General features: G+C 72.4%; 48 protein-coding genes (1 of these 48 running past the window's edge). 21 read left to right on the top strand and 27 right to left on the bottom strand.

Annotation, left to right across the window (positions count from 1 at the left end; genetic code table 11):
• Nucleotides 1-31, top strand: the 3' portion of a protein-coding gene (locus ACWDEN_RS29915; protein ID WP_450860852.1) for an XdhC family protein. It extends 1121 nt beyond the left edge of the window; the window shows 31 of its 1152 coding nt (coding positions 1122-1152); the start codon falls outside the window, past its left edge; the stop codon is at nt 29-31.
• Between the two features lie 13 nt (nt 32-44).
• Here ACWDEN_RS29915 and ACWDEN_RS29910 read toward each other — a convergent pair whose 3' ends face one another.
• Complete coding sequence (locus ACWDEN_RS29910) at nt 45-485, bottom strand: SRPBCC family protein (RefSeq protein ID WP_351620103.1); 441 nt, start codon at nt 483-485, stop codon at nt 45-47.
• 83 nt (nt 486-568) lie between these two features.
• Nucleotides 569-1336: a polysaccharide deacetylase family protein gene (locus tag ACWDEN_RS29905; protein WP_351620145.1), complete on the bottom strand. Its 768-nt coding sequence runs from the start codon at nt 1334-1336 to the stop codon at nt 569-571.
• A gap of 152 nt (nt 1337-1488) precedes the next feature.
• On the opposite strand from ACWDEN_RS29905, the gene ACWDEN_RS29900 reads away from it, so the two are divergent.
• From ACWDEN_RS29900 to dmpI, 9 genes are all read left to right on the top strand, one after another.
• The gene (locus ACWDEN_RS29900) at nt 1489-2127 is read left to right on the top strand and encodes a phosphoribosyltransferase (protein ID WP_450860850.1); all 639 of its coding nucleotides are present in this window, start codon (nt 1489-1491) and stop codon (nt 2125-2127) included.
• A gap of 189 nt (nt 2128-2316) precedes the next feature.
• Nucleotides 2317-4053, top strand: a complete 1737-nt coding sequence (locus ACWDEN_RS29895) for a trypsin-like peptidase domain-containing protein (RefSeq protein ID WP_450860848.1) — start codon at nt 2317-2319, stop codon at nt 4051-4053.
• The gene (locus ACWDEN_RS29890; protein WP_450860846.1) at nt 4050-6365 is read left to right on the top strand and encodes a tetratricopeptide repeat protein; all 2316 of its coding nucleotides are present in this window, start codon (nt 4050-4052) and stop codon (nt 6363-6365) included. The genes ACWDEN_RS29895 and ACWDEN_RS29890 overlap by 4 nt, the downstream gene beginning before the upstream one ends.
• A gap of 57 nt (nt 6366-6422) precedes the next feature.
• Nucleotides 6423-7931, top strand: a complete 1509-nt coding sequence (locus tag ACWDEN_RS29885) for a VWA domain-containing protein (protein ID WP_450860844.1) — start codon at nt 6423-6425, stop codon at nt 7929-7931.
• Complete coding sequence (locus tag ACWDEN_RS29880; RefSeq protein ID WP_450860842.1) at nt 7928-9163, top strand: hypothetical protein; 1236 nt, start codon at nt 7928-7930, stop codon at nt 9161-9163. The genes ACWDEN_RS29885 and ACWDEN_RS29880 overlap by 4 nt, the downstream gene beginning before the upstream one ends.
• A complete protein-coding gene (locus ACWDEN_RS29875) occupies nt 9160-10464 on the top strand; it encodes an extracellular solute-binding protein (RefSeq protein WP_450860840.1) in 1305 nt (434 codons plus the stop codon). Before ACWDEN_RS29880 ends, ACWDEN_RS29875 begins: the two co-directional genes overlap by 4 nt.
• Before the next feature lie 57 nt (nt 10465-10521).
• Nucleotides 10522-11634: a winged helix DNA-binding domain-containing protein gene (locus ACWDEN_RS29870; RefSeq protein WP_450860838.1), complete on the top strand. Its 1113-nt coding sequence runs from the start codon at nt 10522-10524 to the stop codon at nt 11632-11634.
• A gap of 23 nt (nt 11635-11657) precedes the next feature.
• A complete protein-coding gene (locus ACWDEN_RS29865) occupies nt 11658-12524 on the top strand; it encodes a LysR family transcriptional regulator (protein ID WP_450860836.1) in 867 nt (288 codons plus the stop codon).
• A 92-nt stretch (nt 12525-12616) separates the two neighbouring features.
• On the top strand, nt 12617-12799 hold the full coding sequence (gene dmpI, locus ACWDEN_RS29860) for a 4-oxalocrotonate tautomerase DmpI (protein ID WP_076090755.1): 183 nt from the start codon (nt 12617-12619) through the stop codon (nt 12797-12799).
• Between the two features lie 114 nt (nt 12800-12913).
• Here the strand turns inward: dmpI and ACWDEN_RS29855 are convergent, their stop codons facing one another.
• The 3 genes from ACWDEN_RS29855 to ACWDEN_RS29845 all read right to left on the bottom strand — a co-directional run bounded on the left by ACWDEN_RS29855 (nt 12914) and on the right by ACWDEN_RS29845 (nt 17755).
• Nucleotides 12914-13705: a S1 family peptidase gene (locus ACWDEN_RS29855; protein WP_351612369.1), complete on the bottom strand. Its 792-nt coding sequence runs from the start codon at nt 13703-13705 to the stop codon at nt 12914-12916.
• A gap of 208 nt (nt 13706-13913) precedes the next feature.
• A complete protein-coding gene (locus tag ACWDEN_RS29850; RefSeq protein ID WP_351612367.1) occupies nt 13914-16772 on the bottom strand; it encodes an ATP-binding protein in 2859 nt (952 codons plus the stop codon).
• A 152-nt stretch (nt 16773-16924) separates the two neighbouring features.
• A complete protein-coding gene (locus ACWDEN_RS29845) occupies nt 16925-17755 on the bottom strand; it encodes a helix-turn-helix transcriptional regulator (RefSeq protein ID WP_351612364.1) in 831 nt (276 codons plus the stop codon).
• Between the two features lie 151 nt (nt 17756-17906).
• Here ACWDEN_RS29845 and ACWDEN_RS29840 point away from each other — a divergent pair, with 151 nt between their 5' ends.
• On the top strand, nt 17907-19580 hold the full coding sequence (locus ACWDEN_RS29840) for an AMP-binding protein (RefSeq protein ID WP_351612363.1): 1674 nt from the start codon (nt 17907-17909) through the stop codon (nt 19578-19580).
• Nucleotides 19577-21193: an AMP-binding protein gene (locus tag ACWDEN_RS29835; RefSeq protein ID WP_351612360.1), complete on the top strand. Its 1617-nt coding sequence runs from the start codon at nt 19577-19579 to the stop codon at nt 21191-21193. Before ACWDEN_RS29840 ends, ACWDEN_RS29835 begins: the two co-directional genes overlap by 4 nt.
• 273 nt (nt 21194-21466) lie before the next feature.
• Here ACWDEN_RS29835 and ACWDEN_RS29830 read toward each other — a convergent pair whose 3' ends face one another.
• On the bottom strand, nt 21467-22279 hold the full coding sequence (locus ACWDEN_RS29830) for a hypothetical protein (RefSeq protein ID WP_450860885.1): 813 nt from the start codon (nt 22277-22279) through the stop codon (nt 21467-21469).
• Between ACWDEN_RS29830 and ACWDEN_RS29825 the strand changes: the two genes are divergently transcribed.
• Together ACWDEN_RS29825 and gcl are read left to right on the top strand one after the other, a co-directional pair.
• On the top strand, nt 22185-22394 hold the full coding sequence (locus ACWDEN_RS29825) for a hypothetical protein (RefSeq protein ID WP_351612354.1): 210 nt from the start codon (nt 22185-22187) through the stop codon (nt 22392-22394). The two genes, ACWDEN_RS29830 and ACWDEN_RS29825, sit on opposite strands and share 95 nt — an antisense overlap.
• 300 nt (nt 22395-22694) lie before the next feature.
• A complete protein-coding gene (gene gcl / locus ACWDEN_RS29820) occupies nt 22695-24482 on the top strand; it encodes a glyoxylate carboligase (protein WP_351612352.1) in 1788 nt (595 codons plus the stop codon).
• 244 nt (nt 24483-24726) lie between these two features.
• Here gcl and ACWDEN_RS29815 read toward each other — a convergent pair whose 3' ends face one another.
• From ACWDEN_RS29815 to ACWDEN_RS29725, 19 genes are all read right to left on the bottom strand, one after another.
• Nucleotides 24727-24960 carry a hypothetical protein gene (locus ACWDEN_RS29815; RefSeq protein ID WP_351612350.1) on the bottom strand — a complete coding sequence of 78 codons (234 nt, stop codon included), beginning with the start codon at nt 24958-24960 and terminating at the stop codon, nt 24727-24729.
• A gap of 421 nt (nt 24961-25381) precedes the next feature.
• Nucleotides 25382-26839, bottom strand: a complete 1458-nt coding sequence (locus ACWDEN_RS29810) for a catalase (protein ID WP_450860831.1) — start codon at nt 26837-26839, stop codon at nt 25382-25384.
• Nucleotides 26840-27000: 161 nt separating this feature from the next.
• A complete protein-coding gene (locus ACWDEN_RS29805) occupies nt 27001-27894 on the bottom strand; it encodes a 2-hydroxy-3-oxopropionate reductase (RefSeq protein WP_351612347.1) in 894 nt (297 codons plus the stop codon).
• Nucleotides 27895-27938: 44 nt separating this feature from the next.
• The gene (locus tag ACWDEN_RS29800) at nt 27939-28778 is read right to left on the bottom strand and encodes a TIM barrel protein (RefSeq protein WP_450860829.1); all 840 of its coding nucleotides are present in this window, start codon (nt 28776-28778) and stop codon (nt 27939-27941) included.
• A 150-nt stretch (nt 28779-28928) separates the two neighbouring features.
• On the bottom strand, nt 28929-29717 hold the full coding sequence (locus ACWDEN_RS29795; protein WP_351612341.1) for a hypothetical protein: 789 nt from the start codon (nt 29715-29717) through the stop codon (nt 28929-28931).
• 34 nt (nt 29718-29751) lie between these two features.
• Nucleotides 29752-30225 carry a hypothetical protein gene (locus ACWDEN_RS29790; protein WP_450860827.1) on the bottom strand — a complete coding sequence of 158 codons (474 nt, stop codon included), beginning with the start codon at nt 30223-30225 and terminating at the stop codon, nt 29752-29754.
• A gap of 11 nt (nt 30226-30236) precedes the next feature.
• Nucleotides 30237-31511 carry an MCE family protein gene (locus tag ACWDEN_RS29785; RefSeq protein ID WP_450860825.1) on the bottom strand — a complete coding sequence of 425 codons (1275 nt, stop codon included), beginning with the start codon at nt 31509-31511 and terminating at the stop codon, nt 30237-30239.
• Nucleotides 31508-32791, bottom strand: a complete 1284-nt coding sequence (locus tag ACWDEN_RS29780) for an MCE family protein (protein ID WP_450860823.1) — start codon at nt 32789-32791, stop codon at nt 31508-31510. Before ACWDEN_RS29780 ends, ACWDEN_RS29785 begins: the two co-directional genes overlap by 4 nt.
• Complete coding sequence (locus ACWDEN_RS29775) at nt 32788-33906, bottom strand: MCE family protein (protein WP_351612329.1); 1119 nt, start codon at nt 33904-33906, stop codon at nt 32788-32790. The genes ACWDEN_RS29780 and ACWDEN_RS29775 overlap by 4 nt, the downstream gene beginning before the upstream one ends.
• The gene (locus tag ACWDEN_RS29770; RefSeq protein WP_450860883.1) at nt 33903-34904 is read right to left on the bottom strand and encodes an MCE family protein; all 1002 of its coding nucleotides are present in this window, start codon (nt 34902-34904) and stop codon (nt 33903-33905) included. The genes ACWDEN_RS29775 and ACWDEN_RS29770 overlap by 4 nt, the downstream gene beginning before the upstream one ends.
• A gap of 242 nt (nt 34905-35146) precedes the next feature.
• Complete coding sequence (locus tag ACWDEN_RS29765) at nt 35147-36187, bottom strand: MCE family protein (protein ID WP_450860820.1); 1041 nt, start codon at nt 36185-36187, stop codon at nt 35147-35149.
• On the bottom strand, nt 36184-37440 hold the full coding sequence (locus ACWDEN_RS29760; protein WP_450860818.1) for an MCE family protein: 1257 nt from the start codon (nt 37438-37440) through the stop codon (nt 36184-36186). The genes ACWDEN_RS29765 and ACWDEN_RS29760 overlap by 4 nt, the downstream gene beginning before the upstream one ends.
• A 4-nt stretch (nt 37441-37444) precedes the next feature.
• Nucleotides 37445-38260 (bottom strand): MlaE family ABC transporter permease, encoded by an 816-nt coding sequence (locus tag ACWDEN_RS29755; protein ID WP_031224546.1) that lies wholly within the window; start codon nt 38258-38260, stop codon nt 37445-37447.
• Between the two features lie 3 nt (nt 38261-38263).
• Nucleotides 38264-39034: an MlaE family ABC transporter permease gene (locus ACWDEN_RS29750; protein ID WP_351612321.1), complete on the bottom strand. Its 771-nt coding sequence runs from the start codon at nt 39032-39034 to the stop codon at nt 38264-38266.
• A complete protein-coding gene (locus ACWDEN_RS29745; protein ID WP_450860815.1) occupies nt 39031-39960 on the bottom strand; it encodes an ABC transporter ATP-binding protein in 930 nt (309 codons plus the stop codon). The genes ACWDEN_RS29750 and ACWDEN_RS29745 overlap by 4 nt, the downstream gene beginning before the upstream one ends.
• Before the next feature lie 126 nt (nt 39961-40086).
• Nucleotides 40087-41094, bottom strand: coding sequence for an RNA polymerase sigma factor (locus tag ACWDEN_RS29740; RefSeq protein ID WP_351612315.1), 1008 nt, complete (start codon nt 41092-41094; stop codon nt 40087-40089).
• Nucleotides 41095-41147: 53 nt separating this feature from the next.
• Nucleotides 41148-42236, bottom strand: coding sequence for a lytic transglycosylase domain-containing protein (locus ACWDEN_RS29735; protein ID WP_450860813.1), 1089 nt, complete (start codon nt 42234-42236; stop codon nt 41148-41150).
• Nucleotides 42237-42378: 142 nt separating this feature from the next.
• Nucleotides 42379-43869, bottom strand: coding sequence for a sensor histidine kinase (locus tag ACWDEN_RS29730; RefSeq protein ID WP_450860811.1), 1491 nt, complete (start codon nt 43867-43869; stop codon nt 42379-42381).
• Complete coding sequence (locus tag ACWDEN_RS29725) at nt 43866-44630, bottom strand: response regulator transcription factor (protein WP_450860809.1); 765 nt, start codon at nt 44628-44630, stop codon at nt 43866-43868. Before ACWDEN_RS29725 ends, ACWDEN_RS29730 begins: the two co-directional genes overlap by 4 nt.
• 407 nt (nt 44631-45037) lie before the next feature.
• Here ACWDEN_RS29725 and ACWDEN_RS29720 point away from each other — a divergent pair, with 407 nt between their 5' ends.
• The 4 genes from ACWDEN_RS29720 to ACWDEN_RS29705 are packed head-to-tail and all read left to right on the top strand — an operon-like array spanning nt 45038 to nt 50856.
• A complete protein-coding gene (locus ACWDEN_RS29720; RefSeq protein WP_450860807.1) occupies nt 45038-46612 on the top strand; it encodes an IucA/IucC family protein in 1575 nt (524 codons plus the stop codon).
• A 37-nt stretch (nt 46613-46649) separates the two neighbouring features.
• Nucleotides 46650-48344, top strand: coding sequence for an IucA/IucC family protein (locus ACWDEN_RS29715; RefSeq protein ID WP_351612304.1), 1695 nt, complete (start codon nt 46650-46652; stop codon nt 48342-48344).
• Nucleotides 48341-49552: a type III PLP-dependent enzyme gene (locus tag ACWDEN_RS29710; protein ID WP_450860805.1), complete on the top strand. Its 1212-nt coding sequence runs from the start codon at nt 48341-48343 to the stop codon at nt 49550-49552. Before ACWDEN_RS29715 ends, ACWDEN_RS29710 begins: the two co-directional genes overlap by 4 nt.
• The gene (locus tag ACWDEN_RS29705) at nt 49549-50856 is read left to right on the top strand and encodes an MFS transporter (RefSeq protein WP_450860803.1); all 1308 of its coding nucleotides are present in this window, start codon (nt 49549-49551) and stop codon (nt 50854-50856) included. The genes ACWDEN_RS29710 and ACWDEN_RS29705 overlap by 4 nt, the downstream gene beginning before the upstream one ends.
• A 42-nt stretch (nt 50857-50898) precedes the next feature.
• On the opposite strand, the gene ACWDEN_RS29700 is transcribed toward ACWDEN_RS29705, so the two are convergent.
• On the bottom strand, nt 50899-52266 hold the full coding sequence (locus ACWDEN_RS29700) for a hypothetical protein (protein WP_450860802.1): 1368 nt from the start codon (nt 52264-52266) through the stop codon (nt 50899-50901).
• 16 nt (nt 52267-52282) lie between these two features.
• Nucleotides 52283-52501 (bottom strand): hypothetical protein, encoded by a 219-nt coding sequence (locus ACWDEN_RS29695; RefSeq protein WP_351612292.1) that lies wholly within the window; start codon nt 52499-52501, stop codon nt 52283-52285.
• Between the two features lie 339 nt (nt 52502-52840).
• Between ACWDEN_RS29695 and ACWDEN_RS29690 the strand changes: the two genes are divergently transcribed.
• The 3 genes from ACWDEN_RS29690 to ACWDEN_RS29680 all read left to right on the top strand — a co-directional run bounded on the left by ACWDEN_RS29690 (nt 52841) and on the right by ACWDEN_RS29680 (nt 57435).
• The gene (locus ACWDEN_RS29690; protein ID WP_450860799.1) at nt 52841-55345 is read left to right on the top strand and encodes a transglycosylase domain-containing protein; all 2505 of its coding nucleotides are present in this window, start codon (nt 52841-52843) and stop codon (nt 55343-55345) included.
• A 283-nt stretch (nt 55346-55628) separates the two neighbouring features.
• On the top strand, nt 55629-56477 hold the full coding sequence (locus ACWDEN_RS29685; RefSeq protein ID WP_450860797.1) for an ABC transporter permease: 849 nt from the start codon (nt 55629-55631) through the stop codon (nt 56475-56477).
• 121 nt (nt 56478-56598) lie between these two features.
• A complete protein-coding gene (locus ACWDEN_RS29680; RefSeq protein ID WP_450860795.1) occupies nt 56599-57435 on the top strand; it encodes a COG4705 family protein in 837 nt (278 codons plus the stop codon).
• Nucleotides 57436-57464 lie beyond the last annotated feature (29 nt).

The raw sequence follows: 57464 nt of genomic DNA, 5'->3' as shown, positions 1-57464 counted from the left end.
GCCGGCCGCGGCGATCGGCTCGGTGGCCTGAGGCCGGCCCCGGCTCACGCCCGCCTGAGCAGCCGGTTCACCGCTCGCCCGAACATCGCGCGCGCCGTGCTCTCCAGTACGCCGTCGAAGGCACGGGGCAGGAGGCGCACCCGCAGTTCCTCCTGCCACACCACGCGGCTGCGGCCCCCCGGCCCCGGCAGGACCTCGATCTCCGCCCAGCCCAGCACCGCCCGGCCGCGCTTCTCCAGGCGGCACAGCCCGCCCTCGCCGTCGGCGGGCGGGCGCCAGACCGTGACCTCCATGACGTCGTCGAAGGCCAGCGGGCCGATGCCGGAACGGGCCACGAACCGCGTGCCCACGCCCGTGGGCCCGTCGGTGAGCACTCGGATCCGGGTCAGCGGGACCGCGTCGGCGTGGCGGGGCCACTCGGTGAGCCGGCGCCACGCCTCGTCGAGAGGGAGCGGGGCCGTACGGGCGAAGGTGAAGATCGGCACGCCACGATCGTAGGCAATGGGCGCCGGCCGGCGGGGCGTTCGGTCCCCGCTCCCTCGCGGGGAGGACCAACCCCGGGAGAGCCTCAGGGCCGGTACACCTTCCCCGGTTCGGCCTTGCCGGGCGCCAGCAGCTGAGGCACCGTCACGAAAACGTATCCGCGCGCTTTCAGGGCGTCGATGATGCCCGGTACGGCGGGCACGGTGCCCGGGTAGATGTCGTGCAGCAGGATGATCCCGTCCCGGGACGCCTGGTCGAGGACCCGCTTGGTGATGAGCTTCGAGTCGTTGGTCGTGTAGTCCTTGGCGGTCACGCTCCACAGCACCTCCGCCAGGCCCATCTCCTTGGCGATCTTGTGCACGTTGCTGTCCGTACGGCCCTGCGGCGGGCGCATCAGCGTGGGCTTGCGCCCGGTGAGCCGCTCGATCGCGTCGTCCGGCCGCTTCAGCTCCTCGCGTATCTGACTGTCCGATATCCGCGTGAGGATCTTGTGGTCCCAGGTGTGGCTCGCGACCTCGTGCCCCTCGGCCGCCATCCGCTTGACCAGCTGCGGGTACTTCTCGATGTGGTTCTTGCCGAGCAGGAAGAAGGTGGCGGGGACCTTCTTCTGCTTGAGGATGTCGAGCAGCCGCGCCGAGTTCTCGCTGGGCCCCGCGTCGAAGGTGAGCGCGATGCACCTGGCCTGGCGGCAGTCGACGCTCCCGAACGCCGCCGGCGCCCCGTGCACCGCCGCGGCACGCACGGTGCTCGGGGCGGTCGTGTCGACCTGGGCGCAGCCGGACAGCGTGAGCGCGAGACCGAGTGCGGCCGAGGCGAGCGCGGCCGGACGCAACCTTCGGGCGGCTCCGCGCATCCTTCCGGTCGCGGCCTTCGGCGTCGGGATCCTGGCGGTCGAAAGAGGCATACAGCAACTATACACTCAGTATATAGAGTGTGTGTTCGAATCTAGCGGGTGGGTCCGACCGGTAGCACCATGGAGGGAGAGGCACCGGGAGGAGGACGGCCATGCGCTTCCGGGACCGTGCCGAAGCCGGACGGGAACTCGCCGGACTGCTGAGCGAGCTGCGTGAACAGGGCGCTCTCGTCGATCCGCTCGTCCTCGCCCTGCCCCGTGGCGGCATCGCCGTCGCCGAGCCCGTCGCCCGCGCCCTCGGCGCCCAGCTCGACGTGCTCATCGTCCGCAAGATCGGCGCGCCGCACCACCAGGAGTTCGCCGTCGGCGCGCTGGTCGGCGACGACCCGCCGCTCTTCAACACCGGATCCCTGGACCGGCTCGGCCTGACCGAGGAGTCCATGGCCCCGGTGGTGGAACGCGAGCGGCGGGAACTGCGCCGCCGGGAGGAGCGGTATCGCGGCGACCGTCCGGCGCCGGACCCCGCGGGCCGTACGGTGATCGTGGTCGACGACGGGCTGGCCACGGGGGCGACCGCCCGTGCGGCCCTGCGCCATGTACGGCGGCGCGGGCCCGCGCACCTGGTGCTGGCCGTGCCCGTCGGCGCGCCCGACTCCCTGGACCGCCTCGCCTCCGAGGCCGACATGATCGTGTGCCCGCATCGGCCGGCCGGGTTCACGGCGGTGGGCCAGTGGTACGTGGACTTCGAGCAGTTGTCGGATGCGGAGGTCCTGGCCGCGCTGGGGCGGTGACGGGGTGGCGCCGCCGGGGGCTCTCGCCGCTGCCGGGTGCGGCGCCGTCGTGGTTTCTCGCGCCCCACGCGGCGGAGCCGCACATCGACACAGCCCCGCGCCCCTTGGGGGCGCTGGTTTCCCGTCCCTCCGTAACACTCCCGTGCACACCAGTAGTACCGGGCCGGTACGCGGAGTAGCCTCGGGGCCATGACGCGCACGGGGGAGCGAGCCGTCAAGTCGTGGTTACGGACACCGTCCTGGATCGCCCGGATCGAGGCGCCGGACGGGCAGGTGCTCGGTGCCGGGGTGCTGCTCGCCCCCGACCGGGTGCTCACCGCCGGCCATGTCGCCGGGCCCGGCAACCGCTACATCGTCCGCCTCGTCGGCGTACCCGGCCTGGAGGCCGTATCCGCGACGGTCCGCGAGGACGAGCACGTGCCGCAGCGCGAGGACGCCTTCGGCGACCGCAGCGGCGACCTCGCCCTGCTGCGGCTGGCCGCACCGCTGCCCGCCGCGCACACCACCCGGCTCTACCGGCTCGCCGCACCGCACGGACCGGTGAGCATGTACGGCTTCCCGGCCGGTGACGACGGCGGCCGCTGGCACGGCGCCACCCTGGTCGCCGCCCGCGGCCGGGACAGCCAGGTGCAGCTGCGCCCGCTGACCCCGGGCGAGCTGGCCGCACCCGGCTTCAGCGGCGGAGGAGTGGTCGACCACGCCACCGACCAGGTCATCGGCATCGTCCTCAGCGTGGACGAGGGGCCGGGATCGGCCTTCAGCTACATGAGTCCCACCGAGACCATCCTCCGGCATCTGCCGCAGGCCGCCGCCTGGACCGACGGCGCCGAGGCGGTCGATCCCCGGCTGCGCACCGGCGCCTCGGCGGCGGCCGGCACGCTGGACGTGCCGTTCGCCACCGAGCTCGCCTCCTGGTTCCGCGGCGAGGGCTGGCCGGTCCTCGTCACCGTCGCCCCCGCCCGCAGCGACCGCGCCTGGACCCTGAACCGGGCCGTCACCCTCGCCGACCGGGAACTGCGCACAGACCGCAACACCAGCGGCTTCAGCCACGACCCGCCCGAGACCGTGCCCCCGGCCGGCGCACACGATCTCGCCCTGGACGTCAAGGGGCTGACGACCGGTCAGGTCATGGACCGCATCGCCGCCCGGCTCGGCATCCGTGACGACATCCGGCCCGAACGGCTCGGCGCCCTGCGCGTCCCGCTCGCCGCCGTCCTGGCCGGCGTCGACCAGGCCGCCGAACCCGACGCCCTGCTCGGCCTGCTGGACCGGCTCGCCCGGCAGGGGGCCCGGCTGCTGCTGGTCTTCCGCCGCCGGGGCGAACGCGCGGACCAGGCCGCCGAGTGCCTCGTACACCGCCCGCTGCGCGACCGCTGGAGCCGACTGCACGGCGAACTCGACCGGATCGTGGACGAGTTGGGGCCGGGCCTCGACCGGCTCCGGGACCGGGTGCTGCCCGGCCCCGGCACCCGGCAGCTGGTGGAGCAGGCCGAAGCGGGCGTACGGCGCACCCGGATGCTGCGCGCCTGGGTCGCCCACACCCCCGAGCGGGAGCACGAACCCGGCCGCGCCGACCTGCTGTTCACCTTCGAGGACGCCGCCGACCGCCGAAGACAGCGCCTGGAACAGGCGATCGGCGTCCTCGACGCCCGGCTGCGCCGCCGCGAGGAACTCCTCGGCCGGGTCAGCGCCGAGTGGCCGCTGTGCCGCAGGCGGGCCGCCGCGCACGGCGACCAGGTGATGGAGGCCTACCGGCTCTACGAGCACGCCCTGTCCCTGCTGCGGCACACCCCCTGCGACATCGAGCGGGCCGAGGCCGCCGTCGAGCGCTTCGTCGGCTTCTGCTCCGCCTCGGCACCGTCCGCCCCGCCCGCACCGGCGCAGCCCACCGCGCCCGGCGCACCCCGGAAGGAGGGCGCACCGTGACCTCGTGCCTCCGGCCCGGCTGCGCGGGCCACATCATGGGCACCGGATACTGCGACACCTGCGGCCGCCGCCACGCCGAGCCCCGCCCCACGTCGCGTCCCCAGCCACCGACACCGGCCGCACCGCGTACCGAACCGCGCACCGGACCGCGGACCCCGCTCCCGGCCACCCCGGCCGAGGAGAGTCCCGGTCCGCCGGCCGTGCACGCCGTCGCCGGGGTCGGAGACCTCGACCAGCACGGACTGGTCGTGCTGCCCGAGGTGCCCGCCCCCGACGACGTACTGGTGGCCGACCCGCGCCCGCCCACCGGGGGCCGCCGCTGCGGTGCGAACGGCTGCACCATGACCATCGGCGTCGGCTACGGCGGCCGGCCCGCCCCCGCCACCGGCCACTGCCCCCGCTGCGGCACGCCCTACTCCCTGCTGCCCCAGCTGAACACGGGTGACGTGGTCGCCGACCACTACCGCGTACTCGGCTGCCTCGGCGGCGGCGGGCTCGGCTGGATCCATCTCGCCGAGGACACCCGTGCCGACGGCCACCGGGTCGTCCTCAAGGGCCAGATCGACGCCCACGACGCGCTCGCCCGCCGCACCGCCGTCGAGGAGCGCCGCTCCCTGACCGACCTGCACCACCCCGACATCGTCCGGCTCATCACCTACGCCGACCACCACGTCCCGGGCCGTCCGCCCACCGGCTACCTGGTCATGGACTACATCGGCGGCCGTTCCCTGCAGCAGCTCTTCGACGCCGACGACGTCGAACGGATCTTCCACGGCCGCCCCCGCCTGGACCACGTCCTCACCTACGGCTGCAAGATCCTCGGCGCCCTGGAGTACATGCACGAACGCGGCCTGCTCTACTGCGACATGAAGCCCGCCAACGTCATCCACTTCGGCCGGGCGATCAAGGTCATCGACCTCGGCGCGGTCCGCGCGATCGGCGACCGCACCTCCGCCTACGTCTACACGGCCCCGTTCGCCCCGCCCCAGGAGGAGATCGGCCGGCGCGGCTGGCACGTCGACAGCGACCTCTACACCGTCGGCATGACCCTCCAGGCGCTCCTCCACAGCACCGAACCGGCCCGCGGCCTCGCCCCGGACTCCTTCCGCCGGCTGATCGACCGCGCCACCCACCCCGAGCCCCGCGCCCGGTTCCGGTCCGCGGCCGAGATGTCCCGCCAACTCTGGGAAGTACTGCGGGAGTTCCGCTCGCTGCAGTTCGGCGAGCAGTTGCCGGAGAGCTCCACCCGGTTCCGCGCCACCGGCGCCAGCCTCGACGCCGGGCTCGGCGCGATCCCGGCCCTGGACCACTTCACCGCCCGCCCCGCCGGTCGGCCGCCCGGCCTCGACGTCACCCCGCCCTCCGCCGCCGAGGTCGCCGGCGCCCTCCCGGAGCCGGTCCCCGACCCCGACGACGGCGCCGCCCTGCTGCTGGACACCTTCCCGCCCGACGCCCCCGACCGGGTCGCCCGGCAGTGGCCCCGCGAATCCCGCCTCGGCACCCCGGAGACCGCGCTGTGGCTGTGCCGCGCCTACCTCAGACGCGGCGAGCGGGAGCAGGCCGAGAGCTGGCTCGCCGAGGCCGAGACCCAGCTCGGCGAACGCGCCGCCGCGCACGACTGGCGCATCGCCTGGCACCGCGGTGTCCTCCACCTCAGCAGAGGCGAGGTACGCCCGGCCGGCACCCGCTTCGACGCCGTCTACCGGGCCCTGCCCGGCGAGTACGTGCCCAAGCTCGCCCTCGCCTACTGCGCGGAACACGAGGCCGGGCCCGCCGGTCCGCAGCGCGTCCAGCGGGCCATGCGTTTCTACGAGGCCGTATGGAAACGGGACTTCGCGCACACCGCCGCGGCCTTCGGGCTGGCCCGAGGCCATCTGGCCGGCGGTGACCGGGACGCCGCCGTCCGCGTCCTCGACGACGTGCCCGCCACCTCCCGGCACCACGACGCCGCCCGGATCGCGGCCGTCCGCGTCCGCGCCGGCATCCTGCGCGGCGGCCCGCCCACACCGGCCGACCTGCGGGACGCCGCCCGGCGGCTGCCCGGGCTGCGTCTCGACGGCGGCGCCGCCGACGGCGAGTCCCGGGCCCGGCTGGTCGCCGAGGTGCGCGAGAACGTCCTGTGCTGCCGGCCGGAACAGGGCTGGGGACCGGAGTTCCCCGCCGGTGACCTCCTCGGACCCGGCGACGAGGACGGCCTGCGCCGCCTGCTGGAGCACTCCTTGCGCCTGCTGGCAGCGCAGGCCCGCACCGCCGACGAGCACGGCCGGCTGCTCGACCTGGCCCACGCGGTCCGGCCGGTCACCACCTTCTGACACCCGAGCACGCCCTAGCACGCCCGAGCACACCCGTGACCACCTGGGGGACACACGATGACCGTGGCCGAGGAGATCGAGGTGACACTCGCGGTCGGCCAGCAGAAGGAACTGCCCGCCGAAGCCGCGCCCGGGCAGTCCGCCGACCGGGAGATGCACGCCATCCTGGAGATCGGCGTCCGCGGCCACGGCGGCCCGGAATCCGGTCCCGCCCCCGCGCACGGAGCGGGCCCCGCGCTCGCCGAGGTGCTGATCGTCGACACCTCCCGTTCCATGCTCCACCCCGCCGCCAAACTGCACGCGGCGAAGGACGCCACGGCCGCGGCACTCCGGCTGCTGCCCGACGGCACCGCGTTCGCCGTGCTCTCCGGGCGGTTCGGCGCCACCGTGGTCCATCCCGGCCCCGGCCGCGCCCCGATGGCCGCCGCCGACCCCGCCGAACGGGAGGCCGCCGAGCGGGCCGTACGGATCCTGGACGCGGACGGCGGCACCGCCCTCGGCACCTGGCTCGACCTCGCCCGGCGGCTGCTGAAGGAGCAGCCCGCCCCCGTCAAGCACGTCCTCCTCCTCACCGACGGCCGCAACGAGCACGACCACCGGGCCGCCATGTCGCTGGAGACCGCGCTGGACGCCTGCGAGGGCCGGTTCGTCTGCGACGCCTGGGGCATCGGCGACGACTGGGACGCCGAACTGCTGCTGCGCATCACCCGGCGGCTGCACGGCCGCGCCGGGGCGGTCCGTGAGGAGGCGGAACTGACCGCCGCCTACGAGGAGTTGGTGACCGGACTGCTCGGCACCGCGATCCCCGAGCTGCGCATCAGGATCACCCCCACCCCCGGCACGGTGATCCGCCAGGTCAAGCAGGTCGTCCCGGGCGAGCAGGAACTGTCCGCCGTTCCGGCCGGCTCCGGCGGCCCCGGCGCCGAGTACGTCACCCGGGCCTGGGGCGACGAGATACGTCACTTCCAGGTCGTCCTCACCGCCGACCCGGCCGGCCGCGAGACCGGCGAGGACCTTCAGCTCGCCGCCGTGGAGGTGGCCGTACCCGACTTCGGGCGCCCGGTACGGCTGCCCGCGCCGCGGCCCGTCCTGGTCCGCTGGACCGACAACCCGCTCGACGCCTCCCGGCAGCATCCCGGGGTCCGCCGGTACGAGCTGTACCAGCAGGTGAGCGCCGCCGTCGCGGGGGCCTACCAGGCCTGGCTGCGCGGCACCGGCGGCCGGGCCGCCGCCGACCGTCACCTGGCGCGCGCCCTGGCCCTCGCCACCGAGCTGGGCGACACCCAGCTCCTCGGCGCGCTGCGGCGGATCGAGGAACCGGGCGCCGGCCGGGTCCGCGCCGGCCTGAAGGACGTCGACTGGCAGCACCTGATCCTCTCCAGCGCCATGACGACCCCGCCCCAGCCGCCCAGCCCCGGCCCACCGTCCGCGCCCCCGCCCGGCACCCCCGCGCCCCCCGGCACCGACGCCCTGACCGAGTGCCCGCACTGCAAGTGGCTCGGCCCGGCCGACTCGGTCTACTGCGGTGGCGACTGCGGACGCCGGCTGAAGGAGCCGGCCTCATGACCCCCGGCACGGGCGCGGCGCCTTTCGGCGGCGACCCGGCTCACGGCACTCGTGCGGGCGGTCGCCGCGGCGAGCTGCGTGAGGCTTCCGGCGTGTTCCGTGGCCGGGCGCGTCCCGGGCACCCCGGTGGCCCGGACCTGCCCAGCGGCCCGTCGGCCGGCGGCACCCGGCCCGGCGCACCCTCCCGCCGCACGCCCCCTGCCGCCCCCGCTGCACCCGCCGCCCCCGACGGCCGACCTGCTCCCGCCGACCACCGCACCCCCGCCGCAGGACCGGCCCGCCTCCTGCACCGGCTGCTCCCTCCCGGCAGGCGTCCGGCGGGCGGCGGCAGTACGACCGCCCACGACCTCGCCGTACGTCACCGCCTGCTGCTGGCCCTGTCCGCGCTGCTGACGCTGTCGCTGTTCCTGTCGTACGAGGGCGTGCACGGTGACGCGAACCCGCTGCGTACCTCCAGCGCTCCGGCCGTGCTGTCCCTGGACACCGCGCTGTACGCCCTCGGCCAGGCCCAGCGGGACGCCGGCGCGGCGGCACCGACCAGCGACTTCCAGAAACAGATCTCGGTCGCCGCGCAGAGCCTCGCGGCCGCCGCCGGGGACGACGTCGGCGGGCCGGCAGGCCGGCAGGCCCTGCAGACGGCCGCCGGACTGATCACGGTGTACGCCGTCAAGGTCCAGCAGGCCCAACTCCAGCCCGACGACAGCGTGTTGCGCGAGGCCTACCTCAGCTACGCCACCAGCGTGCTGACCGACAAGGACTCCGGGATCCAGGCCCGGCTGACGGCACTGCAACGGCAGCAGCGCGCCGCGGTGCACCGCCAGACCTCGTTCGGCCCGCTGCTGTGGCTCGGCTGGACCGCGACCCTGCTGCTGGCCCTCGCCCTCGGCGCCGCCCTGCTGGAGACCCAGCTGTTCCTGCGCCGGCGTTTCCGTCGCCGGTACAACCGCGGCCTCCTCGCGGCGGGCGCCCTGCTGGCGGCCGGGCTCGCCGCCACGCTGCTGTTCACGGTGTGGACGCACCAGGGGATGGCGCACACCCGCGAACTGCTCGACCGCCCGCTGACCGGGCGGCTCATCACCGACGCCGGACGGCACACCGCGTCGTACCTGGCGCACACCGGTTTCCGCGCTTCGGCCGCGGTCTGGATCCTGATAGGAGGCATCCTGCTCATGGCCCTCGCCGAGACGGGACTGCGGCGGCACATCGACGACTACCGGTTCAGGCCCCGGTGAGCGCCCCGCAGGGCGGCCCCGCGACGCCGGCCGCCGCCCCTCGTGCCCGCCGCGTCCGCACCCTGACCGTGGTGGCGAGCTGCCTGGTCCTGCTGGCGGCGGCCGTGGTGTTCGCCGTACGCGCCATCGGCCAGCAGCCGACCGTCACGCTGCTCGCCAACTGGACCGACACCGACGAGCGCAACTTCCGGGAGTCGGTCATCGAGCCCTTCGAGCGCAAGCACCACATCCACGTCGACTACCAGGGCAGCTCCGCCGAGAGCCAGGTGCTCGGCGCCGATGTGGAGGCCGGGACACCCCCGGACGTGGTGGTGCTGACCGGTCCCGGCGAACTCGCGGACTACGCCCGGCAGGGACAGCTGAAACCGCTGGACGACCTCGTGCCCCGGGCCGCCTTCGGCGCGTCCTGGACCACGCCGCTGGACGGACACGTGTACTGGTTCCCGCTCAAGGCCGACCTGAAGTCCATCGTCTGGTACCCGGCCGGCACGAGCGAGCGGCAGCGCGCCGAGGCGGCGGGCGAGCCCGGCCAGTGGTGCGTCGGCATGGGCTCCGGTGCGACCAGCGGCTGGCCCGGCACGGACTGGATCGAGGACATCCTGCTCCAGCAGTACGGCCCCGGCACCTATCAGCGCTGGGCGCGCGGCGAACTGCCCTGGACGTCCAGGGAGGTGCGGTCGGCCTGGACCACCTGGGGGCGGCTGATGGGAGCCGGCGGGGACCGCGAGCTGGTCCGGCGCGAGTTGAAGACGCCGTACCAGGACGCGTCGAAACCGGTTACCGGCAACCCGCGTGGCTGCACCCTGGAGCACCAGGCGTCCTTCATCCGCACCCAGGAGCCCTGGAAACAAGCGGACGGCCGTTACGAGCCCTCGGCCCGGCGGATCCCCGGGGCCAGGGCGAGCGACGCCTGGGAGGTCTCCGGTGACCTGGTCGCCCTGCTGCACGACACCCCGGAGGCGAGGACGCTGATCCGTGACCTCGCCTCGGCGGACGCCCAACGCGCCTGGAACGCGAAGGAATCCGGTTTCTCGGTCAGTCCCGAGGCACAGCCGGCCCCCTCCGCCTCCGGCGCGGCCTGGCACCGGTCCCTCGCGGCAACCCTCCTCGACGACCGGGCGGTGCACTGCTTCGACGCCTCCGACGCGATGCCGCCCTCGGTGCGCGACGCGTTCGCCGAGGCGACGATCGAGTTCCTCGCCCACCCCGACCATCTGAACGCCCTGCTGACCTCCCTGGACACCCTCAGCCGCACCCCGGGCCTGACCTGGGTCCCCTCCGTGTGCGACCGGGCACCGTGAAGGGCCGGGCGAGCCTCGCGGACAGAAGCTGTCCGCGATCCCGGTTAGCGTGCCGCCATGACGAAGAGCAGCGCGACGAAGGCCGCCCCCCTCCTGGACGTCCGCGCCCTCAACCGCGCCACGCTGGAACGCCAGCTGCTGCTGCGCCGCTCGGCGCTGTCCCCGCTGGATGCCGTGGGGCATCTGCTCGGTCTCCAGGCGCAGAACGTCAAACCGCCGTACTACGCCCTCGCCGCCCGCCTCGACGGCTTCGCGCCGCAGGAGCTGTCCGCGCTCATGGCCGGCCGCGAGGTCGCCCGGATCGTCACCCTGCGCTCGACCCTGCACACCCACACCGCCGAGGACTGCCTGAGTCTGCGGCCCCTCGTCCAGCCGGCCCGCGTCCGCGAGCTGAACGCGTTCCGGGCGGGCCTGCCCGGCGTCGACCTGGACCTGCTGGCCCGCCTCGCCCGCGAGCTGGTCGAGGCCGAGCCGCGGACCATGGCCCAGCTGCGGCAGGCGCTGAGCGCCCGGTGGCCGGACGCCGACCCGCGGGCCCTCGCCGTCGCCGCCCGCTGCACGCTGCCCCTGGTCCAGGTCACCCCGCGCGGACTGTGGGGCCGCAGCGGCCAGGTCGCCCTCACCACCGCCGAACACTGGCTCGGCCGCCCGTCCGGCCCGGCCCCCGAGCCGGACGCCGTGGTCCTGCGCTATCTCGCCGCCTTCGGCCCGGCGTCCGTCAAGGACATGCAGACCTGGGCCGGGCTCACCCGCCTGAGGGACGCCTACGAACGGCTCCGCCCCCGGCTGCTCACCTTCCGGGACCCGCACGGAGCCGAGCTCTTCGACCTCCCCGACGCCCCGCGCCCCGCCCCGGACACCCCGGCCCCGCCCCGCTTCCTGCCCGAGTTCGACAACCTCCTGCTCTCCCACGCCGACCGCGGCCGCGTCATACCCGCCGAGCACCGGGGCCGCCACTGGCAGGGGAACCAGGCCCACCGCACCCTGCTGGTGGACGGTTTCCTGGCGGGCCTGTGGAAGCTCGACCCCGACGCCCTGGTCATCGAGCCCTTCGCCGAGCTGACCAGGGCCCAGCGGGACGAGGTCACCGCGGAGGGGGAGCGGATGCTCGCGGTCCTGCACCCGGAGGCGTCGTACGACATCCGCTTCGGGACGGTCGTACGGCCCTGAGACCCAGCCTCTACAGTCGGCCCATGGAACTCCGCCAGCTCAGCTATTTCGTCGCCGTCGCCGAGGAGTTGCACTTCGGGAGGGCGGCCGAGCGGCTGCACATCGTGCAGTCGGCGGTCAGTCAGCAGATACAGCGGCTGGAGCGGGAACTGGGGGCCGAGCTGTTCGACCGGTCGCCGCGCCGGGTGCGGCTGACCGGCGCGGGGGAGCGGCTGCTGCCCGAGGCACGCGCGGTGCTCGCGGCGGCGGAGAGGGCGCGGGCCGCGGTGGCCGCGCCCGCCGGGCTGCGTCTGGGCACCAGCACCGGGCTCGGCGCGCATCTGGACCGGGTGCTGGCCGCGTTCGCCGAGCGGGCACCCGAGGTGCCGGTGGAGCTGGTCTCCCTGCCGGCCGGGGAGCGGCTCGCCCGGGTCGCGGCGGGCCGGCTGGACGCCGCGTTCGTGCGTTCGGCCGACCCCCCGGCGGGCGTCCGCGTGGTGCCGCTGTGGCCGGATCCGCTGGTCGCCGCCGTGCCGGCCGCGCATCCGCTCGCGCGGCAGGCCGAGATCGAGCTCGCCGAACTCGCCGGCCTGCCCCTCGCGCTCGCCCCGCGCAGCGCCAACCCCGCCCTTGTGGACCTGGTTCTCGGCGCCTGTCACGCGGCCGGGTTCGAGCCGGTGCCCGGAAAGGCCGGCGGCACTCTGCACGACACGCTCGCCACGATCGGGGCCCGCCCCCTGTGGACGGTCGTCTTCGCCTCCCACGCGCGCGTGCTGGCCACGCCCCGGGTGGCGTACGTCCCCTTCCGCTCACCGGGACTGGCCCTGGAGACCGGTCTCGCCGTACCCGCCGACGCCCCCTCCCCGCACCTGGAGAAACTGCTCCTGGCCTGCGCCGATCACGAAAACTGATCGCTGCGGTCGCGGACTGCTTCTTGGTCGGGGACGCGCGCCGCGATGGACTGGACCCACCGAACAGGAACACCGGTCGAGGGAGTTCAGTCATGCCGATCGTCACCATCCAGCAGGGCCCGCGCGACGTGGAGCTCAAGCGGGAGCTGGTCAAGCGGGTCACCGACGCGTTCGTCGACGCGTACCGGATCCCGGCGGAGACCGTGCAGGTGTGGATCCACGAGGTCCCGGCGGACAGCTGGGGCGCGGCCGGGAAGCTCACGGCCGACAAGTAGCCCCGCGTTCCACGGGGGTGAACGTGGAGAGGGGAGCGCTGCGGGCCGCTCGTGGTGGCTCGCAGCGCCCCCCTGGCATCTACCTGAGGGGTGCTCAGGTGTCCTTCTTCCGGGTTACGAGTTGACCTGCGCGGTCACGAGGTCCGAGAAGGTGGTCAGCCGGGTGTACACACCCGGGTAACCGGCCTCCGCGCACCCCTCTCCCCAGGAAGTGATCCCTGCCAGGACGCCCCCGATGAGCAGGGGACCGCCGCTGTCGCCCTGGCAGGTGTCTACGCCGCCGGTGGTGAGTCCGGCGCATACCATGTCGGACTGGACGAAGTCCGAACCGTAGGAGCTCTTGCAGCTGGAGTCGGACACGATCGGGACGGTCGCGGTCCGCAGCTGGTTGGAGGAGCTGCCGTTCTCCGAGGTGGTCCCCCAGCCGAGGATCCGGGCCGTGGCGCCGGCCGCGTACACGTCCGTCTGGGAGGAGGAGACGTACGACGCCGGTGTGTACGGCATCGACGTCTCCAGGGTCAGCACGGCCACGTCGTCGCCGTTGGTGGCGTCCGTGTAGCCCGGGTTGACCCAGATCTTGCTGACCTTGCTGACCGTGCCGTCGGTGCCGTTGAGATCGGTCCGGCCGCCGACCACGCGGACGTTTCCGGCGGACTCGCCCGCCATGCAGTGCGCGGCCGTCACGACCTTGGTGGCGGCCACCAGCGTGCCGCCGCAGAACTGGTTGCCGGACGCGTCGGTGATCTGCATGACGAACGGGTACGCCGCCGTCGTGGTGGTCGTGCCGCCGACGATGGGCTGCGGGGCGGCGCTCGCCGTGGGGGAGGCGAGCAGCACGGTCGCCGCGGCGGCGGCGCCCGCCGCCAGGGTCGCGGCGGTCTGTCTTGCACGTCTGGGCCCGAACATGAGTCTCCTCAGTGGGGGTTGCACCGGTGGGGGATCGCACGGGTGTGGGGGGTTCGGTACGGGGGTCGCGGGACCGACCCCCGTAGGCCCGGGCGAGCGGCACGCCCTTTACGCTAGGACTCGGAACCCTCGGCTCCCAATGAGGGAACCCCCTAGCGGGTTGGGTGAGGGAAAACCCTCGGTCCGGTTCAGTTAACCGGCCGCGTTCTCACTTCGCGCGGCGAGCCGCCGCCAATCGGACGATGTCGACCCGCGAGCGGATCCCCAGCTTGCGGTAGACCCGGGTCAGGGTCGCCTCCACCGTCTTGACGCTGATGAACAGCCGGGCGGCGATCTCCCGGTTGGTCGCGCCCTCCATGACCAGCGCGGCGACCTGACGCTCCATCGCGGCCAGCACGTCCAGCGCGTCCAGGGCGTCCGGCACGGCGAGCGCGGGTTCCGGAGCGGGGGCGGCGAGGGATTCGTCCACCTGGCGCAGCCAGGGCAGCGCCCGGCAGCGGCGGAACATCCGGGTGGCCTCGTCGTACGCCGAGGAAGCTGTGCCTGTTCGGGCCTCCGGGGCGCCGAGGCCCGTGACCGGGCGGGTGCCGCGCAAGCGGGCCAGCGCGAACGCGGCCCGCGCCTCCTCCAGCCCGTAGCCCAGCTTGCCGAGCCGGTCCTGAGCGGACGTCAGCTGGGCGATCGCGGCCTCCGGGTTCCCCTGGGCGGCCCGCACCAGGGCCTCGGAGCGGTCCAGGACGGCGAGGACGCTGTCCCGGCCGAGCCTCAGGGCGTGCTCGCGGCTCGCGTCGATGACGTCCTGCGCCTCGGCCGGTTCACCGATCCGGACCAGCGCCTCGGCGAGATCGCCCTGCCAGCGGCCGCGCGCCGGGTCGGTGATGCCGAGCCCCAGCTCCAGCGTCCGCACCCGGCGCAGGGAGCGCACGGTGCCCGCCGGGTCCCCGGCCACCAGCTGGGCGTATCCGAGCGCGCCCAGGGCCCGGGAGAGGTACATCTGGTCGCCGTCCTCCTCGGCGTGCTCCACCGCCTCCCGGGCGAGCGCCAGGGCCCGGTCCACGTCGCCGCCGGAGGCCTCGGCGAGCGAGGTGAGCATCGCCGAGGCGGTCTCGCCGATCCCGGAGTCCCGGGCGAGACGCAGGCTCTCGCGGGCCAGCTCCAGGGCGCGCCCGCAGTGCCCGGCGCGCAGCTCGGTCTCCGCGAGGCCGCGCAGGAAGTGCACCTCGCTCTCCACCGAGCCGCGCCGGCGCACCTCGCGCAGCAGCGCGGTGACCGTCGCCCGGGCCTCGGCCAGCTGGTCGCCCATGACCAGCCAGCGGAACCGGGCGCTGCCCGCCCCGTTGTGGTGACAGGCCACCCGGGGGTCCTGAGGCTCCTTCAGGGCGCGTTTGATGGTGCGGGGCGCCTCCGGGTGGCCCATCAGGGTCTCGGTCTGCGCCTGGAAGGCGAGGGAGAGCAGTTCGGTGCGCCGGTCCGTGCCGCGCGCGGCCAGCTCGGCGGCGTGCGCGGCGGCCTCGCGGGCCTCGGTGAAGTCGCCCTCGACGATCAGCGCCCGCCAGGCCAGCTGGTAGTGGACCAGGGCCAGCAGCCGGGGGTCGTCGCCGGCGTCGGCGAGGGCCTGCGGGAAGACGGCGTCGACCTCGGCCATGGTGTGGCCGGCGGTGTCGATGACGATGATCCAGGCCCGCACCCGGTCGGCGGGCACACTCGCCTTGGACAGCACCTCGCGGGCGATGTCCCGGGCCAGGTCGATCTCGCCCGCGGTGATCGCGTCCTCGGCGGCCTGCAGCCTGCGCTCCTCCTGGCTCGGCACACCGTCGGCGGGGGTGTGCCGGGCGGCGAGCAGACCCAGGTGGGCGGCGACCGAGGGGGCGCCGCGGTCCCGGGCGAGGGCGGCGGCCTCGGCGAGCCGGGCGGCCACGTCCGGGTCGGTGCCGGTGGTGGCGAGGGCCAGGTGCCGGGCCCGTTCGATCGGGTCGGAGGCGGCCGTGGACAGGGCCGCGTGCGCGGCGCGCCGCTCGTGCGCGGGCGCCTCCGCGTACAGCGCGGCCGATATCAGCGGGTGGGCGAACCGTACGGCGGGTGCGTCGGGCTCGGTGGCCAGCAGCCCGAGTTCGGCGGCCTGGGCGCATTCGGCCTCGGCGTTGGACCGGCCGGCCGCGTGCAGCAGCGCCGGGGTGGGGCGGGCGCCGGCGCTGGCCACCAGCAGGGTGCGGCGGGCCTCGACGGACAGCATGTCCAGGCGGCTGAGCACCAGGGCCCGCAGGCTGGTCGGCACCGGCAGCGGCTCGCCCGGCCTGGGCGGGGTGGGGCTGTCGGCGAGGGCGCGGCCGAGTTCCAGGGCGAACAGCGGGTTCCCGCCGCTGGTGCGGTGGATCTCGCGGAGGGTGGAGCGGGGCAGGTTGCCGTGGCCGCGGTGGTCGAGCAGCTGGGCGACCCGGGCGCGGGAGAGCGGGCCCAGCCGGACCGCGAGGGTGCCCGGCGGGCAGGCGCGCAGATGCCGGTCGTACTCCTGGCTCTCCTGACCCTCGGTGCGTACCGCGCACAGCAGTTGCACGGGGGTGCCCTCCAGGCGGCGGGCGGCGAAGCCGAGCAGTTCGGCGCTGGCCGGGTCCAGCCACTGCAGGTCGTCGGCGACGACGAGGACGCCGCCGTGCGCGGCGAGTGCGCGCAGCGCGGAGAGCACCGCGAGGCGCAGGGCGAGTCCGTCGCGCTGGAGGCTGGACTCGCCGCGGCCGGTGAGCGCCGACTCCAGGGCGGTGCGCTGGGCGACGGGCAGCCGCGGGGAGACGTCGTCGAGGACCAGGCCGAAGAGGTCGGCGAGGGCCAGGAAGGGGAGATGGGATTCGGACTCGGTGGCGGAGCAGCGCAGGACGGTGCGGGCGGTGGCGCCGTATTCCTCGGCCAATGCCCGCAGGACGGTGGATTTCCCTATTCCGGCGGGACCGTGGAGCAGCACGCTGCCGCCCGAGGCGAGTTGGTCACGGGCGCCGGCGAGCAACTCCTCGCGGCCGATGACCAGGTCGGGGCGGCACCTGGCAGGCTCCTGGAAGTCCCGTCGCACGGTCACCGCTCCCCTCGTGTGTCGTGTCCGGGCCAAATTCTAGGCAACGATCCTTGAAATTCGGACGGAAGCCGTGGTGAGGGAAATAACAAACGGTCAAGCATAGGGAAATTCAAGGCGTCCCCGCTTGAATGAACGGGTTTCCCGGCTGCCCTCCGTCACGGCAGCAGTCCCGCCCTGCGGGCCGCGGTCGCCGCCTCCCCTCGGGTGTGCGCGCCCAGCTTCCGCATCGCCGAGCGCAGATAGCCCTTCACCGTCTCCGCACGCAGCCCCAGCCGCTCGGCCACGGCCGCGTTGGTCGCCCCCGCCGCCACCCAGGACAGCACGTCCAGTTCGCGCGGCGCCAGGGTAACGCCCCCCTTCCGTGGCGGCGCGGTCAGCAGTCCGCAGGCCGCGAGCAGTTCGGCCCGCAGATCCGGATCGCTGATCCGGGAGGCCAGGGCCCTCAGCGCCGCATGCGCCTCCCGCACCTGTTCCCAGGCGGCACCCTGGTCGCCGCCGGCGGGCTCCGGCCGAGCCGCGGCCAGCAGTCCGCGCGCCTGGTCCCGCACCACCAGCGCCTGCTCCAGGTCCCGGGCGACGGCCATGGCCGCGCCGAGCGTGCGGTCGCCGAGGGGCTGGGCCGAGCGCAGCGCGCCGTAGAGCACGCCGCGCACCCGGCGCCGTACCACCACGGGCACCGCGACGACCGAGCGGATCCCCTCCGCGGCCACCGGGACGTCGTACTCGTGGCTGATCTGCCGGGAGCTGGAGTAGTCCGTCACCGCGCACGGCCGGGCCAGGGCCACCGCCTTGCCGCCGAGTCCGTTGCCGGAGGTCACCGCGAGCGAGCGCAGGGCCGTCGTGGTCGTGCCGCTCAGCTCGCTGATCCGGATCTGCGGCCGGCCGGACTCGACCAGGCCGCCGAAGGCGACCGGCAGCCCCGTGAGGTGGCGCAGCCGGGCGAGCGCACCGCCGATCTCCACCGTCCCCGCCGCGTCTGCCGTCACGTCTTCGCCCCTTCTGCCGTCCCCACCCCCGTTCGGGGGTAGTGAGACCTGCATCACGGATTAGACGATGCCAGAGAGCCGCCCGGCAATGGTCGGAACAGCGGGAGTGAGCCGCAGGCCCAGGGCGCGCCGGTGACGCGAGGAGTGTGTGATGACGACGGTGACCGAGTCGTTCCGTGAGGCCCGGGACTTTCTGCTGGCGCACCGGGAGGACTATGCCGCCGCCTGTGAGGGCTTCGCCTGGCCACGGCCGGCGCACTTCAACTGGGCACTGGACTGGTTCGACGTGATCGCCGCCGGCAACGACCGGACCGCGCTGCACATCGTCGAGGAGGACGGCGGCGAGACGCGGGTGTCCTTCGCCGGGATGTCCGAGCGGTCGAACCGGGTCGCGAACCACCTGCGTGCGCGGGGTGTCGCCGCCGAGGACCGGATCCTCGTCATGCTCGGCAACCAGACCGAGCTGTGGGAGACCGCGCTGGCCGCGATGAAGCTGCGCGCGGTGGTCATCCCCGCCACCCCGCTGCTCGGTCCGGCCGACCTGCGCGACCGGGTGGACCGGGGCCGGGTGAAGCACGTGATCGTACGGGCCGAGGACGCCGCGAAGTTCGCCGAGGTGCCCGGCGACTACACCCGGATCTCGGTCGGCGGCCCGCCGCAGGAGGGCTGGGAGCCGTACGAGGACGCGTACACCGCCCCCGCCGAGTTCCTCCCCGACGGCCCCACCCTGGCCGACGACCCGCTGATGCTCTACTTCACCTCCGGTACGACCGCCCGCCCCAAGCTCGTCGAGCACACCCACACCTCGTACCCGATCGGGCATCTGGCCACCATGTACTGGATCGGCCTGAAACCCGGTGACGTGCACCTGAACATCTCCTCGCCGGGCTGGGCCAAGCACGCCTGGTCCAATCTGTTCGCGCCGTGGAACGCCGAGGCGACCGTCTTCCTCTTCAACTACACACGGTTCGACGCGGCCCGGCTGATGGCCGAGATGGACCGGGCCGCAGTGAGCACCTTCTGTGCCCCGCCGACCGTGTGGCGCATGCTCATCCAGGCCGACCTGGGCCTCCTGGCCACCCCGCCCCGCGAGGTGGTGGCCGCCGGCGAGCCGCTCAACCCCGAGGTCATCGAACAGGTCCGGCGGGCCTGGGGCGTCACCATCCGGGACGGCTTCGGGCAGACCGAGACCGCCGTGCAGGTCTCCAACAGCCCCGGCCAGCTGCTGAAGACCGGCTCCATGGGCCGCCCGAGCCCCGGCTACCGCGTCGAGCTCCTCGACCCGGTCTCCGGCGCGCCCGGTGCCACCGAGGGCGAGATCGCCCTCGACCTGTCCGAGCGTCCGGTCGGCCTGATGACCGGCTACCACGGCGACCCGGACCGCACGGCCGAGGCCATGGCGGGCGGCTACTACCGCACCGGGGACATCGCCTCCCGCGACGAGGACGGCTATCTGACGTACGTCGGCCGCGCGGACGACGTCTTCAAGGCCTCCGACTACAAGATCAGCCCGTTCGAGCTGGAGAGCGCGCTGCTGGAGCACGAGGCGGTGGCCGAGGCCGCCGTGGTGCCCGCGCCGGACGAGCTGCGGCTCGCGGTGCCGAAGGCGTACGTCGTGCTCGCCGAAGGCTGGGAGCCCGGACCCGGCACCGCGAAGGTCGTCTTCGAGCACTCCCGCCAGGTGCTCGCCCCCTACAAGCGCATCCGCCGGCTGGAGTTCGGCGCGCTGCCCAAGACCGTCTCCGGCAAGATCCGCCGGATCGAGCTGCGCGAGGCGACGGCCCAGGGCTCGGAGCACGAGTACCGCGAGGAGGACTTCCGGTGACCGCATCGCTGTCGTACCCGCACGGAACATCGCTGTCGTACTCGCACGGAACCGGTTCCACCGCCCTGCTCGGCGACACCATCGGCGCCGGCCTGGACCGGGCCGTGGCCGCCTGGCCGGACCGTGAGGCCCTGGTCGACGTGCCCTCCGGGCGGCGTTGGACGTACGCCGAATTCGGCGCGGCCGTCGAGGAGTTGGCGCAGGCGCTGGTCGCGAGCGGAGTCGTCAAGGGCGACCGGGTGGGCATCTGGGCGGTCAACTGTCCGGAGTGGGTCCTGGTGCAGTACGCCACCGCCCGCGTCGGCGCGATCATGGTGAACATCAACCCGGCCTACCGCACCCACGAGGTCGAGTACGTTCTCAACCAGGCCGGGATCTCGCTGCTGTTCGCCTCCCTGAGCCACAGGACCAGCGACTACCGCGCGATGGTCGAGGAGGTGCGCGGCAGGTGCCCTGCGCTGCGCGACGTCGTGTACATCGGCGACCCGAGCTGGGAGGCACTGCTCGCGCGGGGCACGGGTGACGCCCCGTACGCGGAACTGTCCTGCGACGACCCGATCAACATCCAGTACACCTCGGGGACCACCGGCTTCCCGAAGGGCGCCACCCTGTCCCACCACAACATCCTCAACAACGGTTACTTCGTGGGCGAGTTGATCGCCTACACCGAGCAGGACAGGATCTGCATCCCGGTGCCCTTCTACCACTGCTTCGGCATGGTCATGGGCAACCTCGCGGCCACCTCGCACGGCGCCTGCATGGTCATCCCGGCCCCCTCCTTCGACCCGAAGGCCACCCTGGAGGCGGTGCAGCAGGAGCGCTGCACATCCCTCTACGGCGTCCCGACCATGTTCATCGCCGAGCTCAACCTCCCCGACTTCGCCACGTACGACCTCTCGACCCTGCGCACCGGCATCATGGCGGGCTCGCCGTGCCCGGTGGAGGTGATGAAGCGGGTCGTCGCCGAGATGCACATGGCGGAGGTCTCCATCTGCTACGGCATGACCGAGACCTCCCCGGTGTCGCTGCAGACCCGACGGGACGACGACCTGGAGCACCGCACGGGCACCGTCGGCCGCGTGCTGCCGCACCTGGAGGTCAAGGTCGTCGACCCGGCCACCGGCGTCACCCAACCACGCGGCACGGCGGGGGAGTTGTGCACCCGCGGCTACAGCGTGATGCTCGGCTACTGGAACGAGCCCGAGAAGACCGCCGGGGCCGTGGACGCGGGCCGCTGGATGCACACCGGGGACCTGGCGGTGATGCGCGAGGACGGGTACGTCGAGATCGTCGGCCGGATCAAGGACATGATCATCCGTGGCGGCGAGAACATCTACCCGCGTGAGATCGAGGAGTTCCTCCACGCCCACCCGAAGATCAGGGACGTCCAGGTCGTCGGGGTGCCGCACGAGAAGTACGGCGAGGAGGTCCTGGCCTGTGTGATCCCGTACGACGCGGCCGACCCGCTCACCCTGGAGGAACTGCGCGCCTTCTGCCGGGACCGGCTCGCGCACTACAAGATCCCCAGCCGGCTGCGGATCCTCGACTCCTTCCCGATGACGGTGTCCGGGAAGGTGCGCAAGGTCGAACTGCGGGAGGCGTACGGGGCGTGAGACGGCCGGAACCGGGCATGTGCTACCTGCTCGAGGACGGGCCCCGGAGGAGCGCGCTGTCGGCGGCACACTCGGCCGGGACCCGTCGGCAGGCATGCGAAGCCTGATGACACAGCCGACCGCCGCGCCCACCGTGGCGGGGCTGTCCCGGAGGTGTCGCCGCGTCGGGCGTGCCCGAGAGCAGGCGCGGCGCGGGGAAGTACGCGGGACCCCGCCGTGCTCGTCCGAGCTGAGGCCGGTTCGCCGGTGGTGACAGGGTGGCCCGGGGGCGTGTCAGGTCCGTCGGTTCCGTGGTCGGGGGTCCGGTTCCGGCGCTCCGTCGGTGTTCAGTGTGTCGGCGTGGTCGTTCACCGGCTGCGGGACGCCCGCGAGGTCCAGGACGAAGAGCGGGATGCCCAGGGCGTCCGCGCGGGCCCGGGCGTCGTCGGTGTAACCCGCGAGGGAGAAGTACACACAGTCCGCGGACTCCGTCATCGACGTCAGCCACAGGCACTCCACGTCCCGCGGCGCCGCCGGGCGCACGGTCGGGTCCACCTGGGCCAGCAGCCCGTGCGCGGCGAGCCCGATGCCGTTCGGTGGCCGCTGGTCGGCACGGCGGATGTCCCGGTAGCCGAGCCAGCGCAGATAGAGCGCGGCGACGGTGACGGCGTCGCGGGCGGTGCGGATGGCGCGCGGCGGGAAGGCGGGGCGGTGGGTGGAGTGGCGGTCCGGGAACCCCGGCTCGGCCGCCGCGGACGGCGTGCCGGGGTACGACGAGGGCATCCCGGTCTGACCGGGCGGCATCCCGGACTGTGACGACGGCGTCCCGGCTGCTGCCGACGGCGTCCCGGAAACGGCAGGCGGTGTGCGGGGATCTGCCAGGGGTGCACGGGGGTCTGACCCGGGTGCGCGAGGGTGTGCCGGGCGTGTCCGGGGGGCTGCCGGGGGTGTGGCCCGGCCTTCCGGCGACGTCTGGGCGTCTGCCCGCGGCGTGCCAAGGGCTGTCGGAGGCGTGATCGCCACCGGGACGCGCAGGACCGTGCCGCAGGAGCAGCCCAGCTCCGGGTGGGGCCACTGGCTCAGGCGCCCGCAGGCGGCGCAGGGCACGGAGATCCACTCGTCGTCCCAGGCCCGGTGGGCCGCCACGGCAGGCTCGGTGGCCGGATCCAGCCGCGGGGCGGTGGGCGCGCCGCACACGCACGGATACACCGGCGCGGTGTAGACGTGCTCGCGCCGGCAGGCCGGGCAGCGCACCGGCACGCTCTCGGGCATGGCCCACCCCCAGGCGTCACGTCGGAACAGTCGCGTCGGGACAGCGGCCCCATCGTCCTCCTTCTCGCGCCGCTTGTCCGGCGCTTGGCCCGTCTGCACCTCTCTTGACGACAGTTGGTGTGCGCTTCTACATTGATTCCAGATAGTAGAAGTTAATTTCCGCAATGCGGAAGTTTGACCATCTGGAGACTGTGCTCACCGCGGGGCGCGACGGGAGTACGCATCCGAGAAGCCGAAGCAGGAGTACTCGATGGCTCGTATGACCGCTGCCCGCGCGGCAGTTGAGATCCTCAAGCGCGAGGGCGTCACCGACGCCTTCGGTGTGCCGGGCGCGGCGATCAACCCCTTCTACAAGGCGCTCAAGGAGGGTGGCGGCATCAACCACACCCTCGCCCGCCATGTCGAGGGCGCCTCGCACATGGCCGAGGGGTACACCCGCACCAAGCCGGGCAACATCGGCGTCTGCATCGGCACCTCCGGCCCGGCCGGCACCGACATGATCACCGGCCTGTACTCGGCCATCGGCGACTCCATCCCGATCCTGTGCATCACGGGCCAGGCGCCCACCCACGTGATCCACAAGGAGGACTTCCAGGCCGTCGACATCGCCTCGATCGCCAAGCCGGTCACCAAAATGGCGGTCACCGTGCTGGAGGCCGCGCAGGTCCCCGGCGTCTTCCAGCAGGCCTTCCACCTGATGCGCTCCGGCCGCCCCGGCCCGGTCCTGATCGACCTGCCGATCGACGTCCAGCTCACCGAGATCGAGTTCGACCCGGAGACGTACGAGCCGCTGCCCGTCTACAAGCCGGCCGCGACCCGCGCCCAGATCGAGAAGGCGATCACCTTTCTTCTGGAGTCGGAGCGCCCGGTCATCGTGGCCGGCGGCGGCATCATCGGCGCCGACGCCGTCGACCTCCTGGTGGAGTTCGCCGAGCTGACCCAGACCCCGGTCATCCCCACCCTGATGGGCTGGGGCGCGCTGCCCGACGACCACGAGCTGAACGCCGGCATGGTCGGCGTCCAGACCTCGCACCGGTACGGCAACGCCAACTTCCTGGAGTCGGACTTCGTCCTCGGCATCGGCAACCGCTGGGCCAACCGCCACACCGGCTACAAGCTCGACGTCTACCGCGGCGACCGCACGTTCGTCCACGTCGACATCGAGCCCACCCAGATCGGCAAGATCTTCCCGCCGGACTACGGCGTCGTCTCCGACGCCAAGGCCGCGCTGGAGCTGTTCGTCGAGGTGGCCAAGGAGCTGAAGGCCGCCGGCAAGCTGCCCGACCGCGCCGATTGGGTCGCCTCCACCCAGGAGCGCAAGGCCTCCCTCCTGCGCCGTACGCACTTCGACAATGTGCCGATGAAGCCGCAGCGCGTGTACGAGGAGATGAACAAGGCCTTCGGCCCGGACACCCGGTACGTCACCACCATCGGCCTCTCCCAGATCGCCGGCGCGCAGATGCTGCACGTCTACAAGCCGCGCCACTGGATCAACTGCGGCCAGGCCGGCCCGCTCGGCTGGACCATCCCGGCCGCGATCGGCGTCGCCAAGGCCGACCCGGACAGCCCGGTGGTCGCCCTCTCCGGCGACTACGACTTCCAGTTCCTGATCGAGGAGCTGGCGGTCGCCGCCCAGCACAGGATCCCGTACGTCCACGTGCTGGTGAACAACGCCTACCTCGGCCTGATCCGCCAGGCGCAGATCGGCCTGGACATCAACTTCCAGGTCAACCTGGAGTTCGAGAACATCAACACGCCCGAGATCGGCGTCTACGGCGTCGACCACGTGAAGGTCGCCGAGGGCCTGGGCTGCAAGGCGATCCGGGTCACCGAGCCGGACCAGCTGGGCGCGGCGTTCGAGCAGGCGAAGAAGCTGGCCGCCGAGTACCGGGTGCCGGTCGTCGTCGAGGCGATCCTGGAGCGGATCACCAACATCTCGATGAGCCGCACCATGGACATCAGCGACATCTCCGAGTTCGAGGACCTGGCCACCGAGCCGGGTCACGCGCCGACGTCGATCAAGCCGCTGAAGGTCTGACCCCGCACCGCACACCAAGGGCGGCCCGTCCGGAAGGACGGGCCGCCCTTTCGCGTCCCCCGTGGCACCCCCGTTGCGTCCCCCGTGCTCCCCCGTGGCCGGGGCCCGCCGCCCCCGTGCCGGCGGGCCCCCTGTGCCCCTAATCTGCCCCGCTGCGGGGGCGGTTGAAGCCTGAGCCGCGGGGTTCAGAGGTTGATTTGAGGATGGCGTAGCCCGCCTACGACCGCTGCCGTACGCCGAGCCGCTACAGCTCGTGCTCCGACAGCCCCGGCCAGTCGTCGGGCCCGCCGCCCTGCCACTCGATGAGATCGCTCTCCTCCACCTCGATCCGGTCCAGGTCGGCCAGCCGGAGAATCTCCACGACGTCGTCCAGGTGCGAGGCGATGCCCAGGGTCACGTCCCCCTCGGTCACCCGCCGGGACCCGTCCAGGGCCGGGGAGTGGACCACGATGTGCGGATACTGCGTCGGATTGCCCATGCCCTCAGCGTCCTGCGGATACGGCGGGCCCGCACGCCGGGCCCGGGCCGCGCCCGGACAGCACGAAGCGCTCCCCCTGGCCGGGGGAGCGCTTCGTGTCCGTATGGTGACCGTCCGACGGCGCGAGGCTGGGCGCGACAGGTCGTTCGCGCCGCCGGACGGAGCGGGGTGGCCCCCGGAAAGGGGGGCTGGGTGGGACCGTGGGGGCGTGCGACGGAGCCGGGGCCCCTTCCCTCTGGTCGAGAAGGGGGCTCGGTCCTTCACCACCGCACTGGCTCGCACGCCGCCACGGTCCTCGCCCTGCCCGCGCCCACGGCCGTACGGTCACCCCTCATCCGGGCCGTACGGCGTGCCGCGCGGGCCGCGTGCGGAGATCCTGACCTCCCGTCGGATTCCGTACGCTGCTTGCGGGTTCCTGGTCTCAGTCCTCGCGCAGGGCGCGGACCGCCTCTTCCACGCGCCTGCCGTACTCCGGGTCGGCGGCGTGGAAGTGGGCCAGGTTCTTCTCGATCACGTCGTCGCGGGAGACCTGCGAGAGGCCGCCGGCGATGTTCGCGACGAGGCGGGACTTCTCCTCCGCGGACATCAGGCGGTACAGCTCGCCCGCCTGGTAGAAGTCGTCGTCCTTGGTGTGGAGCGGGGCCTCGTGGTTGCCCGTGTGGCCGGAGACCGCCAGCGGGGCTGACAGCGGGCGGCCGGTCTCCACCGGGCCGTCGTAGGAGTTCGGCTCGTAGTTCTTGGCGTGACGGCCCTGGCCGTTGACCGCCATGAAGCCGTCGCGGCCGTAGTTCTGCACGGTCGTCGCCTTCGGGGCGTTCACGGCCAGCAGGGTGTGGTTGACGCCCAGGCGGTAGCGGTGCGCGTCGGCGTAGGCGAACAGGCGGCCCTGGAGCATCTTGTCGGGGGAGGCGCCGATGCCCGGAACGAAGTTGTTCGGGGAGAACGCGGCCTGCTCGACCTCGGCGAAGACGTTGTCCGGGTTGCGGTCCAGCACCAGGCGGCCCACCCGCTGCAGCGGGTAGTCCTTGTGCGGCCACACCTTGGTCAGGTCGAACGGGTTGAAGCGGTAGTCCGCCGCCTCGGCCGCCGGCATGAGCTGGACGTACAGGGTCCAGGACGGGTGCACGCCCCGCTCGATCGCCTGCAGCAGGTCCGTCTGGTGGGAGTTGGGGTCCTTGCCCGCGAGCTCCGCGGCCTGCTCGGCGCTCAGGGAGCGGATGCCCTGGTTCGTCTTGAAGTGGTACTTGACGAAGAAGGCCTCGCCCTCGGCGTTCGTCCACTGGTAGGTGTGCGAGCCGTAGCCGTTCATGTGCCGGTACGACGCCGGGATGCCGCGGTCGCCCATCAGCCAGGTCACCTGGTGCGTGGCCTCGGGGGCGTGTGCCCAGAAGTCCCAGACGTTGTCCGGCTCCTGGCGGCCCGTGAAGGGGTCGCGCTTCTGCGAGTGGATGAAGTCGGGGAACTTGATCGGGTCCTTGATGAAGAACACCGGGGTGTTGTTGCCGACGAGGTCGTAGTTGCCCTCCTCGGTGTAGAACTTCACCGCGAAGCCGCGCGGGTCACGCACGGCGTCGGCGCCGCCGAGGGAGTCGGCCACCGTCGAGAAGCGCACGAACACCTCGGTGCGCTTGCCGATCGCGCTCAGGAAGTCGGCGTGGGTGAAGCCGGTGACGTCGTCCGTCACCTCGAAGTGGCCGTACGCACCGGAGCCACGGGCGTGCACCACGCGCTCCGGGATGCGCTCGCGGTTGAAGCGCGCGAGCTTCTCCAGGAGCTGCTGGTCCTGGATCAGGAGCGGGCCGCCGACGCCGGCGGAGGCGGAATTCTGGTTGTCGGCGACCGGGGCGCCGGACTCTGTCGTGAGCACGCGCTTCGACATCGGGGACCTTCCGTGCGGGTGTCAGCGGAAACCTGTTTCCGCTTCGTGGAGCCTAAAAGTTGGTGGTGTGGGCGTCAACAGTTTGTTGAATTCGATTCCGGGCCGCGGCGCCGCCTGGGCGCGACAGGACAGGTGTCAGCGGTGCCGCGGCCCGGAAGTCTCTACAGCTGAGCGCCGGAGAGGCGCTCGACCGCCCGCAGCAGGGCCGAGTGGTCCAGGCCGCCGTCGCCCTGGGCGCGCAGCGAGGCGACCAGCTGGGCGACCACGGCACCGACCGGAAGGGCCGCGCCGACGTTGCGGGCGGCGTCGGTGACGATGCCCATGTCCTTGTGGTGCAGGTCGATGCGGAAGCCCGGCTTGAAGTCGCGGCTGAGGAAGTTGTCCTTCTTCCGTGTCAGCACGGTCGAGCCGGCGAGGCCGCCGTTGAGGACGTCCAGCGCGGCCGCGAGGTCCACGCCCGACTTCTCCAGGAAGACCACGGCCTCGGCGCACGCCTGGATGTTCACGGCGACGATCAGCTGGTTGGCGGCCTTCACGGTCTGGCCGGAGCCGTGCGGGCCGCACAGCACGATGGTCTTGCCCAGCGCCTCGAAGATCGGCTTGGCCTGGTCGAAGTCGGCCTGCTCACCGCCCACCATGATCGACAGTACGGCCTCGACGGCGCCGGCCTCACCGCCGGACACCGGGGCGTCCAGCACCCGGATGCCCTTGTCCTTGGCGGCCTTCGCGAGGTCCACGGAGGTCTGCGGGGTGATCGAGGACATGTCGATCAGCAGGGCGCCCTGCTTCGCGTTCTCCAGGATGCCGTCCGGGCCGTAGGAGATGGCCTCGACCTGCGGGGACGCGGGCACCATCGTGATGACCACGTCGGCGTCGCGCACGGCCTCGGCGATGGAGGAGGCGGCGGTGCCGCCGGCGGCGGCCAGGCGGTCCAGCTTGTCCTGCTCGAGGGTGAAGCCGGTGACCTGGTAACCCGCCTTGATCAGGTTCTCGGACATGGGGGAGCCCATGATGCCGAGGCCGATCCACGCGATCTTGGGAAGGTTGCTGCTCATGATTGGGGGTGCCTCTCTCAACTGCCTTGCAAAGTCAGGGGGGTTCAGCGCGCGGCACGCGCTTCGCGCGGGAGCCAGTCGAAGGCCTCGGCGCTCGGACGGTCGCCCGGCTTGTACTCCAGGCCGACCCAGCCGTCGTAACCGGCCTTCTTCAGCTGGTCGAGCAGCTCCTCCAGCGGGAGCGAACCCGTCCCGGGGGCGCCGCGGCCGGGGTTGTCCGCGATCTGCACATGGCCGGTCTTCGCCGCGTACCGCTCGATGACCGAAGGCAGGTCCTCGCCGTTCATGGACAGGTGGTACAGGTCCATCAGGAACTTCGCGTTCCCGAGTCCCGTCGCCTCGTTGACCTTGTCCACGATCTCGATCGCCTTGGGCGCGCTCACGATCGGGCACTTCGGCGACTCGGGCTGGTTGAGGGCCTCGATCAGGACGGTCCCGCCGACCCGGCCGACGGCCCGGGCCGCGAGGACCAGGTTCTCCAGGGCGAGCGCGTCCTGCTCGGCCGGGTCCACGCCGTCGACGCGGTTGCCGTACAGGGCGTTGAACGTCGTGCAGCCCAGGGACCGGGCGAAGGCGATGGCCACGTCGATGTTGGCGCGGAACCTCTCCGACTCCTCGCCCGGGATCGACAGGGCGCCGCGGTCCGGGCCCGGCAGCTGCCCGGCGTAGAAGTTCAGGCCCGTGAGCTGGACGCCCGCGTCCTCGATCGCCTTCTTCAGTGCGTCGAGCTCGGACTGCTCGGGGGTGGGGGAGTCGACCCAGGGCCACCACAGCTCGACCGCCGTGAAGCCCGCCGCGGCGGCGGCCGCGGGACGCTCCAGGAGCGGGAGTTCCGTGAAGAGGATCGACAGGTTGACGTTGAAGCGCTGGTCTGCGAATCCCACGGGGACGGCGCTCCCTTCCCTGTAATTTCCGTATAGCGGAAGTTCGTTTCTGCTGTATGGAAAGATTGCCTGTGGGAGTGGAGGACTGTCAAGAGAGCCCACGAAAAAGTGCCCCCGCGCGATCGCGCGGGGGCACCTGTGAAGGCCTGGTCAGAGGGCGTCGACGCCGCTCACCTTCCAGCCGTCGGAGGTGCGGGTGAGCGTCATCCGCACCCGGTTCAGATCCAGCCGGGGCGCGGGGACCTGGGTGCTCTCGGTCACCTGGTTGACGAAGAGCAGGACGACGGCCCTGTCCGGCGTCGCCGACACGACGGAGGCCGCGGGGGCGCCGCCGTCGGCGGGGGTGGCCACGGTCGCCTTCACCACCCCCTGGTACTTCGTCGCGGTCGGCGCGACCACCGTCTTCGTGGTCCTGCCGTACTCGTCGCGGAAGTGTCCGGTCAGCAGGGCACGGGCCCGGGTGAAGTCGCGGTCCAGGTGCCGGTAGTCGTACGACAGCACGACCGGCGCCGCCTTCCGCGCGGCCGCGAGGGCCTCCCCGCGGGCCTGCTCCGCCTGCCGCCCCTCCTGGTACCGCCAGCCCAGTACGGCGGCCACGACCAGCGCGGCCACGAGTACGGCACCCAGTACCGCGAGGAGCACGGGCCGTCCGGCCAGGCGCGGGGGCGCGCTCTCCTCCGGCGCCCTCTTCTCCGGCTCGCTCTTCTCCGGCTCGTGCTCGGACGACTCGGGTGAGTCGGACGGCTCGGGCTCCGGCGGGTCCTCCCAGCCGTCCGCCGGAGGATCGATGAGCAGCGTGCGCCCGGGGGAAACGTCCTCCTCCTGGCGGGTGGCGCGCTCCGGCCGCCCGGCGCGCTTGGCCGCCGCGCGGGCGGCCGCGGTCAGGGTCCGGCGGGCCGGGGAGCCGCTGCCGCGGGCTCGGGAGGTCGGGTTCGCCATGATGTCTCTCCTCACTGATGGCCTCACCGGCGGGTCAGCCCACGAACGTGACGTCGGAGGTCAGCCAGCGGCCGCCGACCCGCACGAGGTCGAGCTGGAGCCGGTAGGTGCGCGCCTGGCCCTCGGGCGCGGCGGTGTTGGTCACCTTGCTGTCGGCCACCACCAGCACCCGGGCCGAGCGCTCGTCGGACCGCACGATGCCCGCATCGAGCACCTGCCCCTCGGACACCGACCTGTTCTGCGCGACCAGCTTCGTCAACTGGGCGGTCTGCGCCGCGAACTGCTTCTTGAAGTCGCCGGTGGCGCCGTCCAGCACGTTGTGGCTGTCCCGGTCGTAGTGCCGGTAGTCGAGCGAGGTGAAGTTCAGCGCCGACTGGCGGGCCGCCGCCAGGACCTCCTGGCGGCGCTGTTCCGCCCCGCGCTGGTCGGCCACTTTCAGGCCCAGCCAGACGGAGAGCACGGTCGTCAGCACGGTCGCGGCGACAAGGCCGGCCGGCAGCAGCCGCATGCGCCCCCCTGTCATGCCATCGGTCCCACGAGCAGCCATTGCCACGACTCCTTTCCGAACACGGTCTGTTCGCCGCCCGTCGAGCCGATCTCGACGGGCCTGCCGTCCGGGCCGGTCAGGGCACCGGTCTCCGGGTCGTACGGGGCCACGAACGCGGCCTGGTTCGCGCCGTGCGCGCCGGGACTCGCGCCGGGGGCGTTCTGCGCACCGCGCACCGAGGTCTTGCTGCCGCGCGGCGCGGTGCAGCGGGCGTCGGTGTTCGCCGGGCGCGGGGCGGTGTCGGCGGGATCGCGGCGCTGGGTGCCGTAGCCCTGGGTGCAGGCGGGCGGGTCGTCGGCGTTCACGGTCAGCCCGAAGTGGGTGGTGCCGTCGCCGGGGATGACCGTGTAGCTGCCCGCCACCGTGAGCGGGAGCGTGACCAGGGCCTGCTCGACGCCGGGCAGCCGGGCCAGGGTGATCTGGCCGCCGCTGACGAGGTTGGCCAGCAGGACCGGCACCTGCGGCCGGGTGGACTTCAGCAGGGAGTCGAGCTCCTGCGTGGCGGGCACCGTGTTGCCGATCAGCCGGCGCAGATCGCCGTCGCTCGACCTCAACTGCTCGGTGAGCGTCGCCAGATCGCGGGAGAACGACTTGATGGCCGAGCCCTGGTCCGCCTGGGTCTTCAGCACCTTCCGCGAGTCCTCGATCAGCGAGACCGTCTGCGGGAGCGATGCGGACGCCGACTCCACCAGGGAGTTGCCGGAGTCGACCAGGCGGCTCAGGTCCGGCCCGGTGCCGGCGAACGCCTTGCCCAACTCGTCGACGGTGACCCGGAGATCGTCCTTGCCGACCGAGTTGACCAGCCGGTCGAGGCTGAGGACCAGCTCGGTGACCGGCAGCGGGGTCCGGGTGCGGCTGCGCGGGATCGGGCTGCCGTCGATGAGGTACGGCCCGCCGGACCCGCGCGGCTGGAGGTCGACGTACTGCTCGCCCACCGCCGAACGGTCGGCGATCACCGCGAGCGTGTCGGCCGGGATCCTCGGGGCACCGTCCGCGATCTTCAGCGCCACCGAGACCCCGGACCCGGTCAGCCGCAGGTCGCCCACGCGGCCCACCGGCACCCCGCGGTAGGTGACCTCCGCACCGGGGAACACGCCCCCGGACTCGGCGAAGTCGGCGCGCACGGTGTATCCACGGTGCAGCACGTCGTCCACCAGGCCCGTGTACCGGGCGCCGACGTACGACACCCCGAGGGCGGTGACGGTCGCGAAGGCGAGCAGCTGGGCCCTGACCGTACGTGTGATCACGGCAGTATCCCCTTCAGCATCAGCTCGGCCAGGCCGAGGTCCACCCCGGGAGGGAGGCGACGCGCGCCGTCCGCGGTGTCGTAGGCCGCGGTGCACACCGGCGGACACAGCACGGTGCTGCCGTCGGAGGGCTTCGGGGGCACGGTGGGTACGGAGGGCAGGGACGGGGTGGGCGGGAGGGACGGAGTGGCCGGCAGGGACGGCAGGGGGGCCGGCGTGGGGACACCCGGAAGACGCGGGGTCCCGGGCGTCGGGGCGCTCCCGCCCTTGCCGGGCCTGCCACCGAGGTTGCCGTAGATGCCCGCCAGGTCGAGGTCGGCGGTGATCTTCAGGTTGACGTAGTCGCCCTTGACCGCGTCGGTGGCGTTGCGCGGGAACGGATACGTGGTCAGCAGCTCGAGAGAGTTGGGCAGGTCGTCGCCCGCCTTGTTCAGCTCCTGCAGGACGGGCCGCAGACTCTTCAGGTCGGCGACGGTGTCGTCGTGGGAGGCGTTCACCACCTTGGTGCCGGTCGTGCCGAGCCTGGACAGGGCGGTGAGCATCTTCGTCAGGTCGCGGCGCTGGTCGGCGAGGGCCTTCAGGGCCGGCGGCATGGTGTCGACGGCGAGGGCGATCGTCTTGTTCTCCTTCTTCAGCCGCTCGGCGAGCCGGTCCACGCCCTTGAGCGCGCGCACGATCTCGCCGCGCTGGTCGTCGAGGCCGCCGAGGAACGTGTCGAGCTGCTTCAGCAGTGACCTGACCCGGTCCTCACGGCCGTTCAGGGCCTTGTCCAGCTCTACGGTGATCGTCTTCAGCTGGGCCACCCCGCCGCCGTTGAGCAGCGCGGACAGGGCCGACAGCACCTCCTCGACCTCCGCGTTGCGGCCGCTGCGGGAGAGCGGGATGCGGTCGCCGTCGCGGAGCCGTCCGACAGCCGGCGTGCCGGCCGGCGCGGACAGGGCCACGTACTTCTCGCCGAGCATGCTGGTCTGCCTCAGGTCGGCGACCGCGTTGCCGGGCAGCTTCACCGAGTCGGCGATCCTGAGCCGCACCCGCGCGTGCCAGCCGTCCAGCTCCACCTTCTCGACCGCGCCCACGGTGACGTCGTTGACCTTCACCGCCGACTGCGGCACCAGGTCCAGGACGTCCCGGAACTCGACGGTGACGTGGTAGGCGTGGCCGTCCGAGGCTGCGCCGCCGGGGAGGGGGATGTCGTACCAGCCGTTGAACTCGCAGCCGGTCAGCAGCAGTGAGCCGACCGCCGTCCAGGCGGCCACCCGGCCCTTGCGCAGCACACTCATGCCCGTGCCCCCAGGATTCCGCCGAGGGTCTTGTCGACCGTGCCCGTCCCCGAAGGGGCCGACGGCACCTTGGGCAGGGAGCCGAAGAGTTTCCTCAGGTCCGTGCAGTCGGGGTTCTTGCCGCCCTCGTCCCCGGTCGTCCTCAGGATCGAGCAGAGCAGGGACGCCGGGTCCTGGGAGGTCTGTGCGTTGTTGCGGGTGTCGAGGGTGCCGGCCGCGGGGTTGTAGGCGTTCTGCAGGTTCGACAGGCCGGTGGGCGCGACGGTCAACAGCTCCTCCAGTGCGGCCCGTTGGGTGACGAGCACCTGGGTGACCTTGGCCAGGCCCTTGACGTCCGAGGTCAGCGCCTTCTTGTTGCCCTTCACGAAGCCGGACACGTCACCGAGGGCGGCGGCCAGGTACTTCAGCGCGGCCGCGAGATCCTTGCGCTCGCCGGCCAGCTGCCCGGCCACGTCGGCGAGGTCGGTGTCGAAGGACCGCACGCTGGTGTCGTCCGCCGCCAGCGCGGCCGTGAACACCTGCAGGTTCCGCACGGTCCCGAACAGGTCGCCGCGCCCGTCGGACAGCGTGGTGACCGCCTGGGAGAGGTCCCCGACCGTGCGGTTGAGGTTCTCGCCCTGCCCCCGGAGGTTGTCGGCGCTCACCCCGAGCAGCCGGGACAGCGCGCCCTTCTTGTTGGCGCCGTCCGGGCCGAGCGCCTCCGCGGTGGTGTGCAGGCTGTCGAAGATCCGGTCCAGCTCGACGGGGACGGCCGTACGGGACTCGGGGATGACGTCGCCGTCCCGCAGCACGGGTCCCTTCCGGTACACCGGCAGCAGCTGCACATAACGGTCGCTGACCACCGAGGAGTTGATGATGGCGGCCTGCGCGTTCGCGGGCACCTTACGGCCCCGGTCGTACTCCAGCTCCACCCGCACCCGGCCGCCCTCCGGCGTGATCTTCCTGACCTCGCCGATGCGGACACCGAGGACGCGGACGTCCGAGCCGGGGTAGATGCCGACGGTGCGCGGGAAGTACGCCGTGACCCGGACGGGGTCGGGGCCGGGCCACAGGACGGCGGCGAGGCCTGCGACGACCGCGAGCGCGGTGAACAGGGCCAGGAGTCTGCGGGTCATCGGGTGCCTCCCGTCCGGGGTGTGACCGGGGCGGCGACCAGGTTCTGGACGTAGGAGTCGAACCAGCGGCCGTTGCCGAGGGTGTTGGTGAACAGCCGCACGTACGGCGCGAGGAGCTTGACGCTGCGGTCGAGGCTCGCCTGGTTGCGTTCGAGCATGGTCACGAAGGTGTCGAGGTTCTTCAGGGCCGGTCCGATCTGCTTGCCGTTGTCGTCGACCAGGCCGGAGAGCTGGATGCCCAGCAGCGCGGAACTCCTGAGCAGCTGGTGGATGGCCGCGCGCCGCCTGCCGATCTCCTTGAACAGCTCGTCTCCCTCCTTCACCAGTGCGGAGAAGTCCTTCGTGTGGCCGGCCAGCACCTTGGTGACCCCGTTCGCGTGGTCGAGGAGCCCGCGCAGCGCCTTGTCGCGGGAGGCGACGGTCCGGGAGATCCGCGACAGTCCCTTGATCGACGCCCGCACCTCCGCGGGCGAGTCCTGGAAGGTGAGAGAGATCGTGTCCAGCGCCTTCGCGAGCCGGTCCGTGTCGACCTCCTCGGTGGTGGTCGTGAGGTCGCTGAAGGCCTGGACGACGTCGTACGCCGACACCGTCCGCCCGATCGGGATCTCGCTGCCCGGCTTCAACTGCCCGGGCCCGCCGGGGGAGAGGGCCAGGTACTTCGCGCCGAGGATCGTCCTGACCCGGATCGACGCGCCCGTGTCGGTGCCGAACGCCGGGTGTCCCTTCACCTTGAAGGTGACCTTGACGTGGTCGCCGTCCAGGCCGACGTCCTCGACCTTGCCGACCTTGACGCCGGCGATCCGTACCTCGTCACCCGGCTTGAGCCCGCCGGCCTCCGAGAAGGCCGCGCTGTACGTGTCGCCGCCGCCGATCAGCGGCAGGCTGTCGGCGTTGAAGGCGGCGACGGTGAGCAGCGCGAGAACGGTGAGACCGACGGCGCCCACGACGACCGGGTTCCGCTCGCGGAAGGGCTTCAGCCGAGGGCGCCGCAGCCGCATCCTGGGCAGCCTCGGCGGCAGGACGCGCACCTTCACCAGGGGCTGGGGGCGGGGCCTGCGCTTCGGGAGCCGGGGTAGGAGCCTCGGCAACCGGGGCGGCAGGACGCGCACTTTCACCAAGGGCTCGGGGCGCGCCTTGCGCCTCGGCAGCCGGGGCAGGAGCCTCGGCAGTCTCGGTGGCAGGACCCGTACCTTCACCAGCGGTTCGGGGCGGCGGACCCTGCGCCGCGGGACACGCATGCTCATCCGCCACACCTCGCCTGTGCCACGTGCAGCTCCGGGCTGATCACCTGCTTCGTCTTCGGCAGCACGATCCGGCCGTCGAAGTCGCAGAGGTAGAAGTTGAACCACGAGCCGTAGGACGCCGTCCCGGTGAGCTTGTCGAGCTTGTTCGGCAGCCGTTTCAGGACGCCCTCCACGGTGTTCTGGTTGTCGTTCAGCGTTCCGGTGAGATCGCCGAGGCCGGCGATGTCGTCCTTCAGCGGTGGACGCGCCTCCTTCAGCAGCCCCGCCGTGGCGTCCGTGAGATCGCCGATGCCGACCAGGGACTCCCCGATGGGCTTGCGGTCGGCGGACAGCCCCGAGATCACCCGGCGCAGCTGCGTGAGCAGATCGGAGAAGCGGGAGCCGCGCTTGTCGAGCGTCCCCAGGACGGTGTTGAGGTTGTCGATCACCGAGCCGATCAGCCGGTCGCGGTCGGCGAGGGTCGTGGTGAGCGAGGCCGTGTGCGTGAGCAGGCTGTTCACCGTGCCGCCCTCGCCCTGGAGCGTCTGGACGATCTCGGTGGCCAGCTGGTTGACATCGTTCGGGCTGAGCGCCGCGAACAGCGGCTTGAAGCCGTTCAGCAGGGCGTTGAGGTCCAGCGCCGGCTGGGTCCGGGACAGCGGGATGGTGCCGCCCGGCCGCAGTCGCCTGCCGACGTCGCCGGCGCCCTCGGTCAGTGCGATGTACCGCTGCCCGACCAGGTTGCGGTAGCGGACGACCGCGTGGGTGCCGGCGAGCAACGGCCGGTCGGCGGTGACGGTGAACGTGACCTCGGCCAGGGTCCGGTCCTTGATCCGGATGCCCTCGACCTCCCCGACCCGCACTCCGGCCACCCGGATGTCGTCGCCGGTCTCCAGCCCGGTGACGTCGGAGAACACCGCGTGGTAGGTGTCCTGCGGGGTGAAGGAGACGTTGACGATGGTGGCGGCGAGCAATGCCGTCGCCGCGCTGGTGACCAGCGCGAAGAGGCTGAACTTGACCAGTGGTCCGGCGGTCTGCCGGGCTCCTGCCCCGCTCATGCGACACTCACCGCCGTTCCGCGCGCGAGCGGCCCGAACAGCAGGGTCGCGACGGGCGGCACCTGGTCCGCGGGGACGCCCATGACGGGGGCAACGAGCGAGCCGACGGCCCGCTGCTCGGCCGCGGTGGCGGACACGTTGACACCTCCGGGGAGTGGGCCGCCCGAACTCGGGGCGGACGTACCGTCGTTCAGATGGGGCTTGGGCCCGGGCACCGGCGGATCCGGCAGCCCACGGCAGTTCGGGCCGGACCGCTCGCCGTACACCGGCTCCTCACCGGGCCGGTACGCCCCCTGCGGCCGTACGACCTCGAGGGTGATCCGCATCTCCCCGCCCCGGAACGCGTCCTCCGACGCCCTCTCCTGCCGGACCAGGCCCTTCAGCAGGCACGGGTACTCGGGGGAGTAGCGGGCGAAGAGTTCCAGCGTGGGGCGGGAGACCCGGCCCAGGGTGATCAGCCGGTCGCCGTTCTCGGCGAGGAAGTCGTCCGCCGTGCCCGCCACGGCGGCGGTCGAGCGGAGCCCCGCCGCCAGCTGGTCCTGCTTCGCCACGATCGTCCGGCTGGTGGTGACCGTGTTGCGCAGGATCCGCATCAGGTCGGGTGCGGCGTCGCCGTAGACCTCGGCGACGTCCGCGAACCGCGAGATGTCCTCCTTGATGGACGGCAGGTGCGGGTTGAGGCGGCGCAGATAGCCCTCGACCCGGGTGAGGTTGTCGCCGACCCGGTCGCCGCGGCCCTCCAGCGCGGTGGCGAACGCCGAGAGGGTGGCGTTGAGTTCACCAGGCCGGACGGTCCGCAGCAGCGGCAGCAGGTCGTTCATCAGCTGCTGCACCTCGATGCCCACCCGCGTACGGTCCTGGGTGATGACGTCCCCGGCGCGGATGGGCCGAGCCGACGACTGCGCAGAGCGAGCAGGCGCCACGAGGTCGACGTACTTCTCGCCGAACAGTGTCTTGGGCAGCAGCCGCGCGTGCACGTCGGCCGGGATGTACGTGACGTACTGCGGCTTGAGCGCGATGTCGAGCGTGGCCTTCGTGCCGTCGGCGTGCACCTCGCGCACCTCGCCGACCAGCACCCCGCGCAGCTTGACGTCGGCGGCCGGATCGAGCTGGTTGCCGAGGCTGTCGGCCTCCAGGGTGATCGGTACGACGGACGTGAACGCCTGCCGGTAGACGGCCACCGCGAGCGACAGCAGCAACGCGAGGACGGCGAGGAACGCGATGCCGTACAGCCTGAGTCTCAGCGTTCTCACCGGCTCACCCCGAGATCCGTACGGTCGTGTTGGCGCCCCAGATCGCGAGGCTCAGGAAGAAGTCCAGGACGTTGATGGCCACGATGGACGTCCGCACCGCCCGGCCCACCGCGACGCCGACGCCCGCCGGGCCGCCGCTCGCGTGGTAGCCGTAGTAGCAGTGCACCAGGATGATCAGCACGGCGAAGACGATCACCTTGCCGAAGGACCACAGGACGTCCACCGGCGGCAGGTACTGCTGGAAGTAGTGGTCGTAGGTGCCGGTCGACTGACCGTAGTAGCCGGTGGTGATGGTGCGGGCGGCGAGATACGAGGACAGCAGCCCGATCACGTACAGCGGGATCACCGCGACGAAGCCGGCGATCATCCGGGTCGTCACCAGGAACGGCAGCGACGGGACACCCATCACCTCCAGCGCGTCGGTCTCCTCGCTGATCCGCATCGCGCCGAGCTGCGCGGTGAATCCGGCGCCGACCGTCGCGGACAGGGCGAGTCCGGCCACCAGCGGGGCGATCTCCCGGGTGTTGAAGTACGCCGACAGGAACGCCACGAAGTTGGAGGTGCCGAGCTGGTTCAGGGCCGCGTAGCCCTGGAGGCCGACCTCGGTGCCGGTGAAGAAGGACAGGAACGCGATCACGCCGACCGTGCCGCCGACGACGGCGAGCGCACCGCGCCCGAAGCTGACCTCGGCGAGCAGCCGCAGGATCTCCTTCTTGTAGCGGCGCAGGGTGCGGCCGGTCCAGGCGAGCGAGCGGCCGTAGAAGGACAGTTGGGTGCCCAGCTCTTCGAGGGAGCGCAAGGGGCGGTCGAGAAGTCTCATCGGCTAACCCCTCTGCGGGACGACCTGGAAGTACACGGCGGTCATCACGAAGTTGGTCACGAACAGCAACATGAAGGTGATCACCACGGACTGGTTGACGGCATCGCCGACGCCCTTCGGCCCGCCCTTCGCCGACAGTCCCTTGTACGAGGCGACGATCGCCGCGATGGCCCCGAACACCAGCGCCTTGATCTCGGCCGCCCACAGGTCGGACAGCTGGGCGAGGGTGGTGAAGGAGGCCAGATAGGCGCCGGGTGTGCCGTGCTGGAGGACGACGTTGAAGAAATAGCCGCCCGCGACGCCGACGACCGAGACCAGGCCGTTGAGGAGGACGGCCACGACCATCGACGCGAGCACACGCGGTACGACGAGCCGGTGGATCGGGTCGATGCCGAGCACCTGCATCGCGTCGATCTCGTCCCGGATCTTGCGCGCCCCGAGGTCCGCGCAGATCGCCGTACCGCCCGCGCCCGCGATCAGCAGGGCGGTGACGATCGGCGAGGCCTCGCGCAGCACGGCGAGCACGGACGCGGCACCGGAGAACGACTGCGCGCCCAGCTGCCGGGTCAGGCTGCCGATCTGGAGCGCGATGACCGCCCCGAACGGGATCGAGACCAGAGCCGTCGGCAGGATCGTCACGCTCGCCACGAACCACGCCTGCTGGATGAACTCCCGTGCCTGGAACGGCCGTCGGGGCAGGGTGCGGACGACGTCCAGCGCCATCGCGAACAGATTGCCCGAGTGCCTGAGCGCACCCGCCGGGGAGAGGCTCATCCGCCCGTCACCCCCGTCCCGTGCAGCTCGGCCTCCCGTCTCGCGATCGCCTCCCAGCGGGGCGGGCGGGTGATGCCCGGGCTCGGCAGCAGTCGGGGAGTGAGGCCCTCGGCCGGGCCGACCTCGTCGATCTGGGCCAGCTCCTGCTCGACCAGGGCCGCGTCCTTCTCCTCCGCCATGCCGATCGGCCCCTGCATCCGGCCGTTCAGGAACTGCCGTACGACCGGCTCGTCACTGGCCAGCAGCCGCTCACGGGGTCCGAACATCACCAGCTCGCGCCGGAACAGCAGCCCGATGTTGTCGGGCACCTGCCGGGCGGAGGCGATGTCGTGGGTGACGATCAGGAAGGTCGCGTCGATCTGTGCGTTGAGGTCGACGATGAGCTGGTTGAGATACGCCACGCGCACCGGGTCCAGGCCCGAGTCCGGCTCGTCGAACAGGATGATCTCCGGGTCGAGGACCAGGGCACGGGCGAGCCCGGCCCGCTTGCGCATGCCGCCGGAGATCTCGCCGGGCAGCTTGCCCTCGGCGCCGATCAGCCCGACCATCTCCATCTTCTCGAGGACGATGCGCCTGATCTCGGTCTCGGACTTGCGGGTGTGCTCGCGCAGCGGGAAGGCGATGTTGTCGTACAGGTCCATGGAGCCGAACAGGGCGCCGTCCTGGAACAGCACACCGAACAGCTTCCGCACCTCGTACAGGTCGCGTTCGCGCAGTCGGGTGACGTCCCGGCCCGCGACCCTCACCGAGCCGCGCTCCGGTTTCAGCAGCCCGACGAGCGTCTTGAGGAACACCGACTTGCCCGTCCCCGAGGGGCCGAGCAGCACCGAGACCTCCCCGGCGGGCAGCGTCAGCGAGACGTCCTCCCAGATGACCTGGTGACCGAAGGACTTGGTCAGCCCTTCCACACAGATCTCGACACCCATCCGGTTCCACCCTTCGCCCGTGGAGCAGCTCCGACATCTGCTCTACGGGGCGGGGCGGGGCGTCCGTCGCGGCGACCGGGAATTTTTTTCGGACGCGTTTACGGCGTGCTACGGCAGCTTGACCTGCTACGGCAGCGCGGCGCGCGCCGGCCGCTTCACGGACGGCACGCTCGGCGTGGCAACCGGCAGGGAAACGGACGGGAGGGACGGCGCCTTGGGCAGCGGTGGCACCGACGGCACCGACGGCACCGCGGACTCCGCCGGCAGCTCCGGAAGCGAGGGCGAGGAGACCTCCGGCAGGGGCGGCACGGAGAGCGGTACGGCGGGTTCGCCGGAGGGCGGTCGAGTCGTTGCCCGAGTCGGGGCCGCCGACGGCCTGTGCGTCCTGGGAGGGCGCGCCTGCCCGGTGCCGGCTGAGCTGTCGCCGCTGTCGGCCACCCGCACCCCGCTGGACACGGCAGGCCTGGGCACGGAACCGCTTCCGTCTCGGCCCCCGTGGAGCGCGTACGGCAGCACGAATCCCGCGACCGCCAGGGTCGCCACCGTCGAGGTGACGGCGGCCGCCTGAGCCTTGCCGCCCCCGCGCAGCCGGCCGCGCCCGACCAGGAACAGGACCAGCCCGAGCGTGCCGGCCAGCGAGGCCCGCAGCGTCCGCCGGGCCCGGGCGAGCAGCGACTCGACGGTCCGGTAGCTGAGCCCCATCCGCACCGCGACCTGGCTCACGTCCAGGTCCTCGGACTTCAGCCGCAGCGCCTCCGCCTGCCGGGCGGGCAGCTCCCCGCTGCGCACGGCGAGCCACTTCGCCTCGGCCCGGTCGCACACCGCTTCCTCGACCGGCACTGGGCCCGGCGCGACGAGCATGGGGCGGCTGCCCACCTCCGCCTCGCGGTTGACCTGCCGGTACCGGTCGACGCACAACCGCATGGTCACCGTCGTCAGCCAGGCGCCGAGCCGCTCGTCGTCGAGGTCCGGGCGCTCCGCGGCCCGCAGCATCGCCTCGTGCACGGCGTCCTCGGCGTCCTCGAGGCTCATCGAGCGGCGCCGGGCCACCTTGAGCAACTGCTCACGGTGGCTCCACATGCGCCGCCAGCGCTCGTCGGCGGCCGCTGTGTCCGCCGGCATGTCCGTCGCCATGAGGGCCCCTTCGCGCTCACCCGCCGGTCCGGTGCTCCCGGCGGGTGGCGACATTACCGCCGGGTATCAGCGGTTGTGGAGGGGGAGGCGCCCATCGTGTTCGAGCTGTTGCCGGAGGTCAGCGACTCGGCACCGGGCAGCACGCCGCCGGGCAGGGTGAGGGTCGGCTCGGGGACGGGGACCAGCGGCGCCCCGGACTCCTTCGGGGCGCCGGCCGTACGGGACGGGGCGGGGGACGGCGAGGCGGGCGGTGCCGAGGGCGTGCGCGAAGGGCCCGGGCGGCCCGGCCTCCGGTCGTCCGACGGCTTCGGCGAGGGTTTCGGGGCCTTCGGGCGGGACGGCTTCGGCCGGTCCCCGGCCCCGGCGGGCGCGTCCGGCACCACCCGGTGTCCCGTCAGGTAGTACGCGTACCAGGCCTTGACCGTGCGCAGATAGGTGTCCGAGTGGTTGTAGCCGAGGATCGCCCGGTCCAGGTCGGCGGGGTTCGACAGGTCCCGGCCGCCCGCGCACAGATAGCGGCCGGCGGCGAGAGCGGCGTCGTAGACGTTGTCCGGGTCCGCGCGTCCGTCGCCGTTGCCGTCCGCGCCCCAGCGGGCCCAGGTCGACGGGATGAACTGCATCGGGCCGACCGCCCGGTCGTACACCGCGTCCCCGTCGTATGCGCCGCCGTCCGTGTCCGGTACGACGGCGAAGGCGCCGCCGGTCAGCCGGGGGCCGAGGATGGGCGTCACGGTCGTACCGTCCGGGGTCACCCGGCCGCCCCGCGCCTGTCCGGACTCCACCTGGCCGATCGCGGCCAGCAGTTGCCAGCGCAGCCGGCAGCCGGGCGTGCTGCGCGCCAGCTCCTCCTCGGCACGCCGGTACGCGGCGAACACGGTCGCGGGCAGGGCGCCGCCGCCCGGCACGGCCTGTGCCGAGGCCCGCTCGGGGGTGCGCAGCGGGGGCAGATCGGTGCGGTAGGGCGCGTCACCGGACACGCTCGGTCCCTGCTCGGCGGTGGGTGCCGTCTGCCGCGCGGGCTCCGTGGCCTGCGCCGGGACCGCCCCCGGCGCCTGGGACGCGGTCAGCGCGGCCATCGCCGCCACCGCGATCGCCGAACCCCTGGCACCCCGCAACGCTCCTTTGAGCTCACGCGCTGTCATCGTTGCGTCCCCTCCCTGCTTGGATCCGTCGTCCGCTCTACGCGGCCGGACGGCCGGTCCGTCGCACGGAGTGGGAAGAGCGGAAGGAGCCGGGGGACAATCGGAGGACCTGGAGGACTCCTGCGGCGCACCTCCCGCCCCCTCAAGGGCAGCGAACAGGGCTGCTGTTGGTGGTGTGGCGACGTGGGCCGCCCGCGGAGTCGGCGTCCGCGGGGGTATCCGGGCGTTCCTGGTGAGGGCGGCTCTCGGCGTGCCGAAGGCGGACGACGGCGTCGAGCCCACCGCCGGGGGCCGTCTCCAGGGTGACCTCGCCACCGCTGGCACGGGAGAGCTGCCGGACCATCGGCAGGCCGAGGCCCGTGCCGTCGTGGTCGGCGTCAGCGGCCCGCCAGAACCGGTCGAAGGCCCTGTGCCGTTCGGCCTCGGACATGCCGGGCCCCTGGTCGATCACATGCAGTTCGGCCACGAGCGGGATGCGGCCGGCGGCTCTCGGGGCGGTGGCGGTTGCCAGCGTGATGGCGGTTCCCGGCGGGGACACGCGCAGCGCGTTGGAGAGCAGGTTGTCGATGATCTGCTCCAGTGCTCCCGGGACCGCCCACACGCGAACGGCTGTGGCCCCGGAGACGACGATGTCGACCTGCTGCTCGTCGGCGAACGCCGTCCAGATGGCCGCGCGATCGGCGACGACGGCGTCGAGATCGACCGCCTCCGGCCTGATCGCGGAGTTCTCCAGTCGGGCGAGCGCGAGCAGCCCCTGCACCATACGACTGAGCCGCTCCAGCTCCCCCACGGCCTCCTCGAGGCTGTCGTGGGCACAGGGGGCGAGGTGCGGCTCGAAATTCTCCAGGCGCAGGCGCAGTGAGGTCAGGGGAGTCTTCAGCTGGTGGGATGCCTCGGAGGCGAACGCCTGCTGAGCCTGGAGCAGATGCTGGAGCCGGGTCGCGGTTCTCGTGAACGACGCGGCGAGCCGCCGTAGTTCCGGCGGCCCGTGATCGGCGGCGGGTGGATCGGTGATCCGGCCCTCGGCAAGTTGTGCCGTGGCGCGTTCCAGAGCCTGGACGGGACGGGTGATCGAGCGGGCGAGCGCGAAGCCGATCAGGGAGACGGCGGACAGGACCCCGAGCCCGACCGCGGCGAGGACCAGCCAGGTGGCGTGGACCTTCGCCTTGAGCGCGCCCAGCGCGTACACCGTGCGCACCACACAGGCGACGGTGGCGTTGGAGCCGCCCGGCACGGTGACGAAGAGGACTTCGCCGCCGGTGGACGGGTCGCTGCGGGTGCCGACGGCGGGCTGATCGCGCAGCGCGGTGGAGATGTCCGGCTCGGCGGACAGGTCCCTGCCGACCAGCGGACGGGCAGCGGTGTCGGTGAGGACGGTGCCCGCGTGGCCGGTGACGAGCACGCGGCTGCCGGTGCGCTGCCCGTACGCGCGGGCCAGCTCGGGCAGGTCGGCCGTCAGCCCGTGCTCCATCTTGTCCTCGCAGACCTCGGCGAGCGTCATCGCCCCCTGCTGCGCCGCATGGGAGAAGCGGGACAGCTCGCTGTGCGCGTAGAGGATGCCGAACGGCACTTCGAGCGCGAGCAGGACGAACAGCATGAGGCTCAGATGGCTGAGCAGGAGGCGACGCGTCACCGGGGTCCTCCGCCCTGTCCCGAATCCGCGACGGACGTGGCGTCGACGTGTGCCGGGGGCACCAGGCGGAAGCCGATTCCGCGGATGTTCTCGATCCAGGAGGAGTCACCGAGTTTGCGGCGCAGCGCGGCGATGTGGACGTCCAGGGTCTTGGTGGGGCCGAAGAAGTTCGGTTCCCATGCCGTGTCGAGAATCTGCCGGCGGGAACAGACGGCTCCGGGGTCCTCGGCGAGACAGACGAGGAGGTCGAACTCCTTGGGCGCGAGGGTGACGGGCGCCCGGTGCAGGTGTACCTGCCGGGTGCGAAGGTCGATGGTCAGCGGGCCGACCCGCTGGATGTGGGACGTCCCGGGCCGATGTGCCGGGTCGTCCGGGGTCTGCGGCTCTGCGCGGCGGGTGTCCGGCACGGGGGGTCGGGCGCGGCGGGTGACGGCACGGATCCGGGCGACGAGTTCCCGCACGCCGAACGGTTTGGAGACGTAGTCGTCCGCGCCCAGCTCAAGACCGAGTACCCGGTCCACCTCGTCGTCTCTGGCAGTGATCATGATGATCGGCACGGACGAGCGGGAGCGGAGGGCCCGGCAGACGTCGATGCCGTCCATGTCGGGCAGCCCCAGGTCCAGCAGCACCATCTCCGCCTCCGGCGCGGCGAGGCCGTCGGCCCCGTTTCCGGCGTGTTCGACGGTGAATCCGAAACGGCGCAGTCCCTCCGCCAACGGTCCGGCCACCCGGTCGTCGTCCTCGATCAGCAAGACACGCATGCCGAAAGGCTCACAGACTTCGGCCGAAGGGCGTGGCGCAAACGCCGTAACCTCCCCCGGGCCGGTGATCTTCCACGGTCGGCGTAACCGCTGGAGCGCGGCGCGACGACGACATCCAGGACAGGGACAGCGGGGAGTAAGCCGCGAGTCAAGGCCGCGAACGGCGATGTCCGATCCCGCAGGTGACAGCCGGGAAATGAGGTGGGGCCGGCCCGCATGACAGGACAGCCCTCTCGGTGGAACCGGCCGGAGGCGGGGAAGGAAAAACGCTTCATCGGAGGAATCCGGGATCCGTCCTGTATGTGCTCTGGCATTCCGCTTGATCGTCTTCCCGTAGCGTCGGTCGCCCGGCCGGTGCCGCTGGAGCACCGCGCGACAAGCGCCCCCACGAGCACCTGGGATGCCCCATGCCCATCGATGAACTACGCCGCACGCGCCCGGACCTGGCGGAGCCCTTCACGACCGCGCTGCCGGGAGCACGCGCCACCGTGCTCAGCCGGCTGTGGGGCGCTTTCGTACGAGAACCCCTGCCCGGCGTGACCGGGCATCGCCGGGAGTCCGACGCCGTGGTGGTCGGGCTGCGGCGCGGTGGTTCGCTCGCGGCGGCCGAGTCCGGCGCGCGACCGTTCGCCGAGGTGCCCGACGACTTCGCCGTGTCCGGGCCGGAGGGGCCGGTCCGTGGTCCGGTGGAGCTGCTGGCTCAGCTGGGCCTGCGTACCCCTGCGGCGGACCGACTGGCGGCCGAGCTGGACAACAGCGTGGTCAACCTGGCCCTGGCCCGGGCCGCGAACGCCGGCGCACGGGTCCCGCCGAAGGACTCGGCGGATGCCGAGCAGGCGGTCGTCGACGGTCACCCGCAGCATCCCTGCTGCCGGACACGTACCGGCATGTCGATCGCCGACGTGCTCGCATACGCCCCCGAGCACCACCCGGTCGTCCGGCTGGCGCTGCTCCGTGTCCCGGCCGACCGCTGGCAGGGCGCCGGCACGTGGCCGCGGGTACTGCGTGACGGCGACACGATCCTCCTCCCGCTGCACCCCTGGCAGCGCAACCACCTGCTCGTGCACCACCCCGGCCTGACCGTCGTGGAGGAGACGATCCCGGCCCGGCCGCTGCTGTCGCTGCGTACCCTCGCCCCGCTGGACGTCCTGCCGGGCTGCCACCTCAAGACGGCGCTCGACGTCCAGGTCACCAATTACCGGCGCACCATCTCCCCGGCCGAGGTCGCCGACGGGCCCCCTCTGTCCGACCTGGTCGCGGCCGTCGTCGACAAGGCCGGGTACGGCGGCAGCCTGCGCATCCTGCGGGAGCTGGGCGGCGGCACCGTGCGCGTGGACGGGCAGCCCTGCGAGAGCCTGGCCGCGATGATCCGCGAGTCGACCGAGTGCCACCTCGACGCCGGGGAGATCGCGGTTCCGCTCACGGCCGTCCACGCGACCGGAGCCGCCGTGGTGTCGGGCGACCCGGTGCGCTGGCTGGCGGACTTCGCCGGGCTCGTGCTGCCGCCCGCTCTGACGCTGCTGTCCATGGGGGTGGCGCTGGAGGCGCACGGCCAGAACACCCTGGTCGTGCTGCGGGACGGGCGGCCGGTGCGGGTGCTGTACCGGGATCTGGACGGCGTACGGGTCAGCCCGCGCCGCCTGGCCCGGTGCGGTTTCACGCTGCCGCCGCTGCTCGGCACCCGCGCGGGCGATGACGTGGCCGCGCTGCACACCAAGCTGTTCGGCGGCCTGATCAGCGGAGTCTTCAGCGAGCTGGTCGCCGTCCTCAGCCGGACGCGGGCGGCCGATCCCCGGGCGCTGTGGGGCGTGGTGGCCGAGGCCGGCCGCCGGGTGTACGCCGGTCTGCCGGACCAGGAGGATGCGGCGGCGTTCTTCGCCGACACGATGCCGCTGAAGGCGACCATCGCCATGCGCCTGGCCGAGAACCCGGGCAAGGCCCGGTGGACGCCCGTCCCCAACCCCCTGGCGCTGTGCCGTTGATGCCCTGCACCGACCGCTGTCCCCTCTGGAGGGAAGTATGAACACCGGCACCGCCACCCACGCCACCACGATCGGCGCAAGCACGCCAGTGACGAGGGCCGACACCGTCAGCGCCCACACGCTGCTCAACTGCCTGATCCGCGAGGTGTCGGCCCCCGAACACCAGGTCACGGTCGACGACGACCACCTCCTGCTGCGTCTGCCCCGCCGGGGCGTCCTGCTGCGTTCCCCGCTGCGCAGGGTCTCCCTGATCGGAGCCCACCGCTTCCAGGGCCCGGTGCAGCGGTTCGACGACGACTCCTGGGTGACGGTCGGCTGGAAAGAGCTGGCCGGATACATCCGGGACGAACTGCACCTGCGTACGGGTGTCGCCAACGAGGAGTTCCTGAGCCAGGTCGCCGACAGCCGTGAGACGATCCGCACCGCGCTGGAGCAGCGGGCGGGCGCCTCGCCGCACCCGGATCCGTACGTCGCGTCGGAGCAGTCCCTCGTGTTCGGCCATCGCTTCCACCCCGCTCCCAAGGCTCGCACCGGTGACCCGGCGGACTGGCTGGCGTACGGCCCGGAGACCGGCGCGCGCTTCCGTCTGCGCTACCTGGCCGTGCGCCGCCATCTCGTGTGCGAGGAGGGTGAGTTGGGGGAGCTGGACGCGCTGCGCCCGGCGTGCGATCCGGAATTCGTGACACTGCCGGTGCATCCCTGGCAGTACCGGCTGCTTCAGGGCCACGACCGGCTACGGGAGGCAGCGGCCGCCGGCGATGTCGTCGACACCGGAGTGAGCGGACCCGAACTGGTGCCGACCGCATCGGTGCGCACCCTGTACGACCCCGACAGCGACACCTTCCTCAAGTTCAGCCTGAACGTCCGCCTGACCAACTGCGTCCGTAGACACGCCCGTCACGAGCTGTCCGGTGCCGTCGCCCTCAACCGCCTGCTCCAGCCCGTCTTCGCCGGACTCGCCGGCCGATTCCCCGGGTGTGCGCTCCTGGCCGAACCCGGCTACCGCACCCTCGACACGGCCGGCGACACCGCTCTCCTGGAGGGCCTCGCCGTCATCGTCCGCTCCGGCCTGCGCCACCATCTGCGCCCCGGGGTGACACCCCTGCTCGCCGCCGCGGTGGCGGACGAGTACCCGACCAGTGCGGGCCACGCCTCCCATCTGCTCGCCCGCGGCGACGGGGACGTCCTGGCCTGGTGGGACGCATACCTGCGACTGCTGCTGCCACCGGTGCTGACCGCCTACTTCGAACACGGCGTCGTCCTGGAACCCCACCTGCAGAACGTCGTCGTCGGTGTGCGCGCCGACGGCACTCCGGCACAGATGCTCTTCCGCGACCTGGAAGGCACCAAGCTCCTGCCCGGACATCACCACCGCAGCCTCGCCGACCTGCCGGAGGACGTGCGGGGTCCTCTCACCTACGACCCGGAACGCGGCTGGAACCGGGTCGCGTACTGCCTGCTGGTCAACCATGCCGCCGAAGTGCTCAGCGCCCTGGCCGACCTCGACCCGACGCTGGAACCCGCCCTGTGGGGCCTGGTCCGCGACCACCTCGACGCCTACGCCCGCACCGCCGCCGAACCGCCACGCCTGCGCGCCCTGCTGTCCGGCGTACCGCTGCCCGCCAAGGCCAACCTGCTGCTGCGCTGGGCCCGCCAGGCCGACCGGCATGCCACCTACGTCCCGCTGCCCAGCCCGCTCGGCGCGGACTTTCCCCGGGAGGTGGTCCGGTGAGGCCCGCGCTGCTCGACCACGTCGGCCGGCTGACCGACGAGGACCTGCCCGCGTACGTCTACGACCTCCCGGCCCTGCGCGAGCACGTGCACGCGATCCGGGCCGCACTGCCGGCACGCGTCGAGCTGCTGTACGCGGCCAAGGCCAACTCCGACCCCCGGATCCTGCGGGCCCTGGCCGCGCACATCGACGGATTCGAGGTGGCCTCCGGCGGCGAACTGGACCACGTCCGCGGGCTCATCCCCGATATGCCGCTCGCCTTCGGAGGCCCCGGCAAGACGCAGACGGAGCTGGCCCAGGCACTGGAGGCCGGAGTGGAGCGTCTGCACATCGAGAGCGAACACGAACTGCGTCTCCTCACCACCCTGCTGGGCGACCGGAGCGCCGACGTCCTCCTGCGCGTCAACCTGCCCGTCGACCTGGGCCATGTCGCCCTCGCCATGGGCGGCCGGCCGAGCCCCTTCGGCATGGATCCCGCGCACCTGGACGACTGCCTTGAGCTGATCGCCTCCGACCCGCGCATCCGTCTGCGCGGCCTGCATCTCCACCTGGCCAGCGGTCTCCGGGCCCAGACCCAACTGGCCCTGATCGACGAGGTGCTGACCTGGGCCGAAGGCTGGGCTCAGGAACGCGCGGCGGACCTGGCCGAGGTGAACGTCGGAGGGGGAATGGGCGTCGACTACGCCCACCCCCACGAGGTGTTCGACTGGTCCGCGTTCGGGGCGGGACTGGCCCGGATCCTGACCCGCCGTCCTCGCCTCACGCTGCGGATCGAACCCGGCCGCTCGGTCACCGCGTACTGCGGCTGGTACGTCACCCAGGTCCTGGACATCAAGTTCAGCCGCGGGGAGGCGTTCGCCGTGCTGCGCGGAGGCACCCACCATCTGCGCACCCCTGCCGCGAAACAGCACGACCAGCCCTTCGAGGTGATCCCCGACGAGGTCTGGCTCCGGACCTGGGACCGACCGGAGGCCCGTGACGAGCCGGTGACGCTGGTCGGACAGCTGTGCACGCCCAAGGACGTGCTGGCCCGCCGCGTCACGGTCGAACGGCTGCGCGTCGGCGACCGCGTCGCCTTCGCCATGGCCGGCGCCTACGCCTGGAACATCTCCCACCACGCGTTCCTCATGCACCCGCACCCGACCTTCCATCACGTCCACGACGTGGAGATGTCCGACCCGGGCACGTACGCCCGTCAGAAGTCATGAGCGCGGGCTCCCGCATGCCGGTGACGGCCACACTCGCCGTCCGGAACTTCCGCCGCTACCTGCTCGGGCAGCTGACCTCCAACATCGGCACGTGGATGCAGCGCGCCGCCCAGGACCTGCTCGTCCTCCACATCACCGGCAACAGCGGCAGTGCGGTCGGCGTCGTGACCGCACTGCAGTTCCTGCCGCAGACCCTGTTCGGCCTGGCCGGAGGCATCCTCGCCGACCGGTACCCCAAGCGACGGATCCTGCTGCTGACCCAGACGGCCATGGGAGTGCAGTCACTCCTGCTCGGACTGCTGACCGTCACCGGCGCGGTGACCCTGCCGTCCGTGTATGTGCTGGCCTTCGTCCTCGGCACCGCCACCGCCGTGGACAGTCCCGCCCGCAACGCCTACATCTCCGAACTGGTCGACCGGGAGCGCCTGGCCACCGCGGTCAGCCTGAACTCCGCGCAGTTCAACGTGGCCCGCGCCCTCGGACCCGCCCTCGCCGGCCTGACCGTCGCCGCCTTCGGCACGGGCCCGGTGTTCCTCGTGAACGCGGCTTCGTACCTGGCCGTCCTCCACGGCCTGTTCATCATCCGTACGGACGACCCGCCGGGCCCCGGCCGCCCCCGACCACCCGGCCGTACGAGACTGCGCGACGCGTTCCGCCACATCACCTCGACCCCGGAACTGCTCCTGCCGATCAGTCTCATCGCCTTCGTCGGCACCTTCGGCCTCAACTTCCAGGTCACCATCTCGCTCGTCGCCGTCACGGCCTTCCACACGGGACCGGCCGCCTTCGGCTGCCTCTCCGCCGCGTACGCCGTGGGCGGCCTCACCGGCGCCGTCTACGGGGCACACCGCGCCAGGCCCCCCACGGCACGCCGTCTGATCTCCACCACGATCGTCTTCGGGGTGCTGGAAGCCGCGCAGGGCCTGATGCCGGACTACGGCTCGTTCATGGCCCTGCTGATCCCCACCGGTTTCGCCGCGGTGATCGTGACCACCACCGCCAACGCACTGACCCAGCTCCACGCCGACCCACAGCTGCGGGGCCGCGCCATGTCGGTCTACTTCCTGGTCCTCCTCGGCGGCACCCCCATCGGCGCCCCGCTGGTCGGCCTGGTGTCGGACTCCCTGGGCGCCCGCTCCACCCTGGTCCTGGGCGGCGTCGTCTCGGCGTCCTCGGCGCTCCTGCTCTCCGCCTTGATCACCGGCCGAGTCCAACGGCGGATCCGCATCACAGGCACGGGCTCCGTGACCGGCTCACCCTTCGCCTCGGCCCAGCCGGCGGGGAACCGGCAGCCCGAGGTCTGAGGCGTCCGCTCCTCCACCGGAGCGCGAGCGTCACGGTCTCTCTCACCATGTCCAGCCGTGGCCGCCGCTGTTGTGGGACAGGGCCAGGACGGCGGTGGCCACGGTGAGGTACCGAGTCGCGCGGCCCTGGCTGCACAGGGCCGCCAGGGCCCAGGCGAGAGCCGTGTACCACGGCATCGACCACGGTGCCGCGAGGACCCAGGCGAAGGCCAGCGCGAACGGCAGGGCGGCGACGGCGGGGGCGTCCGGAGCGGCGTGGCGGCGGATGGCCCACGCCACCGCGAGCATCACCACCGGCCACAGCACGCTGACGATCGCCGCGGTCGCGTGCGGGCCGAGGACCGTGGTGCCGAACTGGTCGACGGCCGCCCACAAGGAGGGCGTGGAGACCAGGCGGGAGGCCGCGGAGAGCGGGGCCAGTGCGTGCGCGCCGTAGGCTCCGTAGAGCGCGGCCAGGGTCAGTGCGGCAGCGCATGCCTGCCGGGCGGCCGGTCGCCAGGCGCCTGAACGCAGCAGCGGCCAGGCCAGCCCCGCACCCAGCAGACAGGCACTGATTTTCGCGCCGCAGGCGAGGCCGACCAGCACTCCCACGATCAGGTCGTGGTGCCACCGCGTCGTCCTGCGGGCGAGGTGGATCGCGCAGACGGCCAGCCCCGCGACGAGGGTGTCGAGGTGCCCGCCCGCGACCAGCACGCCGATCAGCAGCGGGTTGACGCTCCACAGCAGGCCCGCGCGGACCGGATCGTCGGCGGTACGCAGCAACAGATACCCGGTGCCCACGAAGACGGCGGCGTTCGCGAGCATCAGCGCCCATATCGTCAGCCACGGCCGCTCCTGGCCGATGAATGCCGCAGCGCCCTGCCACCACGTCGCCACCGGCCCGTACACGGAAGGTGCGTTCCGCCACCCCTCGCTCACCAGGTGGGCGTACGGGCCGCCCAGCCGGGCGGGGGTCGTCACGTACGGGTCACCGCCGAGCGCGGCGATGCGGCCGTACGCGGCGTAGCTGGCCATGTCGGAGGAGCCGACCGGGGTGAGGTTGGCGACGGTGAGCGCGGTCAGCGCGCCGAGCCGGAACAGGAGCCGGGCATCGGGTCTCCAGCCCCGCTCATGGGCGCTGAGCATGCCCAGCGCGCCCCAGCACGACAGCACGATCGCCGTGACCGTGGCCGTCTGGGAGACGGTGTCGGACATGGCAGGCAGCCGGAGCCAGGTGATCGGTGCCCTGAGCGTGTTGTGGTTGGGCGCGCTCGCGCCGACCAGAGCGAACAGTGCGATACCGGCCCCGGCCAGCCACGCCGCCGGGCGCGGTGCCGACAGGTCGACGACCATCGACTTCAGTGGGGGAATTCTCCGCATCGGGCCCGTGAGACGCAAAGCCGACTTGATGTGGTTGGTCGTCAAAGTCACACTCCGGGGTGTTGCTTCAGCTCGCGGCGTGGACGGCCGTGACGGTCTTGCCCGCGAACTTGTGGCCCTGGCCGCTGCCGGGCATCACGCTCGCCGCCACATCGTCGCTCCTCGGGCAGACTGCCCAGCCGCTGCCGCAGCACTCTTCGTCCGTGGCGGGCAGCTTGTCGACCAACCGGGCGAGTACGGCCTCGGGGTCCGGGCCGGCACTCCCGTGTCGAGCATGGGACAGCATGGTCGCCATCGTGCCGTAGGTTGGTTTCCTTCCCTCCATTGTCTACAGTCCGTGTAGACGCCAGCGTGCCGCCGAGTGTGTCACGCCCTCCTGTGCACCACGCAACCCGGTGTGCGGCGGGTGTCCGGCAGGCCCCCGCACTCGCGTCCCGCGCGATTGTCCGCCGTGTGATTTTGGGCGGGGGTGGTTGCAGGCGCCTTGCGAGCCGGACTTACTCTTACAACTTGTAGGAGTTGCCAGGAGCGTCAGCCCGCCCCGGTCAGGCCCTCCATGGGGCAGCACGGCGGGGCGGCTTCGCGGCGATGGCGGTGGCGAATGCCTGGCCGAGGAGTGGCGAGTATGAGTGAACACCGGCGCCGATCGTCGGGGAGGACCGGACCGTCCGGCTCGGACGGTATGCCGCACGGCGGCCGGGCAGCGGCGCGCAGGGCTGCCCGGGCCGGGGACGGGCGGGGCCGCCGCGCGGCGGACACGCGCCGTGCGGACGCCAGACGCCCCGGCCGCGCGGACACGCGCCGTGCGCAGGCCGGACGCCCCGCCCGGCGGGGCCTCATCGACTACCCGCGGGCGGGCAGGCGTGGCCTGCGGCGGTGGCTGCCGTCGTGGAAGCTGGTGACCGGCACCTTCCTGCTGTTCCTGGGCGGCCTGCTGGGCCTCTTCGGCTACGCCTACGCCACGACGACGATCCCCAGCGCCAACCCCAGCACCCAGGCGCAGAGCAACACGTACTACTGGTCGGACGGCTCGGTGATGACCACGCAGGGGTCGACCAACCGGCAGAACGTCGACCTCGCCCAGGTCCCGAAGCTGGTGCAGTGGGACTTCCTGGCCGCGGAGAACGCCACTTTCTACACCGACCCCGGCGTCGACACGCAGGGCATGCTCCGCGCCGTCTACCACATGGCGACGGGCGGCGAGGTGCAGTCCGGGTCCACCATCACCCAGCAGTTCGTGAAGAACACCTACCTCAGCCAGGACCAGTCGGTCACCCGCAAGCTCAGGGAGATCATGATCTCCCTGAAGATCGGTGGCCAGATGTCCAAGCAGCAGATACTCCAGGGGTATCTCAACAGCTGCTACTACGGCCGCGACGCGTACGGCATCGAGGCCGCGGCGCGCGCCTACTACCACGAGCACGCCTCCCAGCTGACCGTCAGCCAGGGCGCCTTCATCGCCGCCACGGTCAACGAACCGAGCCTGCTGATGCACGCCGACACCGACCCGCAGGCCAAGGCTCAGGCCGCGGCGCGCTGGAAGTACGTGCTGGACCGCATGGTCAAGATCAACAAGATCACCAGCGCCCAGGAGCAGCAGTACCTCGCCGCAGGGTTCCCCACGCCCAAGCCCTACACGCCGTCGGCGGGGATGTCCGGGCAGACCGGCTACCTGGTGCAGACCGCGGAGAAGTACGTCGAAGCCCACGCCTCCCTCACGGACCAGCAGTTGGGCCACGGCGGCTACCAGATCTACACCACCTTCGACAAGAAGAAGGTGAACGCGCTGTCGGCGTCCGTCGCGGCGATGGAGCACAAGCACCTCGACCCCCGCCGCCGCTCGGCCGACAAGGACGTCCAGGTCGGCGCGGCGTCCATCGACCCGTCCACCGGCGCGGTCCTGGCGCTGTACGGCGGCGCGGGCTGGGACAAGGGCCACTGGACGGACAACGCCGACGCCACCGGTGTGCCGGTCGGCTCCACCTTCAAGCCCATCGACCTGGCCGCCGCCCTCGATCACGGCGCCGTCCTCTCACCCGGGCAGCCTGCCTCGCCGATCACCCCGGCCTCCAAGTTCAACGGTGACGACGGCATCACCATCAAGAACCAGCAGGGCCAGGAGATGCCGGACTCCAGCGACCCCACCGGACTCCTCCACCAGCGCAACGACGTGCCCACGAAGTGGGGTTACATCACCCTGCGCAAGGCGATGGAGCAGTCGGTCAACACCCCCTACGTCCAGCTCGGAGAGGACGTCGGCTACAGCAACGTGGAGGGCGAGGCCCTCAAGGCGGGTCTGCTGCGCAAGAGCCTTCAGTACGACACCCCCGGCTTCTACATCGGCACCTCCACCCCCTCGGCCATCCGCATGGCCGACGCGTACGCCACCTTCGACGACGAGGGTGTCCAGCACGAGCCGTACTCGGTGACCAAGGTCGTCGCCGACGGCCGGGAGCTGCCCGGGTTCGACGCGCCCAAGGGCACCATGGCCATGCCCGCATCGACCGCCGACACCGTCACCGACGTCCTGCAAGGGGTCGTGAAGAGCGGAACCGGCACGAATGCCCAGGCCCTGGGCCGCCCGACGGCCGGCAAGACCGGTACGACCGACGACTACAAGTCCGCCTGGTTCATCGGCTACACCCCGCAGCTGACCACGGCCGTCAGCATGTTCAAGGAGGACCCGAAGAACGCGGGCCTGCAGTCGATGCAGGGCGTCGGCGGCTACTCCAAGGTCTTCGGCGCCGACATGCCCACCGAGGTGTGGACGGGTTACATGACCGCCGCCCTCGAGGGACAGCCCGTACGGCAGTTCCCGCCCGCACCCCAACTGGGCCAGAGCACCGACGAATACGGCGCACCCTCACCCACCCCTTCGGCCACCGTCACCCAGAGCACGCCCACGCCCACCCCGAGCGCACCGGTCACACCGAGCCACACCACCGGACCGTGTCACGGGCAGAAGAAGCATTGCGTCAGCCCGAGTCCCACCGACACCTCCGGCACCACGACCGGCGGTACGGGCGACGGCGGGCTGCTCGGCGGCACCACCGGTGGTGGCACCTCACCCACACCCACGCCCACGACCGGCCCACCGTCCCCGGCCGGCATCCGCAGGGCGGCGCGCTGATGCCCCGGCAGGCAGGTGGAGAGGCCTGAGAGCCGTCCCGGTGACCCTCGGCTGCTGCCCAGCCCGTCGGGCGTGCCGCAGCCGGGGTGTCGCCGGGGGAGCATCGGCGCCGGCCAGGCTTGCGCTGCGGCGGTCACGAGCCCGCCGGATCGCCGGCGAGCGCGAGACCGGTGCCCGTTCCCGGACCCGGGGCCCGTAGACTGCGCTGTCGGCCGCCGCGGCCAGTCAGGTCGGGGCCCACGCACCCCATCGGCCCGTACAGCAGCTTCTCGAGGCGGACATCGTGACGTCGTGTGCGGCATCTCTTGTACCGGTCAACCCCACCCTCGGCATCCTGCTCGCCGCTCTGCTGCTGGTGGCGGCGGCCGTGGCGGGCTGGTTCCGTCTCGATCCGCACCCGTACAGGAGCCGGGCCCGGGAGATCCTCCTCGCCGGCTTCCGCGCCGCCGTCCAGCTGGCCCTCGTCTCGGTGGTCGTCACATGGGCCGTCAAGTCGGTGCTGGGGCTCCTGGCGTTCCTCGTGGTCATGTTCGCGGTGGCCGTGCGCACGGCCGGGCGGAGAATCACCGGCAACCACACGTGGTGGCTGACGACTGCCCCGATCGCCGCGGGTGTGGTACCGGTCGTCGTGGCGCTCCTTGCCACCGGGCTCGTCCCTCTGAAGGGTGTCGCCCTGATTCCGGTCACGGGCATCCTCATCGGTGGCGCACTCACCGTGACCGTACTCGCCGGACGCCGTGCCCTGGACGAACTGTCCCAGCGTCGCGGAGAGGTGGAAGCCGCGATGGCGCTGGGATTCCCGGACCGCGACGCGCGCATGGAGATCGCACGTCCCGCGGCCTCCGAGGCTCTGCTGCCCGGTCTGGATCAGACGCGTACGGTCGGGCTCGTCACGCTCCCCGGTGCGTTCGTCGGCATGCTCCTCGGAGGGGCGAGCCCCGTGCTGGCCGGAGTGGTGCAACTGTTCGTCCTCATCGCGCTCATGGCCGTGCAGGTCATCGCGGTGGCGGTGACTCTTGAGCTCGTCGCCCGGCACCGCCTGTATCGCCCAGGACCGGACACCCGCCCGGGTTCCCCTCGCAAGGCCAGAAGGTTTCTCCGGGTACCGGCGCCGAGCCGGCCCTCCGAGTAGGGGGACGAGTGGCCCCGGCGGCAGGGCATGCCTGTGGCGCAGCCGGCGGCCGGGACCCGGCACGGGCAGAGCACGTCCCGGTCAGGATGCGTTCAGGTGCCCGGTGGCATGGTCGGGCAGTGTGACCGATGAAGCGTCTGAGAGTCAGGTGGTCCCGGTGGCCGGTCAGGCCCCCGCTTCTCGGGGCCGGCCGCGCCGGAACAAGGTGCCCGGGGTCACCGTCCACTTCTGGATCATCAAGGTGCTGTGCACGACGGTCGGCGAGACCGCGGCGGACCTGCTGAACGAGAAGGCCGGTCTCGGGCTGACCGGTGTGTCCGTGCTGATGAGTGCCCTGCTGGCCGTCGTGCTGCTGGTCCAGTTCCGCTCCAGCGCCTACCGGCCGGGCGTGTACTGGCCGGCGGTGGCGCTGATCAGCGTCGTCGGCACGCTGATCGGCGACCACCTCACCGACACCATGGGCGTGCCGCCGGAGACGAGCGGCACGGTCTTCGCGCTCGTGCTCGCGGTCGTCTTCGTCCTCTGGTGGCGGCGCGAGCGGACCCTGTCCCTCCACCACGTCGACACCGCCGGCCGCGAGTCCTTCTACTGGCTGGCGGTCCTGTTCACCTTCGCCCTGGGGACCGCGGCCGGTGACCTGGTGTCCGAGCGCATAGACGTCGGCTACTGGCTGTCCGCCGTCCTGTTCGCGGCGGCCATCGCCGCGGTGGCCATCGCGCACTTCGCGCTGGACCTGGACGCGGTGTGGAGCTTCTGGATCGCCTACGTCCTGACCCGCCCGCTGGGCGCCTCGATCGGCGACTACCTCTCCCGGCCCACCGGCGACGGCGGCCTCGCCCTGGGCACCGTGGTGACCGGCGCTCTGTTCCTGGCGGTCATCCTCGCCCTGGTCGTCCACCTCTCCGTCACCCGCCGGGATGCCACCGAACCGGAACGCGCGTGGGGTCGTGCGGCCTGAGCCACGAGCCGGGCCGGTCGCTCCCGGCA

The sequence above is a fragment of the Streptomyces sp. NPDC001153 genome (assembly GCF_053598315.1).
Note: the sequence above shows the minus strand (reverse complement) of the source record. Positions and strands in the feature narration are given on the sequence as shown.

What these genes read in the sequence shown, in the direction of transcription:
- ACWDEN_RS29905 (WP_351620145.1), bottom strand. Translation starts at nt 1,336, where the DNA reads ATGCGCGGAGCCGCCCGAAGGTTGCGTCCGGCCGCGCTCGCCTCGGCC.
- ACWDEN_RS29900 (WP_450860850.1), top strand. Translation starts at nt 1,489, where the DNA reads ATGCGCTTCCGGGACCGTGCCGAAGCCGGACGGGAACTCGCCGGACTG.
- ACWDEN_RS29895 (WP_450860848.1), top strand. Translation starts at nt 2,317, where the DNA reads ATGACGCGCACGGGGGAGCGAGCCGTCAAGTCGTGGTTACGGACACCG.
- ACWDEN_RS29885 (WP_450860844.1), top strand. Translation starts at nt 6,423, where the DNA reads ATGACCGTGGCCGAGGAGATCGAGGTGACACTCGCGGTCGGCCAGCAG.
- ACWDEN_RS29880 (WP_450860842.1), top strand. Translation starts at nt 7,928, where the DNA reads ATGACCCCCGGCACGGGCGCGGCGCCTTTCGGCGGCGACCCGGCTCAC.
- ACWDEN_RS29870 (WP_450860838.1), top strand. Translation starts at nt 10,522, where the DNA reads ATGACGAAGAGCAGCGCGACGAAGGCCGCCCCCCTCCTGGACGTCCGC.
- ACWDEN_RS29865 (WP_450860836.1), top strand. Translation starts at nt 11,658, where the DNA reads ATGGAACTCCGCCAGCTCAGCTATTTCGTCGCCGTCGCCGAGGAGTTG.
- dmpI (WP_076090755.1), top strand. Translation starts at nt 12,617, where the DNA reads ATGCCGATCGTCACCATCCAGCAGGGCCCGCGCGACGTGGAGCTCAAG.
- ACWDEN_RS29855 (WP_351612369.1), bottom strand. Translation starts at nt 13,705, where the DNA reads ATGTTCGGGCCCAGACGTGCAAGACAGACCGCCGCGACCCTGGCGGCG.
- ACWDEN_RS29840 (WP_351612363.1), top strand. Translation starts at nt 17,907, where the DNA reads ATGACGACGGTGACCGAGTCGTTCCGTGAGGCCCGGGACTTTCTGCTG.
- gcl (WP_351612352.1), top strand. Translation starts at nt 22,695, where the DNA reads ATGGCTCGTATGACCGCTGCCCGCGCGGCAGTTGAGATCCTCAAGCGC.
- ACWDEN_RS29815 (WP_351612350.1), bottom strand. Translation starts at nt 24,960, where the DNA reads ATGGGCAATCCGACGCAGTATCCGCACATCGTGGTCCACTCCCCGGCC.
- ACWDEN_RS29810 (WP_450860831.1), bottom strand. Translation starts at nt 26,839, where the DNA reads ATGTCGAAGCGCGTGCTCACGACAGAGTCCGGCGCCCCGGTCGCCGAC.
- ACWDEN_RS29805 (WP_351612347.1), bottom strand. Translation starts at nt 27,894, where the DNA reads ATGAGCAGCAACCTTCCCAAGATCGCGTGGATCGGCCTCGGCATCATG.
- ACWDEN_RS29795 (WP_351612341.1), bottom strand. Translation starts at nt 29,717, where the DNA reads ATGGCGAACCCGACCTCCCGAGCCCGCGGCAGCGGCTCCCCGGCCCGC.
- ACWDEN_RS29790 (WP_450860827.1), bottom strand. Translation starts at nt 30,225, where the DNA reads ATGCGGCTGCTGCCGGCCGGCCTTGTCGCCGCGACCGTGCTGACGACC.
- ACWDEN_RS29780 (WP_450860823.1), bottom strand. Translation starts at nt 32,791, where the DNA reads ATGAGTGTGCTGCGCAAGGGCCGGGTGGCCGCCTGGACGGCGGTCGGC.
- ACWDEN_RS29775 (WP_351612329.1), bottom strand. Translation starts at nt 33,906, where the DNA reads ATGACCCGCAGACTCCTGGCCCTGTTCACCGCGCTCGCGGTCGTCGCA.
- ACWDEN_RS29770 (WP_450860883.1), bottom strand. Translation starts at nt 34,904, where the DNA reads ATGCGGCTGCGGCGCCCTCGGCTGAAGCCCTTCCGCGAGCGGAACCCG.
- ACWDEN_RS29765 (WP_450860820.1), bottom strand. Translation starts at nt 36,187, where the DNA reads ATGAGCGGGGCAGGAGCCCGGCAGACCGCCGGACCACTGGTCAAGTTC.
- ACWDEN_RS29755 (WP_031224546.1), bottom strand. Translation starts at nt 38,260, where the DNA reads ATGAGACTTCTCGACCGCCCCTTGCGCTCCCTCGAAGAGCTGGGCACC.
- ACWDEN_RS29750 (WP_351612321.1), bottom strand. Translation starts at nt 39,034, where the DNA reads ATGAGCCTCTCCCCGGCGGGTGCGCTCAGGCACTCGGGCAATCTGTTC.
- ACWDEN_RS29745 (WP_450860815.1), bottom strand. Translation starts at nt 39,960, where the DNA reads ATGGGTGTCGAGATCTGTGTGGAAGGGCTGACCAAGTCCTTCGGTCAC.
- ACWDEN_RS29740 (WP_351612315.1), bottom strand. Translation starts at nt 41,094, where the DNA reads ATGGCGACGGACATGCCGGCGGACACAGCGGCCGCCGACGAGCGCTGG.
- ACWDEN_RS29735 (WP_450860813.1), bottom strand. Translation starts at nt 42,236, where the DNA reads ATGACAGCGCGTGAGCTCAAAGGAGCGTTGCGGGGTGCCAGGGGTTCG.
- ACWDEN_RS29725 (WP_450860809.1), bottom strand. Translation starts at nt 44,630, where the DNA reads ATGCGTGTCTTGCTGATCGAGGACGACGACCGGGTGGCCGGACCGTTG.
- ACWDEN_RS29720 (WP_450860807.1), top strand. Translation starts at nt 45,038, where the DNA reads ATGCCCATCGATGAACTACGCCGCACGCGCCCGGACCTGGCGGAGCCC.
- ACWDEN_RS29715 (WP_351612304.1), top strand. Translation starts at nt 46,650, where the DNA reads ATGAACACCGGCACCGCCACCCACGCCACCACGATCGGCGCAAGCACG.
- ACWDEN_RS29705 (WP_450860803.1), top strand. Translation starts at nt 49,549, where the DNA reads ATGAGCGCGGGCTCCCGCATGCCGGTGACGGCCACACTCGCCGTCCGG.
- ACWDEN_RS29695 (WP_351612292.1), bottom strand. Translation starts at nt 52,501, where the DNA reads ATGCTGTCCCATGCTCGACACGGGAGTGCCGGCCCGGACCCCGAGGCC.
- ACWDEN_RS29690 (WP_450860799.1), top strand. Translation starts at nt 52,841, where the DNA reads ATGAGTGAACACCGGCGCCGATCGTCGGGGAGGACCGGACCGTCCGGC.